Raw genomic sequence first — 54401 nt, 5'->3', positions numbered from 1 at the left:
ACCTGAGCGTTCTTCACTGAATCCAAAGCCACAATCACCTCGGTCTTCCAGGTCGATGCATGACGCAAGACACTTCGGTCGGCTCCCTCTCCCTCCGGGAGAGGGCTGGGGTGAGGGGCTTTTGATCCCAGCGTGATTAAACAGGCTGCAACTTCTGCTCAAACACTGCTACCCCATCCAGATCCCGCAACACCACGCTCATCTCCCCGCTCTGCGCTTCAATATTCACCTCACCAAAAAACTGAAACCCGGCAAACGGCGAGGTGTTCTGTGCGGGCGGTGCTTTCTCGAACACCACCTCAGGCCCGAACGTCTTGTCCAGTGGATTCGGCCCGAAACTGCCGGCGTTCAACGGCCCGGCGACGAATTCCCAGAACGGTTCGAAATCCTGAAACGCGGCGCGGTCCGGGTGGTAGTGATGCGCCGCGCAGTAGTGCACGTCCGCCGTCAGAAACACGAAATTGCGCACCTGCTGCGCGCGCAGAAAGCCGAGCAGTTCGGCGATTTCCAATTCACGCCCCTGCGCCGGGCCGGGGTCGCCGTTGGCCACGGCTTCCCAACGCGCAACGCCCGGGCTGACCTCGCCGTCCGGGACGCCCAGGCCGATGGGCATGTCGGCGGCAATGACTTTCCACTGCGCCTTCGATGCCTGCAACTCACGCTTGAGCCAGTCCAGCTGTTCACGGCCGAGAAACGGTTTTGCCGAGCCGAGGTTGTCGTCGTTGGCTTCGCGATAGCTGCGCATATCCAGCACGAATACGTCGAGCATCGGCCCGTAGCTGAGCTTGCGATAAATGCGCCCGCCGCCGTCCGCCGCTTGCAAACGCATCGGCGCATATTCCAGCCACGCCTGCCGCGCGCGGCCGACCAGCTTGTGGATATCTTTCTCCTGATAACGCTCATCCAGCTGCTTGCCCGGTGACCAGTTGTTGACCACTTCGTGATCGTCCCACTGCCAGATCTGCGGCACTTCGGCGTTGAAGCGGCGGATGTTTTCGTCCATCAGGTTGTAGCGATAGTTGCCGCGATAATCGTCGAGAGTCTGCGCGACTTTGCTCTTGGCTTCGGTGGTGATATTGCGCCAGATGCGCCCGCTTTCGGTGGTCAGTTGCGCGGGCACCGGGCCGTCGGCGTAGATGGTGTCGCCGCTGTGAATAAAGAAGTCCGGCAGGCGCAGGCGCATGGCTTCGTAGATGCGCATCCCGCCGATGTCCGGGTTGATCCCGAAGCCCTGGCCGACGGTGTCACCGCTCCAGACAAAACGGATGTCGCGTTTTGTCGTTGGCACACTGCGCAGATGGCCGAACCATGGTTCGCTGGCGACGCCGCTCTGCGCATCTTCGAAGTGCACGCGATAGAAGATTGCCTGGTTGGCCGGCAGGCCGGTGAGTTCGACGCGGGCGGTGAAATCGCTGCGCGCATCGGCCAGTGGCGAGACGAATTTGCGCGGGTTGCCGAACAGGCTGCCGGTGTCCCACTCGACCACCATGCGCGCCGGCCGATCGCTGCGGCTCCAGATCATCGCGCGGTCGCCGAGCAGGTCGCCGGACTGCACGCCGTCGGTGAGTTGCGGACGATCCTTGACCGAGGCAATCAGCGCCGGCGCCAGCCCCGGCAGCAACAGCCCGGCGCCGACCGCTTGCATGACGCGACGCCGACCGAGATTGAAATCGCTCATGGTGTTCTCCCTGCAAAAGGGAAAACTTAAGCACGCCTATATGAACTCGCCATGACACCACTAACCATTGTGGGAGCGAGCCTGCTCGCGAAAGCGGTGTGCCAGTCTACATACATGTCGCTGGTAGATTGCATTCGCGAGCAGGCTCGCTCCCACAGGGATTTGGTGTTGTCGGTCAGGCCTTGGCGGGCTCCAGCGCTAACTCGACAGCCTCCGGCCGTTTGAGCAACGCATACACCACTGCCGTAACCAGGCTCCCCGCAACAATCGCCAGCAGATACAGCAGCGCATGGTTGATCGCATTGGGGATCGCCAGCACGAACAAGCCACCGTGCGGCGCCATCAGTTTGCAGCCGAAGTACATCGACAAGGCGCCGGTCAGCGCGCCGCCAGCGATGCTCGCCGGAATCACCCGCAGCGGATCTTTCGCGGCAAACGGAATCGCCCCTTCGGAGATAAAGCACAGGCCCAGCACGAACGCCGCTTTGCCGGCCTCGCGCTCGCTCTGCGCGAACTTGCGTCGGGCAATGAAGGTGGCGATGCCCAGACCAATCGGCGGCACCATGCCGGCGGCCATGGTTGCGGCCATCGGTGCGTAACTCTGCGAGGCCAGCAGCCCCACCGAAAACGCATAGGCAGCCTTGTTGATCGGCCCGCCGAGGTCGACGCACATCATGCCGCCGAGCAATACGCCGAGCAGAATCGCGTTGGTGGTGCCCATGCTGTCGAGGAACTGGGTGAGCGCGGCGAGCATGCCGGCGACCGGTTTGCCGACCACGTAAATCATCACCAGGCCGGTGACCAGACTGGCCAGCAACGGAATGATCAGAATCGGCTTCAGCGCTTCCAGGCTCTGCGGCAATTTCACATAGCGGGCGATGGCTTTGGCGGCATAACCGGCGATGAAACCGGCAATGATCCCGCCGATGAATCCGGCGCCCAGAGTGCCTGCGAGCAAGCCGCCGATCATTCCCGGCGCAAGGCCCGGGCGGTCGGCGATCGAGTAGGCGATGTACCCGGCGAGTAGCGGCACCATCAGCTTGAACGCGGTTTCGCCGCCGATCTGCATCAGCGCCGCCGCCAGCGTGCCTTCTTCCTTGTAAGCGGTGATGCCGAACACGAAGGACAACGCGATCAGCAAACCACCCGCCACCACCATCGGCAGCATGTACGACACACCCGTGAGCAAGTGTTTGTAGACGCCGGTTTTTTCCGACTTGGCCGGAGCCTTGCCGTCGCTTGCCGCACTTTCCACTGCGCCTTCGGCCAGGGCTTTTTTCAGGGTCGCTTCGGATTGCTTCAGGGCAACGCCCGTGCCGCAGCGATAGATTTTCTTGCCGGCGAAACGCTCGGTAGCGACGTCGATATCCGCCGCCAGCAGCACCACGTCAGCCTCGGCGATGGCCGTTGCGCTGAGTGGTGTTTTCGCGCCGACCGAGCCTTGGGTTTCGACCTGCAACTCATAACCCAGACGCTTGGCAGTCTGCTGCAACGCTTCGGCGGCCATGAAGGTGTGGGCGACGCCGGTCGGGCAGGCCGTGATGGCGACGATGCGTGGCGCACGGGGCGCGTCAATCGCCGCTTCGACTGCGCTGGCCACGTAGACTTCGGCTTCTTCAGCACCGCGACGCAGTACCGCTTCGACATCCTGCAAGGCCTGCGCCGGAGCGATCTGGAACACGCGCTTGCCGACGAAGCGACTCATGTCCACCGCGCCAGTGGTGACCAGCAAGACCCACTCGGCGGCTTCGATGGTCGCCGCCGACAATTCGCGTTCCGGGTGTGCCGGATCGACCACTTCAACGCTGGTGCTCCAGCCCTGACGCTGCGCCGCTGCATCGAGCAGGCGCGCGCACAGCACACTGGTGACCATGCCGTTCGGGCAAGCCGTAACAATGGCTAACTTCATCACAAACCCTCTTATTGTTCTGTCAGGGGGCGCACGCGCACGCCCTGTTCGAGCTGCGCCAGTTGCGCTGCGTCGTTGATGCCAAAACCGATCTGGGTCACCGCCATCGCCGCAATCGCGGTGGCGGTGCGCAGGGTTTGCTCGGGGGTGTCAGCGCTGAGCAGACCGTGGAGCATGCCGGCCAGCAAGGAATCGCCGGCACCGACCGTGCTGGCCACGCTGACTTTCGGCGGCGTGGCGTGCAGGGCTGAGCCGACACTGAACCAGTTGACCCCGTCGGCGCCGTGGGAGATCACCACGTGCTCGATGCCTTGCGCATGCAAACGTGCGGCGGCTTGTGCTTCGGCGATCGGCGACACCACTTCGCAGCCAAGGGCGTGGGCCAATTCTTCGGTGTTCGGCTTGATCAGCCAGGGGCTGGCCTGCAACGCAGCGCGCAAGGCTTCGCCGCTGGAGTCGAGAGCGACTTTCAAGCCGAGCGCGTTCAACCTTTCAATCAGCTCGCGCAACCACTGCGCCGTGACGCCACGCGGCAGACTGCCGGCGACCACGACGGCATCGTGCCCCGGTGCGATCTGCTGCAAGCGATCAAGCAAGGCTTGCTGCGCCGTTGCATCAACCACCGGGCCAGGCCCGTTGATGTCGGTGATGCGCCCGTCCTGTTCGGCGACTTTGATGTTGCTGCGCGTCTCGCCCGGCACGCGGATGAACGCGTCGACGAAACCGCGCTTGGCGAACAGGGTTTCGAACGCTTGCTGATTGTCTTCGCCGAGAAAGCCGCTGACGGTGACCTGATGGCCGAGATCCGCCAGCACCTGGGCGACGTTGACGCCTTTGCCCGCAGCGTGGGTGTGCATCTCCTCGCTGCGATTGACCTGACCGGCATCCAGCCGTGACAGCTCGACGGTGAGGTCGAGAGCCGGGTTGAGGGTCAGGGTGAGAATCTTGGCCATTTACAGGGCCTCCACTAATGCGCGTACTTCATTCGCGCTGCCCACGGCCAGGGCCTGTTGAGCGAGGGTTTGCGCCTGGGACAGGCTGAGTTCACGGATGCGCGCCTTGACTTCGGCAATGCTGCGCCCGGACACGCTGAGTTCGTCGACACCAAGGCCGACCAGCACCGGCACCGCCAGCGGATCTGCCGCCAGCTCGCCGCAGACACCCACCCATTTGCCATGGGCATGGGCGGCACGCACGGTGATGTCGATCAGTTGCAGCACCGCCGGGTGCAAGCCATCCGCTTGAGCAGACAGCGTCGGGTGACCACGGTCGATGGCCAAGGTGTATTGCGTGAGGTCGTTGGTGCCGACGCTGAAAAAATCGACTTCCTTGGCCAGAACCGGCGCGAGCAGTGCGGCGGACGGCACCTCGATCATGATCCCCAGTTGCAGGTCGGCGACTGGAATTTCCAGACGCAGGCGTTCGGTCATGTCGCGGGCCTGGCGCCACTCTTCTACGCTGCCGACCATCGGGAACATGATCCGCAGCGGACGGTTGTCAGCCGAGCGCAGCAAGGCGCGCAGTTGCGCTTCCATGATCTGCGGCCGCTGCAGGGTCAGGCGGATGCCGCGCACGCCGAGGAACGGGTTTTCTTCCTTGGCGATCGGCCAATACGGCAGCGGTTTGTCGCCGCCGACATCGAGCGTGCGCACCACCAGCGGCCGTCCAGCCAGACCATCGAGGACGCGACGGTATTCGGCTTCCTGGGTTGCCTCGTCCGGTGCCTGCGGGTGGGCCATGAAAATCAGTTCGGTGCGCAGCAGACCAATGCCTTCAGCGCCCTGCTCCACCGCGCTGGTCACGCCTGCGCTTTCGCCGATGTTGGCGAACACTTCGACGGCGTGGCCGTCGGTGGTGTGTGCCGGTTGATGGCGTTGTTCGGCGGCGATCTTCAGGCGTTGCTCGCGGGTGTCGCGCTCTTCGGCGGCACGCTTGAGGGTCGCGGCATCGGCGTCGACATGCAGACGGCCACGCTGACCGTCGAGCAATAGCGGCGTGCCCGGTTCGAGCAACAGCACTGCCGCCCCCGCACCGACCAGTGCTGGAATACCGAGCGCGCGGGCGACGATGGCGCTGTGCGCGGTAGCACCGCCGCGCGCGGTGAGAATCCCCGCCACTCGCGCAGGATCCAGGCGCGCGACATCGGACGGGCCGACTTCGTCCATCACCAGAATGTACGGTTGCTCAGGTTCGTTCGCGGTCTGCACGCCACACAATTGCGCCAGCACGCGACGACCGATGTCACGCAGATCGGCGGCACGCTCGGCGAGCAAAGCGTCCTGCAGCGACTCCTGCTGTTTGGCGGCCGCTTCGATCACTGCCATCCACGCCGCTTCGGCGCTTTCGCCTTGCTTGAGGCGGGTGTCGACTTCGTCGGTCAGATCCGGGTCGTCGAGCATTTCCTGGTGAGTGATGAAAATCTCGCGGATCGCCTTGGCCTTGCTGCGTTCGATCAAGCCTTGGATGTCGCGGCGCACGTCGCTCAGCGCTTGCTTGAGGCGCTCGCGCTCGATCGCGGCAGATTCGCCGCGCAACGGGTAATCGATGGTTTGCAGCACCTGAATGTGCGCAGGGCCGATGGCGATGCCCGGTGCGGCAGGAATCGCCTGCAACAGGCTGCCGGAGGCCGGAGCCACCAGCACTTCGGCGATGTCGGCGATCACTTCGCGCTGCTGACTCATGGCCGGCAGCGGCTCGACTTCCTCACCGAGGCCTTCTTCAATCGCCGCGAGCAGGGCGGGCAAGGCATCGGCGGCGATGCTCGGCTCGGCGATCAGCTCCAGCACCTGACCGCGCCGGGCGCCGAGGCTGAGCAGTTTGCTCAGGCTTTTGACCGACACGGCGCTGTCCTGACTGTCGACGATGCGCACGCGGATTTCGCCGTCGAAACTCTTCGCCAGTTGCGCGAGGATCTTCGCCGGCCGCGCATGCAAACCGTGGGCATTGGCTAGGGCAATACGTGCACTCGGCCAATCGGCAGGCAATTCACCGCCCAGCACTTCGAGGACTTTGCGGCTGCTGGTGGCGCGGCCCAATTCGTGACCACGACCTTCGATCAGCAACGCGCACAAACGCTCGAGCAGAGCCTGATGCGCTTCGCCCAGACTCGCCAGGCAGAACAGTCCGCTGAGCGGCTGGCCGAGGTAGCGCATCGGTTTGTCCGGGGTGACGAACGCCAGTCCCGGACGCTTCACGGTCTGCTCGCTGTGCAGCCACCACAGGCCGTCGCCCAGTGGCAGCGCTTCAACCTGCTGCAACACGCCGGCAAAGCCGTTGCTCACACATTCCGCCTGACGCAGCAGACGTGCGCCGCGCCAGACCAGTTCTTCGAAATCATCGGCCGACACGCCGAGGCCGATCATCTGCGCATCCAGCGCCAGTTCCTGCGGCGCGCCTTGCAACAGTTTAAGCAGCGCTTCGGGGGAGCTGGCGCGACGCAAGGCCTGGCCCAGATCGGTCTCGCCGAGGGCGCGGGTCAGCAGTTGCAGCAGGCGCAGGTGTTCATCGGATTTCGCCGCGATGCCGATGGCCAGATAAACGATCTGGCCATCGCCCCAATCGACACCATCAGGAAACTGCATCAGGCGCACGCCGGTGGCGAATACCTGATCGCGGGCTTCCGGCGTACCGTGGGGAATGGCGATGCCTTGACCGAGAAAGGTCGAGCCCTGGGCTTCCCGGGCCTGCAGGCCGGCGAGGTAGCCGTCGGCAACCAGACCGTCGGCGACCAGATGACTGGCCAGCAATTGCAGGGCAGCGGGTTTATCCACGGCCGACTGGCCCATGGATATCTGCTCTATAGTGAGCTCGAGCATGCGATCTCCTTTTTGGCGCAGTTCAACGCCAGGTATTGTTTTGAATGGTTCACAGCTTAGGCGCTCTGCCGCGCTTTTCAGCGGCAGTTTTGGCGGTTTCACGGCAGGACCGGCCAAAGGCGTCTAAAACGTAGAAAATACGCTTGCTGAAACGTTTAATCTAGATTGATCGGCACGTTACTCGATAATGTCTCATCCTTGAAGTCCAACTGGTCGGATCTGCCCAGGCAATAAGTCGACTGCCCTTATCGGGTAGGATTGGCGAAAATGTCGCGGCATGCTCGAAAAAACAAGGAAATACCGGGTTGAAACTCAGTGATATCGCGCGGTTGGCCGGCGTCTCCGTCACCACCGCCAGCTACGTCATCAATGGCAAGGCCGAACAGCAACGCATCAGCAACGCGACCGTCGAGCGCGTGCGCGCGGTGGTCGATCTGCACGGCTTCACGCCCAATCCGCAAGCGGCCGGCCTGCGCAGTCGGCATACGCGCACCCTGGGTTTTATCCTGCCGGATCTGGAAAACCCCAGTTACGCGCGGATCGCCAAGTTGCTCGAACAAGGCGCGCGGGCGCGCGGTTATCAATTGCTGATCGCCAGTTCCGACGATGCGCCGGACAGCGAGCGCCAGTTGCTGCAACTGTTCCGCGCCCGCCGTTGCGATGCGCTGATCGTCGCCAGTTGCCTGCCGGCCGGTGATGACAGCTATCGCCAGTTGCAGGCCAAGGGTCTGCCGATCATCGCCATCGACCGGGTCATGGAACCGGAGCATTTCTGCTCGGTGATCAGCGACGACCGCGAGGCCAGCCTGCATCTGACCCAGAGCCTGCTCGATCCGCAGCCCAAGCAGATCGTGCTGCTCGGCGCCCGCCCGGAGCTGAGCATCAGCCAGGAGCGTGCCGCCGGCTTCCGCGAGGCTCTCAAAGATTTCAAAGGTGAGGTGCTGGTCGAGCACGCCGAGTCGTTCAGCCGTGAGTGCGGCAAGCAACTGATGGAAGAACTCCTGCAGCGTCTGGGGCATTTGCCTGACGCGCTGGTGACCACCTCCTACGTGCTGCTGCAAGGCGTGTTCGATGCGCTGCATGATTTCCCGCTGAAATCGCGGCCGCTGCGCCTGGGCACGTTCGGCGACACGCAGTTGCTGGATTTCCTGCCGCTGCCGGTCAACGCCATGTCCCAGCAACACCAGTTGATCGCCGACAAGGCGCTGGAACTGGCCCTGGCAGCCGTCGAGCAGGACGACTACCAACCGGGCGTGCAAGCCATTGCGCGAACTTTCAAGCAGCGTATTCATCGGGACTGAATCGTGGAGCTGATCGACAGCCACACCCACCTCGACTTCCCCGACTTCGACGCCGATCGCGCGGCGCTGCTGGCAGAAAGCCGTGCCCTCGGCGTGCAGCGCATCGTCGTGCTGGGGGTGCATCAGGGCAACTGGCAACGGGTCTGGGATCTGGTGCAGAGCGATGCCGATCTGTACGCGGCGTTCGGATTGCACCCGGTGTTTCTCGATCAGCATCGCCCCGAGGATTTGCACGCGCTGGGTGACTGGCTGAAGCGCTTGCGCGGGCATCGGCAGCTGTGTGCGGTGGGCGAGATCGGTCTGGATTATTTCATCGAAAACCTCGATCGCGAACGGCAACAGGCGTTGTTCGAAGCGCAGCTGCAACTGGCCGCGGACTTCGAGTTGCCGGCGCTGATCCACGTACGCCGCAGCCACGCAGCGGTGATCGCCACGCTCAAGCGCTTCAAGCTCAAACGCGCCGGCATCATCCACGCCTTCGCCGGCAGCCGTGAGGAAGCACGGGAGTACATCAAGCTCGGGTTCAAACTGGGTCTCGGCGGCGCACCGACCTGGCCGCAGGCGCTGCGCATGCATCGGGTGCTGCCGGAACTGCCGCTGCAATCAGTGGTACTGGAAACCGACTCACCAGACATGGCCCCCGCCATGTTCCCCGGCCAGCGCAACAGCCCGGCGCATCTGCCGGCGATTTGTGCGGCGCTGGCCGAGCTGATGAATATCACGCCTGAACAACTGGCCAACGCCAGCACCGCCAACTGCTGCGAAGTCTTCGGCTGGTAACACCGCCATCCCCTGTGGGAGCGAGCCTGCTCGCGAAAGCAATCTGGCAGTGACGTCGTCAATGCCTGACCCACCGCCTTCGCGAGCAGGCTCGCTCCCACATTTTTGATCCGGTTCCAGCCTTTCAGACACGAAACGCGCTGATCAGTTGTTTGAGCTCAACCACCTGCGCCGACAGCGCACGGCTGGCATCTTCGGTCTGGTGTGCGCCTTGTGCTGTGCGTTCGCCGGCGCGGTTGATTTCGACGATGTTCTGGTCGATGTCATGGGCCACGGCAGTCTGCTGTTCGACGGCAGCGGCGATTTGCTGGTTCTGATCGACGATCATGCCCACCGCGCCAAGAATGTTCTCCAGCGCCTGCTGGACCTTCTCCGACTGGCCCACCGTGCCGTTGGCCATCTGATGGCTGACGCCCATGGCCTTCACCGCCGCGCCGACGCCACCGTGCAGCTTGGCGATCATCTGCTCGATTTCTTCGGTCGATTGTTGGGTGCGCTTGGCCAACGTGCGCACTTCATCTGCGACCACGGCAAAGCCGCGCCCCTGCTCGCCGGCTCGCGCCGCTTCGATCGCAGCGTTGAGCGCCAGCAGATTGGTCTGTTCGGCGATGCTCTTGATCACTTCCAGTACACGGCTGATCGACTGGCTGTCGCTGGCCAGTTGATTGATCACCAGCACCGACTGATCAATCTCGCTGGCCAGCGCGGCAATGCTGCCCTGCTGCGATTCCACCAGCCCGCGCCCGCTGAGGGTTTCGTCGTTGACGCTGTGGGCGCTGCTCACCGCCGCAGCAGCACTGCGCGCGACTTCCATTGAAGTCGCCGACATCTGGTTCATCGCCGTCGCCACTTGTTCGATCTGCGAGCGCTGCCCAGCGACAGCCTGATTACTCTGCGCCGAGACGCTTTCGACCTGCACGGCCTGGCGCTCGACTTCGCCAACGGTGTGGCCCACGCGTTCGATCAAGTCGTGAATCTTCTTCACCGTACCGTTGAACACCTCGCCCAACTCGCCCAGCTCATCGCGGCTGCTGGCCTTGAAGTTGACGGTCATGTCACCGGCCGCGACCTTGTCCATCATCGCGCCCAGGCTTTTCAGGGTGGTCCGGGTCGAGGCGTAGAAACCGCCATAAAGATAGAAAATCAGCACGAACACCACCGAAAGCGCCGAGGCTTGCAGAATCATGTGCGTGCGGTTCTGCGCCAGTCGCTGCTGCAACTGGTGGTCGAGGAATTTCAGCGTGGCCTGATTGAGCTGGTAGGTGTGCTCCATCAGCCCGGTGACCTGATCGTAGAATGCCTGCCACGGCGCATCGAGGGTGTCGGCCATCACCACTTGTTCTTCGAACAGCTCGCTGGCCTGCTTGAGCGAAGCCTTGCTGGTGTCAGCCTGCGCGCTAAGGGATTCGCGTGCGGCGTTGCTGGAGCCGAGGGCGTCTTGCAGTTTCAGGGCGTACTCGGCCTGGAGTTTTTCGAGCTGCACCAACAACTCGTCAAAACGCGTGCTCGAGGAACTATTGAGAAAGCCCTGGCCCAACGAATACGAACCCATCGCCCGGCCTTCGCCGAGGGTTTGCGTGACACTGGGGGTAATCAGCGTGACCAGTTCGCTGAGCTGACGAATGTCGCTCTGGTTGTCGCGGCTCAACCCGGCCTGACTGGTGATGATCTGGCTGAAAATCTGCGCACTGGCCAGCAACTTGCCGATCAACGCGCTTTTGCTTTGCAGCGAGCTCTCCGCCTGCTGGGCCTTGAACGCGGCGATCATTTCATCGCGCTTGGCCTCGAACTGCTTGATCTGCTCGGGATCTTCGGTCATCGCCGTCAGCCCTTCGAGGCGCGCGAGCACAGCCTGCTCCAGCGTCTGGATCTGCGCTTCGACATTGCCGGCCTTGCCGGACTGGCCGAGGGTGACGTCGATCTGCACCAGATTGTTCAGGGTTTCCAGATCCCGGCGCAGGGTCAGGCTGCTGCCCAACAGGTCGAGGCTTCGCAGTTCGACGCGAGTGCCCTGAAATTCGCGATAGGAGTCGCGTACCAGATAGAAATTGGTCACCAGCATCGGCACTAGGAACAGCACGCTGATCAGGCTGAACTTCATGCCGAAGCTCAGACGGTTCATCAGCGAGACGGCGGGATAGAGCAAGCTCTTCACTGGAAGTCTCCCTTGGTTTTTCTTGTTTTTATTGGCAGGCGCGGGACGACAGCAGATAGCCACTATCGGGCGCTATCTCTGTATAGCGTAAATCGGCGGGAGGTTTTGTAACTTATGGTTACTGATGCATGGTGGAACAGGGTTTTCAGGGCTGCGACGCAGCCCATCGGGGATAAATCCCCTCGCCACAATGAGTTTCACGCTGGCTTATCAGTGAACCAGAACCGTCCACAAGGCAAACCCGGCATACCACAGCACCGCCGCGCGCAGCAGCAGTTCCCACAGGCAATCGAGGGTGTTGATGCCGTCCGGGCCGACCACTGGCGGTGGAACTTCCCCGGCTGCCAGGCCGACCTTGTTGATCAACTGCGCAGCACTGATGTTCCAGTTCAGCAGCTCATGCAGCATCACCCGGCTGACCGCGACGAAGTTGCCGACCAAGGCCAGACTCGCCGCCAGCAAACGCACCGGCACCCAATCGAAAGCGTGACGCAATTGCGCAGCACGCTCGACCAGCGCCGGATTGCTGCCGTGCTCTTCGGCCAGCGCCAGCAAGCGATAGGCCAATGCCGCCACCGGACCGAGGAGGAAGTACCAGAAGATCACCGCAAAAAAACTCTGATAGGCCTGCCACAGCAGATGCCCCTGCACTTGTTCAAGCAATTGCTCGCCGCTGTCGGCGCAGATGTCCAGGTCGCGCTTGGCCACGTGGGCCGCCGCTTGCAGATCCTCACGGCGCCAGGCGTCGCGGAACGGTCCGAGGCCGCCGAGCAGGTCGCCACGCCCGAGGCTGTAAATCACCACCAGCAAATGCACCGGCAGCGCCAGCAGACCGTACGCCACCGGTTCCAGCACCAGCAGCAACAGCGCCAGCAACGCCACCGGGCACAGCACCAGAATCGTCAGCACCAGCCACGGTTGCCTGGCCAGCCGTTTGCTGTTTTCGAGTTTGTGCAGTTCGCGGATCCATCCGCCGTCGCGTTGAAGCCGATGGCGCAGGGCCGAAAACTTCTCGATCCACACCGCCAGCAGTAACACCAGAAAACTCATTGTCCTTCCTCTTTTGCCAGGGCTGCGCGGTAGCGTGCCCAGTCGAATGCTGGTCCCGGATCGGTCTTGCGCCCCGGAGCGATATCGCTGTGGCCACAGATACGCTGAGCGGTGATCGCCGGAAAACGTTTCTGCAACTGCCGGGTCAGCGCAGTCAACGCGCGATATTGCTCGTCGGTGAACGGCAGATCATCGGTGCCTTCCAGCTCGATGCCGACGGAAAAATCGTTACAGGTTTCACGACCCTCGAACACTGAAACGCCTGCATGCCACGCCCGCGCAAGACAAGAGACAAACTGGGTGACCTTGCCGTCACGTTCGATCAGAAAATGCGCCGAGACGCGCAGGTCAGCGATGCCTGCAAAGTACGGGTGTTCGGTGACATCCAGACGATTCTGGAAAAATTCCTGCACCTTGCCCGTGGCGAATTGCGCCGGCGGCAGGCTGATGTTGTGGATGACCAACAGGGACACTTCGCCCGCCGGGCGCTCATTGAAGTTGGGCGACGGGCAGATCTGCACGCCATGACACCACCCGCTCGCGGGATCCAACTGCATACCGATTCCTTCAACGCCGACCATGTGGGCGCCCAGTATGCCGCGATCCGCCCCCGCCGCGCGATCACTTGCCGCGATTGAGTCGCCGCAGGTCGCCCAGCACCGATTCCAGTGCGCGGTCGAACAGCAAGGTGTCATCCAGCGCACGCGCGGCGCCACGGCTGAAAGCCAAGGCGAGGTCGGTGCGGCTGTGCTCCAGCACCTTCGTCCCGGTGCGGTCGACGAAGACATATTTGCCGGTCTCTTCGATGATCGCGGCGAGTTTGCAACGCAAGCTCTGTTCGTCGTCTGCGTCGAACACCACCCAGTGGCCCACACGCAACTGCTCGACCTGAGACAGACTGGCAGCGTCTTGCGCCAGGCGCGGCGCCGGGGTGGCTGCTGCCTGGTCGGCGCTGTGCTGCAAGACCTCGGGCGTGACTTCGATCAGCGGCATGGCGCTGTGCTCGGCATCGTCGGAACGTTCCAGCACGCGTACGTGCAGAGCCTCCAGCTCACTGAAAAATTCGCTGGTGGCAAACGGGTCGAACGCGGTGCTGCTCAGGCCATCGCGCAGTGACTTGAGCAAACCCGGGACCAGTGCCAGCAGGCGCAGGCTGGATTCGCCGTCGTCATGGCGCTGCACGCTCCAGACCAACTGTTCCATGGTCTGCACGTCGGCGTGCCATTCGGCGGACTGATCGCCGTGCTTGAGGCAGGTCAGCAACAGCACTTTGCTCCAGGCCTGCTGGACGAAACTCACCACCGTCGCCGGCAGCACTTTGCCCAGTAGCGCCTGTTGCAACGCCTGCGCGACACGCCGCTGAGCCAGCTCGGCCTTCGCCCGGCCTTCCTCGGCGTCCCGCAAGCGTTGTTCCAGCAGTTCAGTGCGACGGCGTTCTTCCTGAGTGAAGGCGAGGAAGTCGGCGAGCAGTTCGGAGAAGATCGCCGGGTCGTCGACAAACTCGCTCAGCAAACGCTGCACCACTTGCTCGATGCGCACGTAGAGGCTGTCGCGCTCAGCGCCGTCGCAATCGCTCCAGCCCATTGCGGCCTCGGCGATTTCGTTGAGCAGGCGCCGCGCCGGGTGCGTGCTGCGGCTGAAGAAACTCTTGTCCAGCACGGCGACCTTGAGCATCGGAATCTGCAATCGGCCGATCAGCGCCTTGAGCGCGTCAGGCACGTTGCGATCGTCGAGGATGCAGTCGAAGACCATGGCGATCAGGTTGATCACATCTTCGTCAGCAGTCGCGACGACGCGGGAGCGGCCACTTCTGACGCTGACCCGGGTCAGCAGTTGTTCGAGCTGATGGCGCAGATCGAAATCCTCCTGAGCCTCAAGCGCCGGTACGTATTGCTGCAAGTGCGACAACAACCGCAGCAGGTCGCGGGTGTTGATCGGATGCGCCGGGGCGCCGGGCTCCAGGGTCGGTGTGACGCGGCCGCGCACCTGGGCGAGCAATTGCTGCATCGCTGCGAACACTTCCTCGATGCCTTCGTCCGCTGGCGGCTCGTCGAGATCTTCAATCAATGTGTCGCTGTCCGCAGGCTCGACCATGCGACGAGCCACGGCGGGCTTCAGATGTGGCAACACGCCGGTCGCGAGCAACAGCTGATTGGCTTCGCCATACAGCTGCTCGGTGTCAGCCAGCACGTAACGTTCGAACAGCTTGAGCAGGATCAGCTTGACCTTGATCTCGACGCCGAGGTTACGCCCGGCCTGCAGGAAATATTCGCAGAGCATCGCCGGACTCAGCGGGTTGTGCTGATCGTCCAGACGCTTGCCGAGCATCGAGCTGAAGCGTGCGGTCAGTTGATCGAGAGCGAAGCCGTCGCGCTTGAGCACGCGACTGACCATGGTCTGCACGGCGACGGTACGCTCCATGGCATCGGTGCGCGGCGCCGACTCTTCGACCACCGGCGTGCGTGGCAGGGTGTTGGCGGCGGGGTCGTATTGGGTAAGGCCGGCGAAGGCTTCAAAGAACAGTTCAAGAAAGCCGCGCTCGATATTCTTGCGCTTGAGGCGCAGGTCGCGCATGGCTTCGAAAAAGATGTTCTGATCGACGTCGTTGCGCGCCCGGTCGGCCATTTCGAACAGCGTGTCGTCGGCGTTATCGAACAGCTCCTGCAAATCGTGGCGCAGCTGCTGCGCAGCCTTGTCGCGAACCTGCAACAGAATCACCGGCAAGCGGGCAAGCGGCGAGTGGTCCGCCAGATCGGCAGTCGCCCGGTGCAAAGGCACCACTTTCCCGTCGTTGCGCATCCAAGCCTCCTGGAACGGTGATTCGGTTCGTCGCTTTCGACACTGCCCCAGCGGAGTCGTTCGTCAAAGCCATGACGTCAAATACAAGGCGGATTATCTGGCAAAAGAGGTCGACGATGCTATAGGCCTCAGGGTTTCCCCTATACGTCATACACCTCGCACTCAGCGCAGGAAAATCGACCAGATGCGCCAGGCACGCACGTTCTCGCCTTGGGTTGGCTCACGCCCTGCCCCTATAATCGAACCACTTTGTTTGTGGAGTCCGTTATGCCGAATCTACGTCTCGCCGATCTGACCGCCGAAATCGAAAACAACGTGCGCCGTGCGTTGCTCGAAGACGTCGGCAGCGGCGACATCACCGCGCAACTGATCCCGGCCGAACGCCTGGCCAAAGCCACCATCATCACCCGTGACGACGCCGTCATCTGCGGCACCGCATGGGTCGATGCGGTGTTTCGCCAGCTCGATCCGCGTGTGGCGGTGCATTGGCAAGTGGTCGACGGCCAGCGGGTCAAAGCCAATCAGCCGCTGTTTCATCTGGAAGGCCCGGCGCGCTCACTGCTGACCGGTGAACGCAGCGCGCTGAACTTCCTGCAGTTGCTGTCCGGCGTGGCGACGCGCGCGCAGTACCTGGCAGACTTCGTCGGCGAGACGCAGGTCAAGTTGCTCGACACCCGCAAAACCCTGCCCGGCCTGCGTCTGGCACAGAAATACGCCGTAACCTGCGGCGGCTGCCACAACCATCGCATCGGTCTCTACGACGCCTTCCTGATCAAGGAAAACCACATCGCCGCCACTGGTGGCATCGCCGAAGCCGTGGCCGCCGCACACAAGATCGCCCCGGGCAAACCGGTGGAGATCGAAGTGGAAAGTCTTGAAGAGCTGAAGCAGGCGCTGGAAGCCGGCGCCGACATCATCATGCTCGACGAACTGAGCCTGGACGACATGCGCGAAGCGGTACGCCTGACCGCCGGCAAAGCGAAACTGGAAGCCAGCGGCGGCATCAACGAAAGCACGCTGCTGCCGATCGCCGAAACGGGCGTGGATTACATTTCGATTGGTGCGATGACCAAGGATGTCAAAGCGGTGGACTTGTCGATGCGACTGAGCCTCTAAACGCAGCGGCAAGCTACAAGCTACAAGCTACAAGCCAAGCGACTCTGCTTTGACTTGCAGCTTGTAGCTAGAAGCTCGCAGCTGCTCTTATACGACGAGATTATTCATCTCGCAGTACTCTTCCCACTCAACACCCAATACTTCCGCCGCTTCCTTGTGCAGCACGAGGCGCTGCGCCTCGAATTCCTCCGGCGTGCTCGTGTACTTGAGGGTCAGCTCCCACGGCTGCAAGCCCTGCGCTTCGGCTTCGTCTTCGAAGGCCCACTGGATCTGGTCTTTCTGATCATCGGGACTCAGATCCTTGATCTCATCCTTCAGGTCCGGCACATCCAGAAGGTATTTTTCCAGCGCTTGTTCGTGGCGTTGCTCTTGGGTCAATTCAGTCATGGGGTTCTCGCTGATCTTAGGAATGGAGGATGGATCTGGATCATCAAGGATCTCTCTGACGCAGGAAGCCATTGGAAGCTCGGTTTTTCCTGGCCTTCAGGACCATTCGTGGATCATCTGAAAACAACGGTGCTTGCTTGTCTGGGACAAAGGAATCCTAACAGAGACGCAAGCCAGTGCAACCGGGGGAATGAAATGAAGAGTGGTACTCGCTTGGTTACAGTTTCCTGTTTCCATGCGCGAAATCCACTGCGTATAAATCCTCACCCATCGCTTTTGAGGTTACGACGAACGAAACCTTCACATTGACCGCCCAAAAACAGGCAACTATATTCAGTTGCAATCATAGGCCAGCATGTCAAAGACTGAAAAACTTCTCGCCAAGCTAATCAACGGGCACAGCGCATTCACTTGGTCCGAGCTTGTCACTCTGTTAGGTCGTCTTGGTTACTCCCAACTGGAAGGATCCGGTAGCAGGATCAAATTCGACAACGGGAATCCGAGCGCATTGATCAACCTGCACAAGCCACATCCCGGAAATGAAATCAAAACATACGCAAGACGCCAGATTATCGAGCAACTGAAAACAGGAGGCCTGATTCCATGAGTTCCCAGCTGCACTACAAAGGCTATGTTGGCTCTATCGAGGCGAGCACGGAAGATAAGTGCCTGTTCGGAAAACTCCTTTTCATCAGGGCGCTGGTTAATTATGAAGGACAAACGGTGGCTGAACTGGAAGCAGCCTTTCGCGAGGCGGTAGATGACTATTTACAAACCTGTGAGCAACTCGGGCAGAAGCCTGAAATCCCATGCAAAGGATCGTTCAATGTTCGCATAGGTCACGATCTGCATTTAGCAGCGGCTCTGGCGGCAACCCGTCAAAATGTGTCGTTGAATGATCTGACACGTCAAGCACTGAACGAATACCTCCAACACCACGCATAAAACCGAAGGCGAAAATTTTTTGCCCGAGACAGGAATCGAACCTGCGACCTTCGCGTTACGAGTGCGCTGCTCTACCGGCTGAGCTACACGGGCGGTGGGCTAAACCTAGCACCGGTCTCGAGCTGCGGCAAATTTGTGGGTTGTCTGATGGTTTTCTTTTGAGAACTACAATTTCTTTATTTCAGATAAAAAAATGCCCCCGCCGTTTGCACGGCGGGGGCATCTTCATTGCGCTAAAGCGTTGGGGTGATTAAACGCCCGAAGCCTTGGCAGCTGCCACGTCTTTGATGGACAGCTTGATACGGCCGCGGTTGTCCACGTCCAGTACCAGCACTTCCACTTCCTGACCTTCTTTCAGAATGTCGGTGACTTTCTCTACGCGAGCGTCGCTCAGCATCGAGATGTGCACCAGACCGTCCTTGCCCGGCAGGATGTTGACGAATGCGCCGAAGTCGACGATGCGCTCAACCTTGCCGACGTAGATCTTGCCGATCTCGGCTTCTGCAGTGATGCTCAGAACGCGCTGACGAGCAGCTTCTGCGGCATCCTTGGTTTCGCCGAAGATCTTGATCGAGCCGTCGTCTTCGATGTCGATCGAAGCCTTGGTTTCTTCGCAGATCGCACGGATGGTCGCGCCACCTTTACCGATAACGTCACGGATTTTGTCGGTGTCGATCTTCATCGCGATCATGGTCGGAGCGTTGGCCGACAGTTCGGTACGCGACTGGCCAATGATCTGGTTCATCTGGCCGAGGATGTTCAGGCGCGCTTCAAGGGCCTGGCCCAGAGCGATTTCCATGATCTCTTCGGTGATGCCCTTGATCTTGATGTCCATCTGCAGCGCAGTAACACCTTTGGCGGTACCGGCTACCTTGAAGTCCATGTCGCCCAGGTGATCTTCGTCGCCGAGGATGTCGGTCAGGACGGCGAACTTCTCGCCTTCTTTAACCAGACCCATGGCGATGCCGGCCACCGGTGCCTTCATCGGTACACCAGCGTCCATCAGTGCCAGGGAAGCGCCGCACACGGAAGCCATCGAGCTCGAACCATTGGATTCGGTGATTTCCGACACCACGCGGATGGTGTACGGGAACACGTCAGCGGCTGGCAGCATGGCCGAAACCGAACGACGGGCCAGACGGCCGTGACCGATTTCGCGACGACCGGCGCCACCCATGCGACCACACTCGCCTACCGAGAACGGCGGGAAGTTGTAGTGCAGCATGAACGGGTCTTTCTTTTCGCCTTCCAGGGTGTCCAGCAGTTGCGCGTCACGGGCGGTGCCCAGTGTTGCCACAACCAGCGCCTGGGTTTCGCCACGGGTGAACAGTGCCGAACCGTGAGTCTTCGGCAGAACGCCAACTTCGATGTTCAGCGGACGTACAGTCTTGGTGTCGCGACCGTCGATACGTGGCTTGCCGTTAACGATATTTTCGCGAACGGTGCGGTATTCGATTTCGCCGAAGGCTGCTTTGACTTCAGCAGCGCTTGGCTGGCCTTCTTCACCGGACAGCTTGGCAACCACCTGGTCCTTCAGCTCACCCAGGCGAGCGTAACGGTCGGCCTTGATGGTGATGGTGTAAGCCTGGGAGATCGCTTCGCCGAACTCGGCACGGATAGCGCCCAGCAGTTCGGTGGCTTCTGGCGCAGGAGCCCAGTTCCAGGTTGGCTTGGCGGCTTCGGCAGCCAGTTCTTTAACTGCGTTGATCACAACCTGGAATTCGTCGTGAGCGAACAGTACCGCGCCCAGCATCTGGTCTTCGGTCAGCTCTTTGGCTTCCGATTCAACCATCAGCACGGCGTCGGAAGTACCGGCAACGACCATGTCCAGGCTCGAAGCGGCCTGCTGCTCGTAAGTCGGGTTCAGCAGGTAGCCGGTGCTTTCGTGGAAAGCCACGCGAGCGGCGCCGATCGGGCCGTCAAACGGAATGCCGGAAATGGCCAGGGCAGCCGAGGTACCGATCATCGCAGCGATGTCCGGATCGGTCTTCTTGCTGGTGGAAACGACGGTGCAGACAACCTGCACTTCGTTCATGAAGCCTTCTGGGAACAGCGGACGGATCGGACGGTCGATCAGTCGGGAAGTCAGGGTTTCTTTCTCGGAAGGACGGCCTTCACGCTTGAAGAAACCGCCAGGGATCTTACCGGCGGCGTAAGTCTTTTCCTGGTAATGAACGGACAGAGGGAAGAAGCCCTTGCCCGGATCGGCTTGCTTTGCACCGACAACAGTCACCAACACGCTAACGTCGTCGTCAACGGTGACCAATACTGCGCCGGAGGCCTGACGGGCGATACGGCCTGTCTCGAGGGTAACGGTCGATTGACCGAACTGGAATTTTTTGATTACCGGGTTCACGGTGTCCTACCTTCTTTGTGGCTCTTGGGGGAAACGGTTTCTTGCGAATTCTTGGGCAATCTCGGGAATCGGCCCGATGGCAATTGTCCGGGTGCTACAGGTAAAGCCATGCTGCAGATAAAACTTGAGGCTGGGAGCCTGCAAGGCGCCAGCGGAAAACCGCTGACGCCCGACAGACCACCAACCTCATAGCGCAATCGCTGATTAGCGACGCAGACCCAGGCGAGCGATCAGCGCGGCGTACCGGCTTACGTCCTTGCCTTTCAGGTAGTCCAGCAGCTTGCGACGCTGGTTAACCATGCGGATCAGACCACGACGGGAGTGGTGATCTTTACCGTTGGCCTTGAAGTGACCTTGCAGTTTGTTGATGTTGGCGGTCAGCAGTGCAACCTGCACTTCTGGCGAACCAGTGTCACCAACAGCTTGCTGGTAGTCAGCAACGATTTGAGCTTTTTCTTGAACGTCGAGAGCCATGAGGCAATCCTTCCTTATCAGGAAACTGTTTCAGGGAAACAGCTTCAACAGGCCAGGGACAAATCCCTGTATCTATAAATGAGTAGTGACCATGCCTGTTAACAGCCACACTCGCCGGCCCGCTTAACGCAGACCGGTTCCGGTCATTCTGACCGAATCAAGCGACGCGGCGCGATGCGCCCGTCTTCGCTCACTTCACCGATACCGATGAAACGACCATTGTGATCCTGTACTCGCACCATGCCGAACTTCGGCGCATCCGGGGCACGTACCGGCTGGCCGTTGAGCCAGTAGAACGCGCTCGCTTCAGAGAAGTGCAGCAACGGCCAATCCTGCAGGCCGCTGTCCGATGGCATCAGGAAGCGATCGACCGCTTCGTTGCCGCCTTCGGCATGTACCGCTTCCAGCTCTTCGAGGGTCACGGTCTGCGCCAGGGTGAAAGGCCCGGCCTGGGTCCGGCGCAGTTCTGCGACGTACGCACCACAACCGAGTTGCTCACCGATATCCTCCACCAGGGTACGAATATAGGTGCCCTTGCTGCAGTCCACCGCAAGCCGCGCAGTATCGCCTTCGAAGGCCAGCAATTCCAAGCGCGCAATAGTAACAGAACGCGGTTCGCGCTCCACTACTTCGCCTGCACGTGCCAGTTTGTACAGCGGCTGGCCATCACGCTTGAGTGCCGAGTACATCGGCGGTATCTGACTGATTTGCCCGCGAAATTTCGGCAGAACCGCTTCGACATCGGCGCGACCAACGGTCACCGGACGCTCCTGCAAAACCTCGCCTTCGGCATCGGCCGTGGTGGTAGTCTTGCCCAGTTGCGCCAGGGTCTCGTAGCCCTTGTCGGAATCGAGCAGGTATTGCGAGAACTTGGTCGCCTCGCCGAAGCACAGCGGCAACACGCCGGTGGCCAACGGATCGAGACTGCCGGTGTGCCCGGCCTTCTCGGCATTGAGCAGCCAGCGCACCTTCTGCAAGGCAGCGTTGGAGGTGAACCCCAACGGCTTGTCGAGCAGGATGATGCCGCTGACGTTACGACGGATACGTTTGACCTGAGCCACCGAATTACTCCTTGGTGTCTTCAGGTGCTGGAGCGGCAACGTGCTGATTGTCTTCAGCCACGGCGCGCTCGATCAATGCCGACAGATGCGCGCCACGCACGACGGATTCGTCGTAGTGGAAGTGCAATTGCGGCACGCTGCGCAGCTTCATTTCGCGGGCCAACTGCATGCGCAGGAAGCCTGCGGCGGCATTGAGCACCTTGATGCTTTGCGCGATGTCTTCAGCGTTGTCCTGACCCATCACGGTGATGAAAATCTTCGCGTGACCGACGTCACGGGACACTTCCACAGCGGTGATGGTGACCAGGCCGACGCGCGGGTCTTTGACTTCGCGACGGATCAGTTGCGCCAGCTCGCGCTGCATCTGATCGCCGATACGTTGGGTACGGCTGTATTCTTTTGCCATGATTTGTTACCTGTTACTGCCCAGCGGTGAAACCCGCAAGGTCTGAAAGCGGCAAACGCCCGGCCTGACAAAAGCCAGACCGGGCGTTGCGTTTAGAGTCCGGACGCTGTGCCGTGCATTTGCATGCTACGGCCCATCGTGGCCCTTGAAGTGCGCGAGTCAGAGGCTGCGAGCAACCTGAACCTTCTCGAAGACTTCGATCTTGTCGCCGACTTTGACGTCGTTGTAGCTCTTCACGCCGATACCGCATTCCATGCCGGCACGTACTTCGGAAGCGTCATCCTTGAAGCGGCGCAGGGATTCCAGCTCGCCTTCGAAGATAACGATGTCTTCACGCAGTACACGGATCGGACGGTTACGGTGCACGACACCTTCGATCACCATGCAACCGGCGATCGCGCCAAACTTCGGCGAACGGAACACGTCACGCACTTCGGCCACACCCAGGATGTTCTCGCGAACATCGCTGCCGAGCATGCCGGTCAGGGCTTTCTTGACGTCTTCGATGATGTCGTAGATCACGTTGTAGTAACGCATATCCAGACCTTCCTGCTCGACGATCTTGCGAGCGCCGGCATCGGCACGCACGTTGAAGCCGAACAGTACAGCGTTGGAAGCCAGTGCCAGGTTGGCGTCGGATTCGGTGATACCACCGACACCGCCACCCACGACGCGCACTTGTACTTCGTCGTTGCCCAGGCCATTCAAGGCACCGTTCAACGCTTCCAGCGAACCACGGACGTCGGATTTGAGGACGATGTTGAGCGTCTTCTTCTCGGCCTGACCCATGTTTTCGAAGATGTTTTCCAGCTTGCCGGCGTGAGCGCGAGCCAGTTTGACTTCGCGGAACTTGCCTTGACGGAACAGAGCCACTTCACGGGCTTTCTTCTCGTCGGCAACCACGCTCATCTCGTCGCCAGCGTCCGGGGTACCGTCCAGGCCGAGGATCTCGACAGGGATGGATGGACCGGCTTCCTTGATTGGCTTGCCGTTCTCGTCGAGCATGGCACGTACACGGCCGTAGTTCGAACCGACCAGGACCATGTCGCCTTGACGCAGCGTACCGTCCTGAACCAGCACGGTTGCCACCGGGCCACGACCCTTGTCGAGACGCGATTCAACCACCACACCACGGCCAGGAGCGGAAGGAGTAGCTTTCAGTTCGAGAACTTCGGCCTGCAGCAGAACGGCTTCAAGCAGCTCGTCCACGCCAGTACCCATCTTCGCCGAAACCGGAACGAATGGCGTGTCGCCACCCCAGTCTTCGGAAGTCACGCCGTGAACCGACAGCTCGCTGCGGATGCGATCGAGATCGGCGCCCGGCTTGTCGATCTTGTTCACTGCTACCACCAGCGGCACGCCAGCTGCCTGAGCATGCTGAACCGCTTCGATGGTTTGCGGCATCACACCGTCGTCCGCTGCAACCACGAGGATCACGATGTCGGTCGCCTTGGCACCACGGGCACGCATTGCGGTAAACGCGGCGTGACCCGGGGTGTCGAGGAAAGTGACCATGCCGCGATCAGTCTCAACGTGGTATGCACCGATGTGCTGGGTGATACCGCCGGCTTCGCCAGCAGCTACCTTGGCACGACGGATGTAGTCGAGCAGGGAAGTCTTACCATGGTCAACGTGGCCCATTACGGTCACGACTGGTGCACGGGAGAACGACTCACCTTCAAACTTCAGGGACTCGGCCAGGGAATCTTCCAGAGCGGTGTCGCTGACCAGGGTCACTTTGTGGCCCAGTTCTTCGGCTACCAGTTGAGCAGTTTCCTGATCAAGCACCTGGTTGATGGTCGCTGGGGTACCCAGTTTGAACATGAACTTGATGATTTCAGCCGCTTTGACCGACATCTGATTGGCCAGATCGCCAACCGTGATGGTCTCGCCGATCTGCACATCACGCACGACAGGGCCGGTCGGGCTCTGGAAACCGTGGGCGTTGCGCTTCTTCAGCTTGGCCTTGCCGCGACCACCACGACGGAAGCCATCGCTTTCTTCGTCGGTAGTGCGTGGCGCCACACGTGGCGCCGGGGCTTTTTCTTTGACCGATGCGCGATGCGGAGCGTTTTTGCGCTCGCCATCACCACCACCGCTGCGACGATTGTTGTCGTCGGCACGTGGCTTGTCCGGACGGCGCTGTTCGTTCTGCTTGTTGCGAACGTCAGCCGATGGAGCAGGAGCAGCAGCCACCGGTGCGCTTTCGCGAACAGGTTCGGCAGCGGCAGCCGGCGCCGCAACGGCGTCGCTGGCAGCGGTTTGCGCAGCAGCAGGCTGGCGACGCGCTTCTTCTTCGGCGCGCTGCTTGGCTTCTTCTTCAGCCTTCTGACGGGCAGCATTTTCTACTGCGCGACGCTCATCCAGTTCACGCTTGCGCTCGGCTTCGATTTCTTCCGGGCTGCGCTGTACGAAAACTTTCTTCTTGCGAACTTCAACGCTGATGCTCTTGCTACCAGCCACACGCAGGGTGCTGGTGGTTTTACGCTGCAGCGTGATCTTGCGTGGTTCTTCCACTTTCGCCTTGTGACTGCTCTTCAAGTGAGTCAGCAGGGATTGCTTCTCACTGTCAGTCACATTTTCGTCGGCGGCGGTGTGCGGCAGACCTGCCTCACGCATCTGCTGCAACAGGCGCTCTACCGGTGTTTTGACCTCATCGGCCAGTTGTTTCACCGTGACTTGCGTCATGCACTTCTCTCCTCAGGCCGCGCCTAATTACTCGAACCAGTGGGCTCGGGCGGCCATGATCAACTTGCCGGCACGATCATCGTCAATGCCGTCGATGTCGAGCAGGTCGTCAATAGACTGCTCGGCCAGGTCTTCGCGGGTAATTACGCCGCGCACCGCCAGTTCCATCGCCAAATCCTTGTCCATACCCTCAAGCGAGAGCAGGTCTTCGGCCGGATGGGCGTCTGCCAGCTTTTCCTCAGTAGCGATGGCTTTGGTCAACAAGCGATCCTTGGCGCGAGCACGAAGCTCGTTGACGATGTCCTCGTCAAAGCCGTCGATGTTGAGCATTTCCTCCACCGGTACGTAGGCAATCTCTTCCAGGCTGGTGAAGCCTTCATCTACCAGCACCTGAGCCAGTTCTTCGTCGACTTCCAGTTCGTCGATGAAGTTGCGCAGGATGTCGCCGGTTTCTGCTTGCTGCTTAGCCTGGATGTCCGATTCGGTCATCACGTTCAGGGTCCAGCCAGTCAACTGGCTGGCCAGACGCACGTTCTGACCACCGCGACCGATGGCCTGAGCCAGATTGTCTGCGCCAACGGCGATGTCCATGGCATGGGCATCTTCGTCAACGATAATTGCCGCAACCTCGGCCGGGGACATGGCGTTGATGACGAACTGGGCCGGGTTGTCGTCCCACAGCACGATATCAACACGCTCACCGCCCAACTCACCCGATACCGCCTGGACGCGCGAACCGCGCATACCGATGCAGGCACCTTGTGGGTCGATGCGCTTGTCCTTGGAGCGGACGGCGATCTTGGCTCGCGAACCCGGATCACGGGAGGCGGCCATGACCTCGATGAGGCCTTCGGCGATTTCCGGCACTTCGATACGGAACAGCTCGATCAGCATTTCCGGCGCGGTACGCGACAGGATCAGCTGCGGGCCGCGGTTCTCGGTGCGGATTTCCTTGAGCAGCGCACGCAGACGCACGCCGACACGGAAGGTTTCGCGAGAAATGATGTCTTCACGGGCCAGCAACGCTTCAGCATTGTTGCCCAGATCGACGATCACGTTGTCGCGGGTGACTTTTTTCACGGTGCCGGAGATGATTTCTCCCAGGCGCTCGCGATAGGCGTCGACCACTTGAGCGCGCTCGGCTTCGCGAACTTTCTGCACGATGACCTGCTTGGCAGTCTGTGCAGCGATGCGGCCGAATTCGATGGATTCGATTTTCTCTTCGACGACGTCACCGACCTTGGCACCAGGATGCGTTTCGGCAACCTTGCTTGGCCAGGTCTCGATGGCCGGATCGTCGAGATCATTCTCTTCGACGACCGTCCAGCGACGGAAGGTTTCGTAGGAACCGGTGTGGCGGTTGATTTCCACACGCAGGTCCACTTCGTCTTCAAAACGCTTTTTGGTAGCAGTGGCCAGAGCCAGCTCCAGCGCTTCAAAAATTACGCTTGCCGGTACACCCTTTTCATTGGATACCGACTCAACAACCAGCAGTACTTCTTTGCTCATCGTACGCCTCGCCTTTCGCAAGCCATTGGATCCGCGGGATCCGCGTCTCAGTCAAAACTGGGAATAATGTTGGCCTTGTCGATCATATCGATCGGCAACAGGAACTCGTGGTCTTCTACCTGCACCACGACGTCCTGCTCTTCTACACCGCGCAGAAGGCCCTGAAAATTGCGTCGACCTTCGAAAGGCGAGCGCAGCTTGATCTTCACTTGTTCACCGGCAAATTGGGCAAACTGCTCAAGAGTGAACAGCGGGCGCTCCATGCCAGGCGAGGAAACTTCAAGGGTGTATTCAACGGAGATAGGATCTTCAACATCCAGAACACCGCTGATCTGACGGCTGACAATGGCGCAATCGTCCACCAGCACGCCACCCTCTTTATCGATATAAACGCGCAACATCGAGTGACGACCCTGAGCCGAAAACTCGATACCCCAGCATTCATAGCCCAGGGCCACGACCACCGGGGCCAGCAAGGCCTGCAACTCTTCTAGCTTGCTCGACACCTGAACCCCCTAGTGCATGATATGTGCATGCTTTGCAAAATAAAAAAATGGGCATAACGCCCATCCTTGAAACGCCGTCGAACAGCGGCGTTGAAAGTATCCAGCTAACAAAAAGCCCCTTAAAAGGGGCTCCTTAAACTGGTTGCGGGGGCCGGATTTGAACCGACGACCTTCGGGTTATGAGCCCGACGAGCTACCAGACTGCTCCACCCCGCGACAAAGCTGGGGCGGAAGTATACGACCGATCCCTTTTAGGGTCAATGTAACCTTCCACCTGCAAGAAAGCCCGCAACAGCGGGCTCTCCTGACTAATTGGTACCGAGAAGGGGACTCGAACCCCTACACCCTATGGGCACAACCACCTCAAGGTTGCGTGTCTACCAATTCCACCACCTCGGCGATACTACGCTTGGAACTCTTCTTACTTCTGCTCTTGAGCTGGAGGCACGTCAGTCGCTGGAGTAGCCGACTTTTGCTCTTGAAGCACCGGGACATCATCAGAAGCCGGTTGTTGCTTAGGTACTTCCAACACTGCTGGATCTGGAAGACCTGCTTGAGTCAGCTGATGAGCTTTCTCTTTAGCAAAGTAACCTAACCCCAAGCTGGTTATGAAGAAACCGGCGGCAAGTATAGCAGTAAACTTACTAAGAAAGGTAGAGGAACCTTGGCTTCCGAACACAGTATTTGAAGCACCTGCTCCGAAAGACGCGCCAGCGTCCGCACCCTTACCCTGCTGCAGCAAAACCAGAGCAACTACGCCCAATGCACCCAGCAGATGAAAAACGACTACGACTGTTTCCAGCATTTTTTCAGTTTCCCGCGGCGCGACAGATCGCACCGAACTCATCTGCATTCAGGGAAGCTCCACCAATGAGCCCCCCATCGATATCCGGCATGCCGAACAGTTCGACCGCATTGGCCGCCTTCACGCTGCCGCCGTATAGAAGCCGCACACCTCGTGCGACTTCAGAATTCTCTGCCGCCAACTGCTCGCGAATGGCTTTATGCACATCCTGAGCCTGTTGCGGCGTTGCAGTCAGCCCAGTACCAATGGCCCAGACCGGCTCGTATGCAATCACTGCCTTGGCAAAGGCACCAACACCCAGCTCCTCGATGATGCTGCCCAGCTGACGCCCGACAACTTCAAGAGTTTTTCCGGCTTCGCGCTGCTCGAGGGTTTCCCCTACACACAACACCGGAGTCAAGCCACATGCCTGTGCCGCTGCGAACTTGCGATTCAGCATCCCGTCTCGCTCGCCCATAATCTGGCGGCGTTCGGAGTGCCCGACAAGCACCAGGGAACAACCTGCATCCACCAGTTGGCTGGGAGCAATCTCACCAGTCAACGCACCTTGCATGGCTTCCACCGCAGAATTCTGCGCGCCGACCGAAATCGACTTGCCTTTCAAGCCATCAATCACTTGATTGATATACAAGCAAGGCGGGAACACCGCGACATCAACACCGCTTGGCAAGGCCAGATGACGAAGGCCGTTGATCAGCTCAGCGACGCTGGCGCGGGTACCGTGCATCTTCCAGTTACCAGCTACCATAGGGCGACGCATGCTGTACCTCGTCGGTCAAAGTGGGCGCAGATGTTACCCAACACAATCATGGCTTGCAAGCCGTATCAGGCAGAAACTTCGGTTACCAGTTTTGCCAGCTCTTCGGCATAGCCGCGAACCTGGTTTTCGTCCTCGCCTTCGACCATTACGCGCACCAGAGGCTCTGTGCCGGACTTGCGCAGAAGCACGCGACCGCGCCCCGCCATCGCCTGAGTGACACGGGCACTGGCTTCCTTGACAGCCGGATGCTCCAGCGGGCTTTCACCGCCGCCAAAGCGAACGTTGATCAGCACCTGAGGGCACTTGCGCAAAGCCTGCCGCGTTTGCGCCAAACCTTCGTTGCGGGATTTCAGAGCCATCAACACCTGCAGAGCCGCGATGATCGCATCGCCCGTGGTGGTGTGGTTGAAGCAGACCACATGCCCGGAGTTTTCCCCGCCAACGAGCCAGTTGCGCTCTTGCAGCTCGGCAATCACGTAGCGGTCACCGACATTGGCGCGAACGAACGGGATCGACAGATCCGCCAAGGCCAGCTCGAGACCAAGATTGCTCATCAATGTACCGACGACGCCACCCTGCAACTTGCCACGCTCATGCAGATCGCGAGCAATGATGAACAGCAGGTCGTCACCATCAACGATGGTGCCGGTGTGATCGACCATCAATACCCGATCACCATCACCATCGAAGGCGATACCCAGGTCCGCATGTTCAGCCAGAACGGCGGCCTGCAACGGCCCCATATGCGTGGAACCGCAGTTATCGTTGATGTTCAGCCCGTTCGGCTGAGCAGACAGCACGACGACTTCGGCACCCAGCTCACGGAAGACGCTCGGTGCAACCTTATAAGTGGCACCGTGCGCACAATCGATGACGATTTTCAGACCGGCGAAACTGGTCCCGGTAGGCACACTGCTTTTGCAGAACTCGATGTAGCGACCCGATGCGTCATTGATTCGCGAGACTTTGCCGATCTTGCTCGACTCGACGACGGTCATCGGCGTATCGAGCAACTCTTCGATCATCAATTCCAATTCATCCGGCAGCTTGGTGCCTTTGCCGGAGAAGAACTTGATGCCGTTGTCATCATGCGGGTTGTGCGATGCACTGATCACGATCCCGGCCTCTGCCTGGAAAGTGCGCGACAGATAGGCGATGGCAGGTGTCGGCATCGGGCCGAGCAGCATCACATCGGCACCCGCCGAGGTCAGGCCCGCCTCCAGTGCCGATTCGAACATATAGCCGGAGATCCGCGTGTCCTTGCCGACCAGCACCTTGCAGGCACCCATCTTGCGGAAAGCCATGCCAGCCGCCCAGCCGAGCTTGAGCATGAAGTCAGGTGTGATCGGGTATTCACCTACGCGACCGCGAATGCCGTCGGTACCAAAATATTTCTTGCTCATAAGTGCTCCATCATTCTTATTCGGCTGATTCTACGGCCGCGATCATTCGCACTACATCGACAGTTTCCGGCACATCGTGGACACGCAATATCCGCGCGCCCTTGACCGACGCCAGCGCTGCCAGCGCCAGGCCGCCATGCAGACGTTCGCCCACGGGACGATTCAAAGCGTGGCCAATCATACTCTTGCGCGAAACACCTACCAGCAAAGGTCGACCCAGCGCATGCAGGGCCTCCATGTGCTTGAACAAGCTTAGATTGTGCTGCAGGGTTTTGGCGAAGCCGAAGCCGGGATCGAGAATGATCCGCTCGGCAGGAATGCCCGCCTGCGCGCACTGGTCCATGCGTTCGGCGAGAAACTCACCGACCTCGCGAGTGACATCCTGATACCGCGGATTGTCCTGCATATCCCCCGGTTCGCCGAGCATATGCATGAGACAGACCGGCAACCCTGTCGCCGCCGCCGCATCCAGCGCACCATCGCGACGCAACGAACGCACATCATTGATCAGGCCGGCACCGAGCCGTGCGGTTTCGCGCATGACTGCCGGGGTGGAAGTATCGACCGAGATGATCACATCCAGCTCGCGATTGATCAGCTCGACAATCGGCGCGACGCGCTCAAGTTCCTCCAGAGGAGAGACCGCTCGCGCACCCGGCCGGGTCGATTCGCCGCCGACATCGATCAGCGTCGCGCCAGCCAACACCATCGCTTCGGCGTGGCGCAAAGCCGCATCGAGCTGGCTATAGCGACCACCATCGGAGAAAGAATCAGGAGTGACATTGAGAATGCCCATGACATGCGTCTGGGCCAAATCAAGAACCCGGTTGCCGCAAGGCAACCAGGTTAGGGACTGTACAGAAGTCATTTCAAGCCTTAAACGTCAGCAGCCGGACCGCCAATCGGTTTTTCCGGACGCTCGTCCTGCACGACAGGCGGCGGAGGCGTACCGGTGCCACCCGACCAGTCGCGAGGTTCGCGAGGTGTGCGGCCGGCCATGATGTCGTCAATCTGCTCGGCATCGATGGTTTCGTACTTCATCAGCGCATCAGCCATGGCATCCAGTTTGTCACGGTTATCCGTGAGGATCTGCTTGGCCGTGCCGTAGCACTGATCGATGATGCTGCGCACTTCGGAGTCGATCAGCTTGGCGGTCTCACCGGAGAAGCTGGCAGCCTGGCCGCCACCGCCGCGACCGAGGAACACTTCGCCCTCTTCTTCGGCATACATCAGCGGACCGAGTTTTTCCGACAGGCCCCATTTCGTCACCATGTTCCGGGCAATCTGACTTGCACGCATGATGTCGTTGGACGCACCGGTGGTTACACCGTCAAAGCCCAGGGTCATTTCTTCTGCGATACGGCCACCGTACAACGAGCAGATCTGGCTGATCAGCGCACGTTTGGACAGGCTGTAACGATCTTCTTCCGGGAGGAACATGGTCACACCCAGCGCACGACCGCGCGGGATGATCGACACCTTGTAGACCGGATCATGCTCAGGCACGACGCGACCAACGATGGCGTGGCCGGCTTCGTGGTAAGCAGTATTCTGCTTTTCTTTCTCGGACATGACCATGGATTTGCGCTCGGCGCCCATCATGATCTTGTCTTTCGCCAGTTCGAACTCTTTCATCTCGACGATGCGTTTGCCGCTACGAGCAGCGAACAACGACGCTTCGTTGACCAGGTTGGCCAGGTCAGCACCCGAGAAGCCAGGAGTACCACGTGCGATCACTGCCGGAGCAACGTCGTCGCCCATTGGCACTTTACGCATGTGCACTTTCAGAATCTGCTCGCGACCACGAATATCCGGCAAGCCGACGACCACCTGACGGTCGAAACGGCCCGGACGCAGCAGCGCAGGGTCGAGTACGTCCGGACGGTTGGTCGCAGCAATAACAATGATGCCGTCATTCATTTCAAAGCCGTCCATCTCTACCAGCAACTGGTTGAGAGTCTGCTCACGCTCGTCATGACCGCCACCCATGCCGGCGCCACGATGGCGACCTACGGCATCGATTTCGTCGATGAAGATGATGCAAGGGGCGTGCTTCTTGGCCTGCTCGAACATGTCGCGGACGCGGCTCGCGCCGACACCGACGAACATTTCGACAAAGTCGGAACCGGAAATGGTGAAGAACGGCACTTTCGCTTCGCCGGCAATCGCCTTGGCCAGCAAGGTTTTACCGGTACCCGGCGGGCCGACCATCAGCACGCCGCGCGGGATACGCCCGCCCAGACGCTGGAATTTGCCCGGATCACGCAGGAACTCGACCAGCTCGCCGACTTCTTCCTTGGCTTCGTCGCAACCGGCAACGTCAGCCAAAGTGGTTTTCACCTGATCTTCGGAGAGCAGGCGTGCCTTGCTCTTGCCGAAGCTCATCGGCCCGCCCTTGCCACCGGCGCCGCCCTGCATCTGGCGCATGAAGAACATGAACACCGCGATGATCACCAGGATCGGGAAGCTGGCCACCAGGAGCTGAGTCCAGATGCTTTGCTGTTCAGGCTGCTTGCCTTCAACCACAACATGATTGTCGACCAGATCGCCGATCAGGCCATTATCCTGAATTGCCGGACGAATGGTCTTGAAGCTGTCGCCATCGGTGCGCTTGCCGGTAATCACATAGCCGTCAACGGCTACGCGCTCGACCTTGCCATCCTTGACCTGCTGGATGAAGTCGGAATAGTTGAGGGTCTGCGGCTCGTTAGGGCTGGAGAAGTTGTTCATCACCGTCACCAGGACTGCCGCGATGATCAACCACAGGATCAGATTCTTTGCCATATCGTTCAATTAACTACCCTCTGAAGCAAGCTCCGCTACTGGCGCGCGCTTCGCATGATATTCACCGGCCTAACTTACTACATTACCTACAACTCTGGCAGGCGCCGTCTGTAACCCTTTGTGAAACACTTTCTACACAATATTCGCTTATGCCCGCAGAGCGAAATATGAAAAACCTATCGCCCCGCCGAAAAACCTTGTTTTACGCATCACCGCCGCGATAACCCCAGGCCAGCATGTACTGCTCACGGGAGCTGCCACGGGAAGAGTCTGGCTTGATCATCTGGATCTTGTCGAATTTCTTCCGAGCATCCTTCAGATAAACGTCAAACCCTTCGCCCTGAAAAATCTTGATGACGAAATTGCCACCGGGCTTGAGGATCCGTTCCGCCAGGTCCAGCGCCAGCTCACAGAGGAACATGGCCTTGGGCATGTCCACTTCGGGCGTACCACTCATATTGGGGGCCATATCGGAAATCACAAGGTCCACCTGCGAATTACCCACGGCCTCCAGGATTTCAGCGAGCACCGAGTCCTCCGTGAAGTCGCCCTGGATAAAATGCACGTCCGGAATGCTGTCCATTTCCAGGATGTCCGAAGCGATCAGACGACCCTGACCGCCGATCAACCGACTGGTCACCTGGGACCAGCCACCCGGCGCCGCGCCGAGGTCGACCACGCTCATGCCCGGACGGATGAGTTTGTATTTTTCCTGGATCTCCAGAAGTTTGTAACTTGCACGCGAGCGGTAGCCATCCTTCTGCGCCTGCTTCACATAAGGATCGTTGACATGTCTTTTCAGCCAACCAAGGCTTGTCTTGGAACGCGCCATTGGGCACCTCGATGATTAGGGTCGTGATTAGTTGGGCGGATCCACGAACCCTCGGGTAAAATGGCCGCCATTTTACAGAATCCAGACGAAAGGGTCAGATTATGCCGCTCACTCCAGAGCAGAAGAAACAGTACAAATCCATCGGCCACCACCTCAAACCAGTGTTGACGGTAGCGGACAACGGTTTGACTGAAGGTGTTTTAGCCGAACTTGAACGCGCCTTGGCCGATCACGAGCTGATCAAGATCAAGCTCAATATCCTCGATCGCGAGTCGCGCCTGGCGCACATCGCCGAACTGTGCAAGGTCGGCAAAGCGGACCTGGTTCAGGTGATCGGCAAGATGGCTCTGGTCTACCGCAAGAACTTCAGCGCCAACAAGCAGCTGTCGAACGTTCATCGCTTCAAGTGATGTGCAGGGTCAAGGGTGTGCTTCGCGCACCCTGCCACTCCATCCCGGCACCGGCTGCATGACCAGCACCAGCCCGGAAAATCCCAGCACCAGATAACTGAATACCTGCCAGCGCTGCGCATCCGGCCAGCCGACACGCACAGCGACATACATCGCGCACGCGTACAACGCCATCAACAGCACCTGCCCGCGAAAATCCCGCCATAGACTGCCAAGGCCCTCGGCCTGTACCAGCACCAAAGCCTGAAAGATCACGCACAGAGCGGCGAACCCCACCACCAGCACTTCGAATGCACTGGCCACTTCGTCGATCAACAGCGGCGCCAGGCCGATCTGGCCCAACGCCGGCTGCAAACCGATATGAATCAACCATAGGCCACCGACCCAAAGCATCTGGGTCAGTTGCCAAAGCATGGCGCCCGCATGCAGCGGGCGCCTTCTTTCAGATGTGACGAACTTCGACAATCTCGTACTCGATCACGCCGCTTGGCGTTTTGACGGCGACGACGTCACCCTCTTCCTTGCCAATCAAGGCGCGGGCCAGCGGCGAACCGACGGAGATCTTGCCGAGTTTGAAGTCAGCCTCATCCTCACCCACGATGTGGTAAGTGACGCTTTCATCAGTCTCGACGTTGGCGATCTCGACGGTAGTACCGAAAATCACTTTACCGGTGTGAGGAATGGTCGTGACATCGATGATGACCTGATTCTGAATCCGGCCTTCGATGTCACGAATACGCGCTTCGACCATGCCTTGCTGTTCGCGGGCAGCATGGTATTCAGCGTTTTCCTTCAAGTCACCCAACTCGCGGGCCGTACCGATGTCCTGGCTGAGCTTCGGACGGACGACCTTGGTCAGGTGAGCATGCTCCTCTTCCAGGGCGCGAGCGCCCTGAACAGTCATTGGGTACTTGGTTATGCTCATGCCTTCAATCCTGCGTGTAGATCCTGCAAGCGGCGCACGGTCTTTTCCGGACCGAACTTCAGCGCTTCGCAGATCGCTTCGCCCGCAGCGATAGTGGTGGTGCAGTAGATCTTGTGCTGCAGGGCATTGCGACGAATGGAGTACGAATCGGCGATCGATTGACGACCTTCGGTGGTGTTGATGATCAGCGTGACTTCGTCATTCTTGATCATGTCGACCACGTGCGGACGACCCTCGGTCACCTTGTTCACGCGGCGCACTTTCAGGCCTGCGGCTTCGATCAGCTTGGCAGTGCCGGCAGTGGCGACCACTTCGAAGCCCAAGTTGATCAGATCACGGGCCACGCCTGCAACCAGTGGCTTGTCGTCATCGCGCACGCTGATGAACGCGGTACCGCCGGTCGGCAGCACTTCGCTGGCACCCATCTGCGCCTTGGCGAATGCTTCGCCGAAGGTATCGCCGACACCCATCACTTCACCGGTCGACTTCATCTCTGGGCCGAGGATCGGGTCAACGCCAGGGAACTTGGCGAACGGGAACACCGCTTCTTTAACGCTGTAGAAGTTCGGGATGATTTCTTTGGTGAAGCCGATTTCCTTCAGGGTCTTACCGGCCATCACGCGCGCAGCGATCATGGCCAGGGAAACACCGATGCACTTGGAAACGAACGGCACGGTACGCGAGGCGCGGGGGTTGACTTCGATGACGTAGATGTCTTCGCCCTGCAAAGCCAGCTGCACGTTCATCAGGCCGACAACGCCCAATTCCAGAGCCATTTTCTTGACCTGTTCGCGCATCTCGTCCTGGATGTGCGCCGGCAGCGAGTACGGCGGCAGCGAGCACGCAGAGTCACCGGAGTGAACGCCCGCCTGTTCGATGTGCTGCATGATCGCGCCGATCACCACGTCTTTGCCGTCGCAGACCGCATCCACGTCCATTTCGATGGCGCAGTTGAGGAAGTGGTCGAGCAGCACCGGGCTGTCGTTGGACACTTGCACCGCGTCACGCAGATAGCGCTTGAGTTCGTCTTCTTTGTATACGATTTCCATGGCACGGCCGCCCAACACGTAGGACGGGCGCACCACCAGCGGATAACCGATCTTCGCCGCAGCGCGAACAGCTTCATCTTCGCTACGCACAGTGGCGTTTGGCGGCTGACGCAGGTTCAAGCGCTCGACCATTTGCTGGAAGCGCTCGCGGTCTTCGGCGCGGTCGATGGCGTCAGGGCTGGTGCCGATGATCGGCACGCCAGCGGCTTCCAGAGCACGAGCCAGTTTCAGCGGAGTCTGGCCGCCGTACTGGACGATCACGCCTTTCGGCTTCTCGACGCGGCAGATTTCCAGCACGTCTTCCAGGGTTACCGGCTCGAAGTACAGACGGTCGGAAGTGTCGTAGTCGGTGGAAACGGTTTCCGGGTTGCAGTTGACCATGATGGTTTCGTAGCCGTCTTCGCGCAGGGCGAGCGCAGCGTGAACGCAGCAGTAGTCGAACTCGATGCCCTGGCCAATACGGTTCGGACCGCCACCCAGGATCATGATCTTGTCGCGACCCGACGGCGCTGCTTCGCACTCTTCCTCGTAGGTCGAGTACAGGTAAGCGGTGTCGGTAGCGAACTCGGCGGCGCAGGTGTCAACGCGCTTGTAGACCGGGAACACTTCCAGCTTCTGACGGTGCGTACGCAGGTTTTTCTCGGTGACGCCCAGCAGCTTGGCCAGACGCTGATCGGAGAAGCCTTTGCGCTTGAGCTTGAACATCAGGTCGCGGTCGATCGAGGACAGACCGAGTGTCTTGACCTTCTCTTCGTCCTTGATCAGGTCTTCGATCTGCACCAGGAACCACGGGTCGATCATGTTCATGCCGAAGATGTCTTCGACCGACAGGCCGGCGCGGAAGGCGTCAGCCACGTACCAGATACGCTCGGCGCCCGGCACGGTCAGTTCGCGCTTGAGCACGCTCATGCTGTCCGGGTTGCTCAGATCGAGCTTCTCGTCCAGACCGCAAACGCCCACTTCCAGACCGCGCAGGGCTTTCTGCAGGGATTCCTGGAAGGTCCGGCCGATGGCCATGACTTCGCCGACCGACTTCATTTGCGTGGTCAGGCGTGCGTCAGCCTTGGCGAATTTCTCGAAGGCGAAGCGTGGCAGCTTGGTGACGACGTAGTCGATCGACGGTTCGAAGGACGCCGGGGTCTTGCCGCCGGTGATGTCGTTCGACAGCTCGTCGAGGGTGTAACCCACAGCCAGTTTGGCCGCGACCTTGGCGATCGGGAAACCGGTGGCTTTCGAAGCCAGTGCCGAGGAACGCGATACACGCGGGTTCATTTCGATCACGACCATGCGGCCAGTGTTCGGGCAGATACCGAACTGCACGTTCGAACCGCCGGTCTCGACGCCGATCTCGCGCAGTACCGCCAGCGAGGCGTTACGCAGGATCTGGTATTCCTTGTCGGTCAGGGTTTGCGCAGGAGCTACGGTGATCGAGTCACCGGTGTGCACGCCCATCGGGTCGAAGTTTTCGATCGAGCAGACGATGATGCAGTTGTCCTTTTTGTCGCGGACAACTTCCATTTCATATTCTTTCCAGCCGATCAGCGATTCGTCGATCAGCAGCTCTTTGGTCGGCGACAGGTCCAGACCACGGGCGCAGATTTCTTCGAACTCTTCACGGTTGTAAGCGATACCGCCACCGGTGCCGCCCATGGTGAAGGACGGACGGATGATGCACGGGAAACCGAGGGTTTCGAGAACCGCGTTGGCCTCTTCCATGCTGTGGGCAATGCCGGAACGCGGGCATGCCAGGCCGATGGATTTCATCGCCTTGTCGAAACGCGAACGGTCCTCAGCCTTGTCGATGGTGTCGGCATTGGCACCGATCATCTCTACGCCGAACTTCTCCAGAACGCCTTCGCGCTCCAGGTCCAGGGCGCAGTTTAGAGCGGTCTGGCCGCCCATGGTTGGCAGTACGGCGTCCGGACGCTCTTTTTCGATGATCTTGGCCACGGTCTGCCACTTGATCGGCTCGATATAGGTGGCGTCGGCCATGTCCGGGTCGGTCATGATGGTGGCCGGGTTGGAGTTCACCAGGATGACGCGGTAACCCTCTTCGCGCAGGGCCTTGCAGGCCTGGGCGCCGGAGTAGTCGAATTCGCAGGCCTGGCCGATCACGATCGGGCCAGCGCCGAGAATCAGGATGCTTTTAATGTCTGTACGTTTTGGCATGGTTTGTCACTCAAATCCGCAGGTCAGTCGGCAAGCCGTCTTGATCGATTTCTGAAGTCCCGAAGGGGCCGCCGGAACCGGGGCCGCCCTCGAGGGCTTCTCTCTACAGTCTCAAGGCGAACGCTTAGCGTCGCTTGGCCATCTCGTTGATGAAGCGGTCGAACAGTGGCGCAACATCGTTCGGGCCCGGGCTCGCTTCAGGGTGACCCTGGAAGCTGAACGCGCTCTTGTCGGTGCGCTCGATGCCTTGCAGGGTGCCGTCGAACAGCGATTTGTGGATCGCGCGCACGTTGGCTGGCAGGGTGGCTTCGTCTACCGCAAAACCGTGGTTCTGGCTGGTAATCATCACCACGCCGGTGTCCAGATCCTGCACCGGGTGGTTGGCACCGTGGTGGCCGTGACCCATTTTCAGAGTCTTGGCGCCGGAGGCCAGAGCCAGCAACTGGTGGCCGAGGCAGATGCCGAATACCGGCGTCTCGGTTTCCAGGACTTCCTTGATCGCCTGGATCGCGTAGTCGCATGGCTCCGGGTCGCCAGGGCCGTTGGACAGGAACACGCCGTCCGGCTTCAGCGCCAGCACATCGGCGGCTGGAGTCTGCGCAGGCACTACGGTGACGCGGCAGCCGCGCTCGACCAGCATGCGCAGGATGTTGACCTTGACGCCGTAGTCGTAAGCGACCACGTGATATGGCAGCTCGGAAGCTTCGATGGTCGCGTGGCTGTCGGTTTTCAGATCCCAGACAGTCGAGCGCCATTCGTACTGGGTCTTGGTGCTGACGACTTTCGCCAGGTCCATGCCCTTCAGGCCCGGGAAGCCTTGCGCAGCGGCGATGGCCGCTTCTTCGGAGATGTTGTCGCCGGCCATGATGCAGCCGTTCTGAGCGCCTTTTTCACGCAGGATGCGGGTCAGGCGACGGGTGTCGATACCGGCGATTGCCACAACATTATTAGCTTTCAGGTAATCGGACAGGGACATCGTGTTACGCCAGTTGCTCGCTACCAGCGGCAGGTCACGGATGACCAGGCCAGCGGACCAGACGCGGTCGGACTCGGCGTCTTCCGGCGTGGTGCCGGTGTTGCCGATGTGCGGGTAAGTCAGGGTAACGATCTGTTGGGCGTAGGAAGGATCGGTAAGGATTTCCTGATAGCCGGTCATTGCGGTGTTGAACACCACCTCACCAACGGTCTGACCGTCGGCTCCAATGGCTTCGCCGCGAAAAATGCTGCCATCAGCAAGGGCGAGTATGGCTGGCTTAGTCAAGAAGACCTCCCGTAAATAACGCATGAAAGGGCAATCGCAGGTTGTAAAAAAGCGGAGTGACGTATGGACACGTCACCCCGCTTCTTCACTGAAATTATTCTGCGCGCTTTTAGTGGACACACTAAAGCTGTAGCTTACAGAAAAGGGCGTTTTTGGTCCACCGCTAAAGAGCCTTAAAGGCCGGAGAATGCGACAGGTCGTCGCCAAGCGGTAAAAACCGGCGCAAAACGGGACGTTTGCGCCGGGTTCAGCAACGACTCAACGCAGGTCGAGCACGTCTTGCATGTCGTACAGGCTAGGCTCGCGACCGTCCAGCCACAGCGCCGCACGCACCGCGCCCTTGGCGAAGGTCATGCGGCTCGATGCCTTGTGGGTGATCTCGACGCGCTCGCCATCGGCAGCGAACAGCACGGTGTGATCACCGACGATATCGCCAGCACGCATGGTGGCGAAACCAATGGTTTCACGCTCACGCGCACCGGTCTGGCCTTCACGACCGTAGACCGCGACCTTCTTCAGATCACGCCCCAGGGCATCGGCAATCACTTCACCCATGCGCACAGCCGTACCTGACGGAGCATCGACCTTGTGGCGGTGATGGGCTTCCATGATCTCGATATCGACATCGTCGCCCAGCACGCGCGCAGCGGTGTCGAGCAACTTCAGGCAGAGGTTGACGCCGACGCTGAAGTTGGCGGCGAAGACGATCGGAATGTCCTTGCCCGCCTCGGCCAGCAATTGCTTCTCTTCAACACTGAAACCGGTGGTGCCGATGATCATCGCTTTGCCGTGTTTGCGGCAGAACGCGAGATTTTTCAGGGTCACGGTCGGGTGAGTGAAGTCGATCAACACATCGAACTCTTCAACCACACGATCCAGATCACCGGACAGCGGCACGCCGATACGGCCCAGCGCTGCCAGCTCACCGGCATCCGCGCCAACCAGCGTGCTGTCCGGGCGATCGACCGCCGCCGTCAGACCGGCGCCCGGCGTCTGCTGCACCGCTTCAATCAGGGTCTTGCCCATGCGCCCGGCGGCGCCCATCACTGCAATACGTCGCATGCCGACTCCTTACAAATCGCCGAAGAAACGCTTCACACCGTCGAACCAACCAGTGGTTTTCGGCGAGTGGCTGTTGTCGTCGGCCAGGGAGCTGCGGAATTCTTCCAGCAGTTCACGCTGACGACGGTTGAGGTTGACCGGCGTTTCCACAGCGACACGACACATCAGGTCGCCGGCACCGCCGCCACGCACTGGCGCCACGCCTTTGCCGCGTACGCGGAACTGCTTGCCGGTCTGCGTGCCTTCAGGAATTTTCAGTTTGACGCGACCGTCGAGGGTCGGAATTTCCAGCTCGCCGCCCAGTGCAGCGTCGACGAAGCTGATCGGCACTTCGCAGAATAGATGCTTGCCGTCACGCTGGAAGATGTCGTGTTCGCGCACATTGATCACAACGTACAGGTCGCCAGTCGGCCCGCCCTGGGTACCCGCCTCGCCTTCGCCGGACAGACGAATGCGGTCGCCAGTATCAACACCGGCAGGCACTTTGACCGACAGGGTTTTGTACTCTTCGACACGACCGTCGCCGTGGCAGGAGTCGCACGGATCGGAAATGATCTTGCCCTGGCCATGGCAGCGCGGGCAGGTCTGCTGCACCGAGAAAAAGCCCTGCTGCATGCGCACCTGACCGATGCCGCCGCAGGTCGGGCACGTCGTCGGCGACGAGCCTTTCTTGGCGCCGGAACCATCGCACGGCTTGCAGTTGACCAGTGTCGGAACGCGGATATTCACCGACGTACCGCGCACCGCTTCTTCCAGATTCAGCTCCAGGGTGTAGCGCAGATCGCTGCCACGCTGAGCGCCGCCACGGGCACCGCCGCGACCGCCACCGAAGAAATCACTGAAGACATCACCGAAAATGTCCGAGAAGTTCTGGCCACCGAAACCGGCACCGCCGCCGCCCATGCTCGGATCGACGCCGGCATGACCGTATTGATCGTATGCCGCGCGCTTGCTGGCGTCGGACAACACTTCATAGGCCTCGTTGGCCTCTTTGAATGCTTCTTCCGAAGCTTTGTCGCCGGGATTACGGTCGGGGTGGTGCTTCATGGCCAGACGGCGATAGGCCTTCTTCAGGTCCGCTTCGCTCGTGCCCCGCTCGACACCCAATACTTCGTAATAGTCACGCTTTGCCATAAGTTCTTTGCACTCTTAAGGACGTTCGGCAAACCCCTCCTGAGCCTCGCCAAACTCGTTGAGCCCCCATTAAGGCCCGGACCCAACTCACGTCAATTCAACGATCCTGGTCTTGATTGATGCGGTATCTGCGGCGCGAAAAGCAGGAGCATTCCCGGCCATACCGCCAGCATCCGAACGGTGTCGCATGCTGTAAAAATTCACGTATTCCAGATACGCCAACGCGGGAGGCAAGCTCCCGCGCGGCGACATCCTACCAGTCACCGCCGCAAGGCAGTCAACCGGGCGACCAACAACTTACTTGTGGTCTTTGACTTCTTCGAACTCGGCGTCGACAACGTCGTCAGCCTTCTCAGCCGATTCGCCTTGCGGGGCCGCGCCATCAGCTGGCTGAGCCTGTTCGGCGTACATCTTCTGAGCAACCGGAGCGGAGACTTTCGACAGCTCTTCAACCTTGGCTTCGATGGCAGCCTTGTCGTCGCCTTTGACGGCGGCTTCCAGCGCAACCACAGCAGCTTCGATTGCAGTCTTCTCTTCGGCGGTGACCTTGTCGCCCGCGTCAGCGATCATCTTGCGAGTCGAGTGCACCAGTGCGTCACCCTGGTTACGGGCAGCGGCCAGCTCTTCGAACTTGCGGTCTTCCTCGGCATTCGCCTCGGCGTCACGCACCATGCGCTCGATTTCTTCGTCGGACAGACCGGAGTTGGCCTTGATCACGATCGACTGGGTCTTCCCGGTAGCCTTGTCTTTCGCGCCGACGTGCAGGATGCCGTTGGCGTCGATGTCGAAGGTCACTTCGATCTGCGGCACGCCACGTGGAGCTGGTGGAATGTCGGCCAGGTCGAACTTGCCCAGCGATTTGTTCTGTGCGGCTTGCTTGCGCTCGCCCTGCAGAACGTGAATGGTCACAGCACCCTGGTTGTCGTCGGCAGTCGAGAACACTTGCGATTTCTTGGTAGGAATCGTGGTGTTTTTCTCGATCAGCGCGGTCATCACGCCACCCATGGTTTCGATACCCAAGGTCAGCGGGCTGACGTCGAGCAGCAGCACGTCTTTCACGTCACCGGCCAGAACAGCGCCCTGAATCGCAGCACCCATGGCAACAGCTTCGTCCGGGTTGACGTCTTTACGTGCTTCTTTACCGAAGAAATCGGTAACCAGCTTCTGTACCAGCGGCATACGAGTCTGACCACCGACCAGAATCACGTCGTTGATCGCGCTGACGTCGATACCGGCGTCTTTCATGGCAATGCGGCAAGGTTCGATGGTGCGCTGAACCAGGTCTTCAACCAGTGCTTCGAGCTTGGCACGCGAGATCTTCACGTTCAGGTGCTTAGGACCGGTCGCGTCTGCAGTGATGTACGGCAGGTTGACGTCGGTCGACTGAGCGGACGACAGCTCGATCTTGGCTTTCTCAGCGGCTTCTTTCAGGCGCTGCATCGCCAGCGGGTCACCTTTGAGGTTCATGCCGCTTTCTTTCTTGAATTCGTCAACGAGGTAGTCGATCAGACGAATGTCGAAGTCTTCACCGCCGAGGAAGGTGTCACCGTTGGTGGCCAACACTTCGAACTGGTGCTCGCCGTCAACTTCAGCGATTTCGATAACGGATACGTCGAAGGTACCGCCACCCAGGTCATAAACGATCACGGTGTGATCGCCCTTGGCCTTGTCCATACCGTAAGCCAGAGCAGCTGCGGTTGGCTCGTTGATGATACGTTTTACGTCCAGACCAGCGATGCGGCCGGCGTCTTTGGTGGCCTGACGCTGGCTGTCGTTGAAGTAGGCCGGAACGGTGATCACCGCTTCGGTCACTGCCTCGCCGAGGTAGTCTTCGGCGGTCTTCTTCATCTTCTTCAGAATTTCAGCCGAGATTTGTGGCGGTGCCATTTTCTGGCCGTTCACTTCTACCCAGGCGTCGTTGTTGTCAGCCTTGACGATCTTGTAAGGGACCATCTGGATGTCTTTCTGCACAACTTCTTCGTCGAAACGACGACCGATCAGACGCTTTACCGCGTACAGGGTGTTGTGCGGGTTGGTGACAGCCTGACGCTTGGCCGACTGACCTACCAGAATCTCGCCATCGTTGGCGTAAGCGATGATCGACGGCGTGGTACGCGCGCCTTCAGCGTTTTCAATAACTTTGGCTTTGCCGTTTTCCAGCACGGAGACGCAGGAGTTGGTAGTCCCCAGGTCGATACCGATAATTTTGCCCATGTTCACTCTCCCGAAACTTTGGATTTTGTTGCCGCAGCAGTGGTGGCTGACTGCGGTAGCACTTAAACGCTTGACTTCTAAATGGGGGCCTTGCGGCTAATTTCAAGCCTGCTCGTCAATCGAAGGCGAAACCGGTGCCGGCGCCTTGCTGACCACGACCATCGCCGGGCGCAGCAGGCGACCATTGAGCTGGTAGCCCTTCTGGAAAACCTTCAACACGCTGTTCGGCTCGACGTCGGCACTTTCCTGCATGGCCATCGCCTGATGGTGAACGGCGTTGAACGGCTCGCCATGCGGATCGATCGCTTCAAGCTGGTAGCGCTTGAGGGTGTCGTGGAACATTTTCAGGGTCAGCTCGATGCCTTCGCGCATCGGGCGGATGCTTTCGTCGTCCGGGCTCGACAGCTCGAGGCCGCGCTCCAGGCTGTCGACGATCGGCAGCAGGTCGCTGGCAAATTTCTCAAGGGCAAACTTGTGCGCCTTCTCGACGTCCTGCTCGGCACGGCGGCGAACGTTCTGCAGATCGGCAGCAACACGCAGAGACTGATCCTGCGCGGCGGCCAATTGCTCTTCGAGCACTTGCACACGGGTCGCCAGGTCGTCACCCGAACCTTCGGGCGCCTGATTGGCTTCTGGGTTTTGCGTATCTACTGTCTGTTCGTCAGCCATAGAATTCTCCTTTCAATTTCGTCCGCGAGCCTGACTCGCGCTTCTGCCCCGATATATGGGGCCGCAAAATCAGGCTTCAAGGGCTGAAAACAATTGTCCCTACAAAAAAGTGCTGAATACTCATTCTTGAATGCGCTAAGAAAACTTTTCGATCAAGCAAATCGAGCTAAGGGCGGGCATTGTCAGGCCTGAACAAAACACTGTATAAATAACCAGACCTCAAGCCTGGGAGCTGCCTTTATGCTGGTGCACCTGTCCGTACATAACTACGCCATCGTTGAACATCTCGATCTCGAACTTGATCGCGGGATGAGCGTGATCACAGGGGAAACCGGCGCCGGCAAGTCGATCATGCTCGACGCCCTGGGCCTCACCCTGGGTGATCGCGCCGACAGCGGCGTGGTTCGCCCGGGCGCTGATAAAGCCGACATTCTCGCCACCTTCGATCTTGCTGATATCCCCGAAGCCAGCGCCTGGCTTGCCGAGCGCGATCTGGAAAACGACGGGCCGTGCATCCTGCGCCGGGTCATCACCTCGGAAGGTCGTTCGCGCGGTTATATCAACGGCACGCCCTGCCCGCTTGGCGACCTCAAAGCCCTCGGCGAGCTGCTGATCGACATACACAGCCAGCACGAACATCAATCGCTGTTGAAGACCGACACCCATCGCCGCCTGCTCGACGAATACGCCGGCGCGACCGATCTGGCGCGTCAGGTGCAACTGGCCGCACAGCGCTGGCGCCAGACTCGCCAGGAACTGGAGCGCCTTTCCAACTCTGGCGACGAACAACGCGCACGCCATCAACTGCTCAGCTATCAGCTCGAAGAACTGGAAAACCTCGGTCTCGGCGAAAACGAACTGGAGCAACTGGAGCAGGAACACAAGAACCTGACCAACGCCGAAACCTTGCTGGGCATTTGCCGGCAAGTGGTCGAGCAATGCAGCGAAAGCGACTCCGGCAATGTGCTGAATGCGCTGACCGCCAGCCTCAATCGACTTTCCAGCGTGAACAGTTCGGTGGGTGCGCTGGGTGAAGCCAGCAGTCTGCTGACCAGCGCACAGATTCAGGTGGAAGAAGCGGTTGGTGAGCTCAATCGCTTCCTCGACAATTTCGATGCCGACCCGGCTCGCCTGCAATACCTCGAAGAGCGTCTCGACGCTATCTACACCTTGGCGCGCAAACACCGGATTCAACCGACCGAAGTCGGCGAGATGCAGCAGAAGCTGCTCGATGAAATCGAAACCCTCAATGCTAACGATGAATCCATCGAGCGCCTGGGCGAAGAACTGGCGTCCTATGCCCGCCACTATCAGGAGAAAGCGCGCGAGCTGAGCGACCTTCGTCATCAGGCGGCCGGCAGCCTCGCCAGTGCGGTGGAGCAGGAAATCCAGCGCCTGGGCATGCCTGGCGGCCGATTCACCATCGAACTGAAAGCCAACAGCAGCGACGAGTTGCTGCCAAACGGGCTGGAGCAGGTCGAACTGCTGGTCAGCGCCAACCCCGGTCAACCGCTCAAGGCGCTGGCAAAAGTTGCCTCCGGTGGTGAGCTGTCGCGGATCAGTCTGGCGATTCAGGTCATTACCGCCCAGACCTCCCGCGTGCCGACCCTGGTGTTCGACGAAGTGGACGTAGGTATTGGCGGTCCGACTGCCGAGATTGTCGGCCAGTTACTGCGCCGTCTCGGTGATCGCGGCCAGGTCCTGACCGTGACGCACTTGCCGCAAGTGGCGGCGCAAGGGCATCAGCATCTGTTCGTGCACAAGGTCCGCGACGAGAAGGCGACTCACACCGCTGTCGCGAAGCTCACGAAGAACGAGCGAATCGAAGAAGTCGCGCGCATGCTCGGCGGCATCGATCTGACCAAGGAATCCCTGGCTCACGCGAAAAAAATGGTGGTGACTGCCAAGGCGTAACAAATAGCAGAAAGCACGAAGGCGACCCTTGGGTCGCCTTCGTTCGTTTCGCGAATGTGAAATTCGCGCGACATGCTTACTTTTTCTTGCGTACGTACAGCACCAGGTTGTGATCAACCATCTCGAAGCCATGCTTCTCGACGATCGACTTCTGAAGTTTTTCGATTTCTTCGTCGAAGAATTCGATCACTTCACCCGATTCCACGTTGACCATATGGTCGTGGTGGCCACCGTCAGCCAGTTCGAAGACCGCGTGGCCGCCGTCGAAGTTGTGGCGGACCACGAGGCCGGCCGCTTCGAACTGGGTCAGTACACGGTAAACCGTGGCCAGACCAACGTCCTCACCAGCTTCCATCAACGCCTTGTAGACGTCCTCGGCACTCATGTGGCGCTGCTCGGTAGAGTCGAGCATTTGCAGGATCTTGACCCGTGGCAGGGTCACTTTGAGGCCGGCTTTGCGTAGTTCGCTATTTTCAACCATGGTCAGCTTTCTCGCGATGCTGCTTCGCAGCTTCTCTTAATGCGGGTATGATCGGCGTTTACGTTGTCCCAGCCAAGATAGTGGAAGTCGCCCACCGATGCAAAACACCAAGCTCTTGCTAACCAGTTTCACCTTTGTGGGACTGCTCGCACTCGCCGGTTGTTCATTCCCCGGGGTTTACAAAATCGACATCCAGCAGGGCAATGTCGTCACGCAGGACATGATAGACCAGTTACGCCCGGGAATGACCCGGCCGCAAGTACGGTTTATCATGGGCAACCCTCTGCTTGCCGACACGTTCCATGCCGATCGCTGGGATTATCTGTACAGCCTGCAACCGGGTGGCGGTGAACGCCAGCAGGAACGAATCAGCGTTATCTTCAATTCCAACGACCAGCTTGTCAGCCTGTCCGGTGACTTCATGCCCGGCGTGAGCCGTGATGAAGCCATTCTCGGCAAGGACAGCGGTACTACCGTGACCGCGCCTGCTGAAAACGCCGAGAAGCCAGAAGCCGAGAAGCCAGCCAAACCAGGCTCCTTGCTGGATCAGATCCAGAAGGACGTCGATGGTGTGGAAACCGTACCGGTTCCGACACCAGAGCCGCTGGACACCTCGCCGCAGTAATAGGCGAGGCAATAAAAAACCCGGACATTCCGGGTTTTTTATTGCCTGTCGTTTGGTCTGATCAAGAATTGCGTGCTTTGGCCTCGGCAGCCTTGGCCGCACGTAAACGTCGAACTTCTTTGGGATCAGCCAGCAGCGGTCGATAAATTTCGATCCGGTCGCCCGCCTGAACAGGGCGAGAATCCGCGTCAGCCACGACCTTGCCAAAAATCCCCAGCGGGCACTGCGCCAGATTCAACACAGGAAACTCTGCCGCGATGCCCGATGCGTGCACCGCCGACCGGACGCTGACGCCTTCAGCCACGCTGATCGCACGCAGAACCTGCCGGTCAACCGCCGCGTACACGACTTCTATCTCGATCACCGGCTCAACCATGCATCTGCTTGGCGCGCTGGCAGAAAGCATCCACCAATTGATTGGCCGCCTGATTGAACAACGGCCCCAGAGTTGCGCGCACCAGCGGCCCGGCATAATCGAACGACAGATCCAGACTGATCTTGCAGGCCTTTTCATTCAGTGCCTTGAATACCCAGATGCCGTGCAACTGAGTGAACGGGCCTTCTTCAAGATTCATCTCAATCGACTGCCCCGGCACCAGCGTATTGCGCGTGACGAAATGCTGACTGAGGCCGCCCTTCGCTACGCCGACACTGGCGCGCATGTGTTCCGGGGAGCTTTCCAGCACTTCAGCCTCCGAGCACCACGGCAGAAACTCCGGGTAACGCGCGACGTCGTTGACCAGGTCGTAGAGAAACTGCGCCGGGTACGGCAGGAGCGCGGATCGTTGGATATGTGTCGTCATGTAAGCGTTACTTCCAGAGCTGAGCGGCAAAGACTACAAGAATGCCGATAGGCGCCACGTAGCGCATCAAGAACAGGGACAGGGCAAATAGAACCGGGTTACGGATGGACAATTCATCCCGCACCGCTTCACGCCCCATTACCCATCCCGCGAACAGCACGAAACACAAGCCACCAAGGGGCAACATGATCCGCGAGGTGAAGAAATCGATCACGCCGAAGAAGTCGAGACCGCTCTGCGCACCCCATTGATAGAGGCTGAACGCCCCGCCTTCGTTCACGAAAAACTTGGCTTCCTTCCAGATATTGAAAGAAAACACCGTGCCCAGACCAACGAACCAGCAGGTGAACGCAAGCCAGAACGTCACCCAGATGCGGCTGATTTTAGTGCGTTCAACCAGGTAAGCCACCATCGGTTCGAGTAGCGAAATAGCCGAACTCCAGGCAGCCACCGCGACCAGCACAAAGAACACCACGCCCATCAACTGGCCGAAAAAAACGTTACCAAAAGCAAACGGCAGGCTGACGAACATCAGCCCCGGGCCTTCGCTTGGATTCAGACCAGCAGCAAATACAATTGGAAACAATGCCAGACCGGCCACCAGCGATACGAAAGTATCCAACAGCGCAACACCGACCACCGTGCCCGACAGCGAGGTGTTCTTCGGCATGTAGGCGCCGTAGATCATGATGGAGCCGACGCCGACGCTCAGCGAGAAGAACGCGTGCCCCATCGCCGGCAGCAGGCCGTCGAGGACTTTTTCCGGGTGGAAGTCGAACATGAAATGCACGCCTTCCATGAAATGCCCGGTGGTCATGCTGTAGCCCAGCAGCACCAGAATCATCACGAACAGCAGCGGCATCATGATTCGCAGGCTGCGTTCAAGCCCGGCGACCACGCCTTTGGCGATCACGAAGGCCGACAGCAGCATGAAAATCGTGTGCCAAAGTGTCAGGCGCCATGGATTGGAGATGACATTGCCGAAATAGGCGCCGACCTGATCGGCCGTCGCGCCCTGGAAATCGCCACGGCCCATGTCGACGATGTAATCCAGCGACCAGCCGCCGACCACACTGTAGAAAGAAAGAATCAGCAGGGCCGTGATCATCCCGGCAAACGCGCCCCACGACCATTTCGCCGAGTGCCCGGCTTCCAGTGCCAACACCTTCAGGGCATTCGCCGGACTTTGCCGGGCGCGCCGGCCGATCAGGGTTTCCGCGAGCATGACCGGGACACCGATAAGCGCGATGCACGCCAGGAACATCAGCACAAAGGCACCGCCGCCGTAGACCCCGACCATGTAGGGGAACTTCCAGATACTACCCAGTCCCACGGCCGAACCGGTCGCGGCGAGTATGAATACCCAGCGGCTAGCCCAACTGCCGTGGACAGAAACCTTGTCTGTCGACATCGTTTATCACGCCCAAGCGTTAGAAAAAGAGGCCGCATTGTCCGGGATTCACTCAACCTGCTCAAGCACGCAGCAACACCGTAGCCGACAGCCGAACAACTCCATATAATGCCGCCCCTATGGCTAAACAGAAGAAACACCCAACAGGGACCATCGCGCAGAACAAAAAGGCGCGACACGATTACTTCATCGAGCACAAGTTCGAGGCTGGTCTGGTCCTGGCCGGCTGGGAAGTAAAAAGTCTGCGGGCGAGCAAGTTGCAGCTGGTCGACAGCTATGTGCTGCTCAAGGACGGCGAAGCATGGTTGCTCGGCAGCCACATCACGCCGTTGATGACCGCAAGCACCCACGTCATCGCCGACCCGGTGCGCACACGCAAACTGCTGCTCAACCGCCGCGAACTGGACAAGCTTGCCGCCGCCGTGCAGCAAAAGGGTTACGCCTGCGTCTGCCTGTCCTGGTACTGGAGCAAGCACATGGTCAAGTGCGAGATCGCTCTGGGCAAGGGCAAGAAGGAATACGACAAGCGTGATACCGAGCGCGAGCGCGATGCCGGTCGTGAATTGCAGCGTGCGGTGCGCAACAAGGGCAAGGAAGATTAGTTTTCCACCCTGATCGTTCCCACGCTCTGCGTGGGAATGCATCCCGTGACGCTCCGCGTCACAACGCGGACGCAGAGCGTCCATTGCTGTATTCCCACGCAGAGCGTGGGAACGATCGTTTGCAGAACTAACTGACTACATCCCCTTGCGCCGCTCCGCCCGAGCCATGCGCTGCACCTCCTGACGTACCTCTTCCAGCACTTCCTGCACATACAGAATATGTCGGCTGGACACTTCCCGCGCCTGCTCGGCACGCCCTTCGATAATCGCCAGATACAATTCCCGATGCTGCGAGATCAGCATGTCGCGGGTTTCCGTGCGCTGTTTGTACATGCCGCCGATGTTGGTCACAACGTTGCGCTTGAGCAGATCGAACAAGCCGCGAATCGTATGCAGCAACACCGCGTTATGGCTGGCTTCGGCAATCGCCAGGTGAAACTTCGCATCCGCCGCGCCCTCTTCCGCCCGGCTGACTTCTTCGTGACGCGAGTAGCAATCCTGCAGCTCTTCGAACGCAGCGGTCAGGCGCTCGCGATCAACATCGGTGGCGCGCAATGCGGCGTAGTAGGCGCACGATGCCTCCAGAGTGTGCCTAAACTCAAGCAAATCACGTTGCGCTTCGGGATTGCTTTCAAGCAATTGCAGCAGCGGATCGCTGAACGTCGATCCGAGACCCTCCACCACATAATTGCCGCCGCCCTGGCGACTGACCAGCAAGCCTTTGGCCGCCAGTTTCTGAATCGCCTCGCGCAATGACGGGCGCGATACGCCAAATTGTTCGGCCAGCGTGCGCTCGGCCGGCAGCCGCTCGCCCGACTTCAGCGTGCCCTCAAGGATCATCCCTTCGAGGCGCTCGACAATATCGTCAGACAAACGGCGCTGACGTATCTGATCAAAGCCCATAACTCATTTCTCCACGATCCCGACCGCTCGCCGGGGTGTCTATTCTGGCCTATCCGCGCGCCGCCGACACCTGCCAGACGGCACTTCGCCAATGCGGATCAGTTGCGCTCTGCACCGCATCTTCGACGAAAGTTTCAGAGAGCGGCAAATTGACACACCGCCACCAAGGCTTTTACCCTAGCCGACAGCGCTTGTAAATTGGTCTTACCAATTATCCAAGATTGCTTACAGTGCCTGACCAACAACAATTAGGGGCCACCCCACTATGCAAACCTGGCAACAGCTCTACAGCCCGCTCGGCAGTCTTGGCGTCTCCGCTCTCGCGGCCGTCATTCCCATCGTGTTCTTCTTTCTCGCTTTGGCGGTGTTCCGCCTCAAAGGCCATGTGGCCGGCAGCATCACCCTCGCACTTTCGATTGCCGTAGCGATATTCGCCTTCCAGATGCCAGTGGACATGGCGTTCGCCGCCGCTGGTTATGGTTTCGCTTATGGTCTGTGGCCGATTGCCTGGATCATTGTCGCGGCGGTGTTCCTCTACAAGCTGACGGTAAAAAGCGGTCAGTTCGAGGTCATCCGCAGCTCGGTCCTGTCGATCACCGATGACCAGCGCTTGCAGGTGTTGCTGATCGGTTTCTGCTTCGGCGCCTTTCTGGAAGGTGCCGCCGGTTTCGGCGCGCCGGTCGCGATTACTGCCGCACTCCTTGTAGGACTGGGCTTCAACCCGCTGTACGCCGCCGGCTTGTGCCTGATTGCCAACACTGCGCCGGTAGCGTTCGGCGCGCTGGGGATTCCGATCATCGTGGCGGGCCAGGTCACTGGCATCGACGCCTTCAAGATCGGCGCCATGACCGGTCGCCAGCTGCCACTGCTGTCGCTGTTCGTGCCGTTCTGGCTGGTGTTCATGATGGACGGCCTGCGCGGCGTGCGCGAAACCTGGCCCGCCGCGCTGGTGGCAGGCTTGAGTTTCGCCATCACCCAATACTTCACTTCCAACTTCATCGGCCCGGAACTGCCGGACATCACTTCGGCGCTGGCCAGCCTGATTTCCCTGACCCTGTTCCTCAAGGTCTGGCAACCGCGCCGTGCCGCCGGCCAGCACATCGTCGGCGCCGTGTCGGCTTCGGTGGTCAGCGCCAGCGTCGGCGGTTTCGGCCAGAAGCGCACCACAGTGGCTTCGCCCTACAGCCTCGGGGAAATTTTCAAGGCGTGGTCGCCGTTCCTGATCCTCACTGTGCTGGTGACGATCTGGACGCTGAAGCCTTTCAAAGCCATGTTCGCTGCCGGCGGCTCGATGTACAGCTGGGTGTTCAACTTCGCGATTCCGCACCTTGATCAACTGGTGATCAAGACTGCGCCGATCGTGGCCAATCCGACTGCCATTCCAGCGGTGTTCAAGCTCGATCCGATTTCCGCCACCGGCACGGCGATTTTCTTCTCCGCGCTGATTTCGATGCTGGTGCTGAAGATCAATTTCAAAACTGGTCTGACCACTTTGAAAGAGACCTTCTACGAACTGCGCTGGCCAATCCTGTCGATCGGCATGGTGCTGGCGTTCGCCTTTGTCACCAACTATTCCGGCATGTCGTCGACCATGGCCCTGGTGCTGGCGGGTACTGGCGCCGCGTTCCCGTTCTTCTCGCCGTTCCTCGGTTGGCTGGGCGTGTTCCTCACCGGTTCGGATACTTCGTCGAACGCGCTGTTCAGTTCGTTGCAAGCGACCACCGCCCACCAGATCGGCGTCAACGACACCTTGCTGGTGGCGGCCAATACCAGTGGCGGCGTGACCGGCAAGATGATCTCGCCGCAATCGATCGCCGTGGCCTGCGCCGCGACCGGTCTGGTCGGCAAGGAATCGGATCTGTTCCGCTTCACCCTCAAGCACAGCCTATTCTTTGCAACGATTGTCGGTTTGATCACCCTGGCTCAGGCCTACTGGTTCACCGGCATGCTGGTGCACTAAACCTACAAGACGCCTACAAGAAAGACGGAAATAACCGACGCCGGCCCGTGATCCGGCGTCAGCAATTCACCACCGGGTCTGTAAGGCTGCTGAAAGCAATGCGCTTTATATTCGGCAGCCGCAGCAGACGGATAACCGGGCCCACCCGGAGACACGCCTGATGAGCGAGCTTTTTTACAACGCTGTGCCGAACGCGACCCGCGTGGCACCGCCACTGCCCGAACCTCGGCAATACCCCAGCGAGAAACCGTCGCGGGTCTACCTGTTCGGCACGTGTGTGGTCGACCTGTTCTACCCCGAAGCCGGGATGGACGCGATCCATCTGCTGGAGCGCGAAGGGATTCGGGTCGAGTATCCGCAAGGGCAGAGCTGCTGCGGCCAACCGGCCTACACCTCAGGCTACACCGAGCAGGCGCGGACGGTAGCGCGCTCGCAACTGGCGTTGTTTGCCGGCGATTATCCGGTGGTGGTGCCGTCGGGTTCCTGCGCCGGCATGCTGCGCGAGCATTACGCCGACTTGTTCAAGGACGAGCCGGAGACGTTGAAACAGGTGCAGGCGCTCGCAGCGCGCACCTATGAATTGGCCGAGTTTCTGCTGTTCGTCTGCAAGGTGCAGCTCAAGGACAGCGGCGAACCGGTGAAAGTCGCGCTGCACACCTCGTGTTCGGCACGCCGCGAAATGAACACGCACCTGCACGGCCGCGAGTTGTTGGCGCAGTTGAGCAACGTGGAGCGGGTTAATCACGACCACGAAAGCGAATGCTGTGGCTTCGGTGGGACATTCAGCGTCCGTATGCCAGACATTTCCGGCGCGATGGTGGCTGACAAGACCCGCGCGCTGAAGGAGTCCGGCGCGCACAAGGTACTGAGTGCCGACTGTGGCTGTTTGATGAACATCAACGGCGCGCTGGAGAAACAGCAGCAAGCGTTGCGCGGGCAACATCTGGCGAGCTTCCTCTGGCAGCGAACCGGAGGTGCGCAATGAGCACCTCGACGATTATTCCTACGGTCGCCGTAGAAGAAGATTTCCGCACCCGGGCACACAATGCCTTGGGTGATCAGCAGCTGCGGAACAACTTCCGCACTGCCATGGATTCACTGATGACCAAGCGGGCGGCGGCTTTCAGCGATGCCCACGAAAGAGAACACTTGCGCGCACTGGGCAATTCGATCAAGGCCCGCGCGCTGTCCAAGTTGCCCGACCTGCTCGAGCAACTGGAACAGAACCTGACCCGCAACGGTGTGACAGTGCACTGGGCGGAAACGGTGGACGAAGCCAATGGCATCGTC

The 54401-nt window shown here is 59.8% G+C and carries 46 protein-coding genes, 3 tRNA genes and 1 pseudogene; 12 read left to right on the top strand and 38 right to left on the bottom strand.

What is annotated here, in order from left to right; all coding sequences use genetic code 11:
* Positions 1-136: 136 nt before the first annotated feature.
* The 4 genes from D8U71_RS11035 to ptsP all read right to left on the bottom strand — a co-directional run bounded on the left by D8U71_RS11035 (position 137) and on the right by ptsP (position 7402).
* A complete protein-coding gene (locus D8U71_RS11035) occupies positions 137-1678 on the bottom strand; it encodes an alkaline phosphatase D family protein (protein WP_130887762.1) in 1542 nt (513 codons plus the stop codon).
* 175 nt (positions 1679-1853) lie between these two features.
* Positions 1854-3587 (bottom strand): PTS fructose-like transporter subunit IIB, encoded by a 1734-nt coding sequence (locus tag D8U71_RS11030; RefSeq protein WP_130887761.1) that lies wholly within the window; start codon positions 3585-3587, stop codon positions 1854-1856.
* Positions 3588-3598: 11 nt separating this feature from the next.
* Entirely contained in the window at positions 3599-4540 is a 942-nt protein-coding gene (pfkB, locus tag D8U71_RS11025) for a 1-phosphofructokinase (protein WP_110646626.1), read from the bottom strand.
* Positions 4541-7402: a phosphoenolpyruvate--protein phosphotransferase gene (ptsP, locus tag D8U71_RS11020; RefSeq protein WP_130887760.1), complete on the bottom strand. Its 2862-nt coding sequence runs from the start codon at positions 7400-7402 to the stop codon at positions 4541-4543. It abuts the gene before it with no gap.
* Positions 7403-7707: 305 nt separating this feature from the next.
* Between ptsP and cra the strand changes: the two genes are divergently transcribed.
* On the top strand, positions 7708-8703 hold the full coding sequence (gene cra / locus D8U71_RS11015; RefSeq protein ID WP_110646628.1) for a catabolite repressor/activator: 996 nt from the start codon (positions 7708-7710) through the stop codon (positions 8701-8703).
* 3 nt (positions 8704-8706) lie between these two features.
* The gene (locus D8U71_RS11010; protein ID WP_130887759.1) at positions 8707-9483 is read left to right on the top strand and encodes a TatD family hydrolase; all 777 of its coding nucleotides are present in this window, start codon (positions 8707-8709) and stop codon (positions 9481-9483) included.
* A gap of 124 nt (positions 9484-9607) precedes the next feature.
* Here D8U71_RS11010 and D8U71_RS11005 read toward each other — a convergent pair whose 3' ends face one another.
* The 4 genes from D8U71_RS11005 to D8U71_RS10985 form a co-directional block, all read right to left on the bottom strand.
* Complete coding sequence (locus tag D8U71_RS11005) at positions 9608-11638, bottom strand: methyl-accepting chemotaxis protein (RefSeq protein WP_130887758.1); 2031 nt, start codon at positions 11636-11638, stop codon at positions 9608-9610.
* A gap of 210 nt (positions 11639-11848) precedes the next feature.
* Positions 11849-12688: a regulatory signaling modulator protein AmpE gene (gene ampE, locus D8U71_RS10995; protein WP_076565795.1), complete on the bottom strand. Its 840-nt coding sequence runs from the start codon at positions 12686-12688 to the stop codon at positions 11849-11851.
* Entirely contained in the window at positions 12685-13245 is a 561-nt protein-coding gene (gene ampD / locus D8U71_RS10990) for a 1,6-anhydro-N-acetylmuramyl-L-alanine amidase AmpD (RefSeq protein WP_125927175.1), read from the bottom strand. The genes ampE and ampD overlap by 4 nt, the downstream gene beginning before the upstream one ends.
* Before the next feature lie 64 nt (positions 13246-13309).
* Positions 13310-15487: a DUF1631 domain-containing protein gene (locus D8U71_RS10985; protein ID WP_130887757.1), complete on the bottom strand. Its 2178-nt coding sequence runs from the start codon at positions 15485-15487 to the stop codon at positions 13310-13312.
* Positions 15488-15754: 267 nt separating this feature from the next.
* Between D8U71_RS10985 and nadC the strand changes: the two genes are divergently transcribed.
* Complete coding sequence (gene nadC / locus D8U71_RS10980) at positions 15755-16603, top strand: carboxylating nicotinate-nucleotide diphosphorylase (RefSeq protein ID WP_130887756.1); 849 nt, start codon at positions 15755-15757, stop codon at positions 16601-16603.
* Positions 16604-16690: 87 nt separating this feature from the next.
* Here the strand turns inward: nadC and D8U71_RS10975 are convergent, their stop codons facing one another.
* Positions 16691-16990 (bottom strand): DUF6388 family protein, encoded by a 300-nt coding sequence (locus D8U71_RS10975; RefSeq protein ID WP_076565788.1) that lies wholly within the window; start codon positions 16988-16990, stop codon positions 16691-16693.
* A gap of 355 nt (positions 16991-17345) precedes the next feature.
* Between D8U71_RS10975 and D8U71_RS10970 the strand changes: the two genes are divergently transcribed.
* Both D8U71_RS10970 and D8U71_RS10965 read left to right on the top strand, forming a co-directional pair.
* On the top strand, positions 17346-17597 hold the full coding sequence (locus tag D8U71_RS10970) for a type II toxin-antitoxin system HicA family toxin (protein WP_130887755.1): 252 nt from the start codon (positions 17346-17348) through the stop codon (positions 17595-17597).
* On the top strand, positions 17594-17935 hold the full coding sequence (locus tag D8U71_RS10965; RefSeq protein ID WP_016771749.1) for a type II toxin-antitoxin system HicB family antitoxin: 342 nt from the start codon (positions 17594-17596) through the stop codon (positions 17933-17935). Before D8U71_RS10970 ends, D8U71_RS10965 begins: the two co-directional genes overlap by 4 nt.
* Before the next feature lie 20 nt (positions 17936-17955).
* Here D8U71_RS10965 and D8U71_RS10960 read toward each other — a convergent pair.
* The 16 genes from D8U71_RS10960 to rlmE all read right to left on the bottom strand — a co-directional run bounded on the left by D8U71_RS10960 (position 17956) and on the right by rlmE (position 33519).
* Positions 17956-18028, bottom strand: a tRNA-Thr gene (locus tag D8U71_RS10960).
* 157 nt (positions 18029-18185) lie between these two features.
* Positions 18186-20291 carry a polyribonucleotide nucleotidyltransferase gene (pnp, locus tag D8U71_RS10955; RefSeq protein WP_024011572.1) on the bottom strand — a complete coding sequence of 702 codons (2106 nt, stop codon included), beginning with the start codon at positions 20289-20291 and terminating at the stop codon, positions 18186-18188.
* Between the two features lie 204 nt (positions 20292-20495).
* Entirely contained in the window at positions 20496-20765 is a 270-nt protein-coding gene (gene rpsO / locus D8U71_RS10945; protein WP_016771751.1) for a 30S ribosomal protein S15, read from the bottom strand.
* A 143-nt stretch (positions 20766-20908) separates the two neighbouring features.
* Entirely contained in the window at positions 20909-21826 is a 918-nt protein-coding gene (truB, locus tag D8U71_RS10940; protein ID WP_024011571.1) for a tRNA pseudouridine(55) synthase TruB, read from the bottom strand.
* 4 nt (positions 21827-21830) lie between these two features.
* Entirely contained in the window at positions 21831-22232 is a 402-nt protein-coding gene (rbfA, locus tag D8U71_RS10935; RefSeq protein ID WP_016771753.1) for a 30S ribosome-binding factor RbfA, read from the bottom strand.
* A 159-nt stretch (positions 22233-22391) separates the two neighbouring features.
* Positions 22392-24920: a translation initiation factor IF-2 gene (gene infB / locus D8U71_RS10930; protein ID WP_024011570.1), complete on the bottom strand. Its 2529-nt coding sequence runs from the start codon at positions 24918-24920 to the stop codon at positions 22392-22394.
* A 27-nt stretch (positions 24921-24947) separates the two neighbouring features.
* Positions 24948-26429, bottom strand: a complete 1482-nt coding sequence (gene nusA / locus D8U71_RS10925; protein WP_024011569.1) for a transcription termination factor NusA — start codon at positions 26427-26429, stop codon at positions 24948-24950.
* Between the two features lie 47 nt (positions 26430-26476).
* Entirely contained in the window at positions 26477-26935 is a 459-nt protein-coding gene (gene rimP / locus D8U71_RS10920) for a ribosome maturation factor RimP (RefSeq protein WP_125927170.1), read from the bottom strand.
* Positions 26936-27074: 139 nt separating this feature from the next.
* Positions 27075-27151 (bottom strand) — tRNA-Met (locus D8U71_RS10915).
* A gap of 97 nt (positions 27152-27248) precedes the next feature.
* Positions 27249-27334, bottom strand: a tRNA-Leu gene (locus tag D8U71_RS10910).
* A gap of 22 nt (positions 27335-27356) precedes the next feature.
* On the bottom strand, positions 27357-27740 hold the full coding sequence (gene secG / locus D8U71_RS10905) for a preprotein translocase subunit SecG (RefSeq protein ID WP_016771756.1): 384 nt from the start codon (positions 27738-27740) through the stop codon (positions 27357-27359).
* 4 nt (positions 27741-27744) lie between these two features.
* Positions 27745-28500, bottom strand: coding sequence for a triose-phosphate isomerase (tpiA, locus tag D8U71_RS10900; RefSeq protein ID WP_056782873.1), 756 nt, complete (start codon positions 28498-28500; stop codon positions 27745-27747).
* Between the two features lie 65 nt (positions 28501-28565).
* Positions 28566-29903, bottom strand: coding sequence for a phosphoglucosamine mutase (gene glmM / locus D8U71_RS10895; RefSeq protein ID WP_130887754.1), 1338 nt, complete (start codon positions 29901-29903; stop codon positions 28566-28568).
* A 16-nt stretch (positions 29904-29919) separates the two neighbouring features.
* The gene (gene folP / locus D8U71_RS10890) at positions 29920-30771 is read right to left on the bottom strand and encodes a dihydropteroate synthase (RefSeq protein WP_130887753.1); all 852 of its coding nucleotides are present in this window, start codon (positions 30769-30771) and stop codon (positions 29920-29922) included.
* A gap of 8 nt (positions 30772-30779) precedes the next feature.
* Positions 30780-32687, bottom strand: a complete 1908-nt coding sequence (gene ftsH / locus D8U71_RS10885; RefSeq protein ID WP_016771759.1) for an ATP-dependent zinc metalloprotease FtsH — start codon at positions 32685-32687, stop codon at positions 30780-30782.
* Positions 32688-32889: 202 nt separating this feature from the next.
* Positions 32890-33519: a 23S rRNA (uridine(2552)-2'-O)-methyltransferase RlmE gene (rlmE, locus tag D8U71_RS10880; RefSeq protein WP_016771760.1), complete on the bottom strand. Its 630-nt coding sequence runs from the start codon at positions 33517-33519 to the stop codon at positions 32890-32892.
* A 101-nt stretch (positions 33520-33620) separates the two neighbouring features.
* Here rlmE and D8U71_RS10875 point away from each other — a divergent pair, with 101 nt between their 5' ends.
* The gene (locus tag D8U71_RS10875) at positions 33621-33929 is read left to right on the top strand and encodes a YhbY family RNA-binding protein (protein ID WP_016771761.1); all 309 of its coding nucleotides are present in this window, start codon (positions 33621-33623) and stop codon (positions 33927-33929) included.
* 9 nt (positions 33930-33938) lie between these two features.
* Here D8U71_RS10875 and D8U71_RS10870 read toward each other — a convergent pair whose 3' ends face one another.
* The 8 genes from D8U71_RS10870 to grpE all read right to left on the bottom strand — a co-directional run bounded on the left by D8U71_RS10870 (position 33939) and on the right by grpE (position 44412).
* On the bottom strand, positions 33939-34343 hold the full coding sequence (locus tag D8U71_RS10870; RefSeq protein WP_016771762.1) for a hypothetical protein: 405 nt from the start codon (positions 34341-34343) through the stop codon (positions 33939-33941).
* Positions 34344-34371: 28 nt separating this feature from the next.
* Positions 34372-34848 (bottom strand): transcription elongation factor GreA, encoded by a 477-nt coding sequence (gene greA / locus D8U71_RS10865; RefSeq protein WP_038861135.1) that lies wholly within the window; start codon positions 34846-34848, stop codon positions 34372-34374.
* Positions 34849-34850: 2 nt separating this feature from the next.
* A complete protein-coding gene (gene carB / locus D8U71_RS10860) occupies positions 34851-38072 on the bottom strand; it encodes a carbamoyl-phosphate synthase large subunit (protein ID WP_016771764.1) in 3222 nt (1073 codons plus the stop codon).
* 124 nt (positions 38073-38196) lie between these two features.
* Complete coding sequence (gene carA / locus D8U71_RS10855; protein ID WP_016771765.1) at positions 38197-39333, bottom strand: glutamine-hydrolyzing carbamoyl-phosphate synthase small subunit; 1137 nt, start codon at positions 39331-39333, stop codon at positions 38197-38199.
* A 258-nt stretch (positions 39334-39591) separates the two neighbouring features.
* A complete protein-coding gene (gene dapB / locus D8U71_RS10850; protein WP_130887752.1) occupies positions 39592-40395 on the bottom strand; it encodes a 4-hydroxy-tetrahydrodipicolinate reductase in 804 nt (267 codons plus the stop codon).
* A gap of 9 nt (positions 40396-40404) precedes the next feature.
* Positions 40405-41529: a molecular chaperone DnaJ gene (gene dnaJ, locus D8U71_RS10845; protein ID WP_016771767.1), complete on the bottom strand. Its 1125-nt coding sequence runs from the start codon at positions 41527-41529 to the stop codon at positions 40405-40407.
* Between the two features lie 297 nt (positions 41530-41826).
* Positions 41827-43743: a molecular chaperone DnaK gene (dnaK, locus tag D8U71_RS10840; RefSeq protein ID WP_042608859.1), complete on the bottom strand. Its 1917-nt coding sequence runs from the start codon at positions 43741-43743 to the stop codon at positions 41827-41829.
* Between the two features lie 102 nt (positions 43744-43845).
* A complete protein-coding gene (grpE, locus tag D8U71_RS10835; protein WP_016771768.1) occupies positions 43846-44412 on the bottom strand; it encodes a nucleotide exchange factor GrpE in 567 nt (188 codons plus the stop codon).
* Between the two features lie 240 nt (positions 44413-44652).
* Here grpE and recN point away from each other — a divergent pair, with 240 nt between their 5' ends.
* Positions 44653-46326 (top strand): DNA repair protein RecN, encoded by a 1674-nt coding sequence (gene recN, locus D8U71_RS10830; RefSeq protein ID WP_016771769.1) that lies wholly within the window; start codon positions 44653-44655, stop codon positions 46324-46326.
* 76 nt (positions 46327-46402) lie between these two features.
* Here the strand turns inward: recN and fur are convergent, their stop codons facing one another.
* Positions 46403-46807 carry a ferric iron uptake transcriptional regulator gene (fur, locus tag D8U71_RS10825; protein ID WP_016771770.1) on the bottom strand — a complete coding sequence of 135 codons (405 nt, stop codon included), beginning with the start codon at positions 46805-46807 and terminating at the stop codon, positions 46403-46405.
* A 97-nt stretch (positions 46808-46904) separates the two neighbouring features.
* On the opposite strand from fur, the gene D8U71_RS10820 reads away from it, so the two are divergent.
* Complete coding sequence (locus D8U71_RS10820) at positions 46905-47432, top strand: outer membrane protein assembly factor BamE (RefSeq protein ID WP_090281698.1); 528 nt, start codon at positions 46905-46907, stop codon at positions 47430-47432.
* A gap of 61 nt (positions 47433-47493) precedes the next feature.
* On the opposite strand, the gene D8U71_RS10815 is transcribed toward D8U71_RS10820, so the two are convergent.
* The 3 genes from D8U71_RS10815 to D8U71_RS10805 are packed head-to-tail and all read right to left on the bottom strand — an operon-like array spanning position 47494 to position 49646.
* The gene (locus tag D8U71_RS10815; RefSeq protein ID WP_130887751.1) at positions 47494-47808 is read right to left on the bottom strand and encodes an RnfH family protein; all 315 of its coding nucleotides are present in this window, start codon (positions 47806-47808) and stop codon (positions 47494-47496) included.
* Positions 47801-48235, bottom strand: coding sequence for a type II toxin-antitoxin system RatA family toxin (locus D8U71_RS10810; protein WP_016771773.1), 435 nt, complete (start codon positions 48233-48235; stop codon positions 47801-47803). Before D8U71_RS10810 ends, D8U71_RS10815 begins: the two co-directional genes overlap by 8 nt.
* Positions 48236-48242: 7 nt before the next feature.
* Positions 48243-49646, bottom strand: coding sequence for a sodium-dependent transporter (locus D8U71_RS10805; protein WP_016771774.1), 1404 nt, complete (start codon positions 49644-49646; stop codon positions 48243-48245).
* Positions 49647-49765: 119 nt separating this feature from the next.
* Here D8U71_RS10805 and smpB point away from each other — a divergent pair, with 119 nt between their 5' ends.
* Positions 49766-50248, top strand: a complete 483-nt coding sequence (gene smpB, locus D8U71_RS10800) for an SsrA-binding protein SmpB (protein WP_007953781.1) — start codon at positions 49766-49768, stop codon at positions 50246-50248.
* A 135-nt stretch (positions 50249-50383) separates the two neighbouring features.
* On the opposite strand, the gene D8U71_RS10795 is transcribed toward smpB, so the two are convergent.
* Entirely contained in the window at positions 50384-51151 is a 768-nt protein-coding gene (locus tag D8U71_RS10795) for an FCD domain-containing protein (RefSeq protein ID WP_016771775.1), read from the bottom strand.
* A 265-nt stretch (positions 51152-51416) separates the two neighbouring features.
* On the opposite strand from D8U71_RS10795, the gene D8U71_RS10790 reads away from it, so the two are divergent.
* The 3 genes and pseudogenes from D8U71_RS10790 to D8U71_RS10780 all read left to right on the top strand — a co-directional run.
* Entirely contained in the window at positions 51417-53111 is a 1695-nt protein-coding gene (locus D8U71_RS10790; protein WP_016771776.1) for a lactate permease LctP family transporter, read from the top strand.
* A gap of 160 nt (positions 53112-53271) precedes the next feature.
* On the top strand, positions 53272-54096 hold the full coding sequence (locus D8U71_RS10785) for a (Fe-S)-binding protein (RefSeq protein ID WP_016771777.1): 825 nt from the start codon (positions 53272-53274) through the stop codon (positions 54094-54096).
* Positions 54093-54401 (top strand): annotated as a pseudogene (locus D8U71_RS10780) (lactate utilization protein); the annotation flags it as partial. The gene D8U71_RS10785 and the pseudogene D8U71_RS10780, both read left to right, overlap by 4 nt.

The organism is Pseudomonas sp. Sample_21 (genome assembly GCF_004307525.1).
Lineage (GTDB): Bacteria > Pseudomonadota > Gammaproteobacteria > Pseudomonadales > Pseudomonadaceae > Aquipseudomonas > Aquipseudomonas atacamensis.
The sequence above is the reverse complement of the archived record's forward strand: the minus strand, read 5'-3'. Positions and strand labels throughout refer to the sequence as shown.

Coding starts and splice junctions, on each gene's coding strand:
- D8U71_RS10875 (WP_016771761.1), top strand. CDS start 33,621: ATGCCGCTCACTCCAGAGCAGAAGAAACAGTACAAATCCATCGGCCAC.
- dapB (WP_130887752.1), bottom strand. CDS start 40,395: ATGCGACGTATTGCAGTGATGGGCGCCGCCGGGCGCATGGGCAAGACC.
- D8U71_RS10815 (WP_130887751.1), bottom strand. CDS start 47,808: ATGGTTGAGCCGGTGATCGAGATAGAAGTCGTGTACGCGGCGGTTGAC.
- secG (WP_016771756.1), bottom strand. CDS start 27,740: ATGCTGGAAACAGTCGTAGTCGTTTTTCATCTGCTGGGTGCATTGGGC.
- D8U71_RS10870 (WP_016771762.1), bottom strand. CDS start 34,343: ATGCTTTGGCAACTGACCCAGATGCTTTGGGTCGGTGGCCTATGGTTG.
- D8U71_RS10795 (WP_016771775.1), bottom strand. CDS start 51,151: ATGGGCTTTGATCAGATACGTCAGCGCCGTTTGTCTGACGATATTGTC.
- D8U71_RS11030 (WP_130887761.1), bottom strand. CDS start 3,587: ATGAAGTTAGCCATTGTTACGGCTTGCCCGAACGGCATGGTCACCAGT.
- rbfA (WP_016771753.1), bottom strand. CDS start 22,232: ATGGCAAAAGAATACAGCCGTACCCAACGTATCGGCGATCAGATGCAG.
- D8U71_RS10810 (WP_016771773.1), bottom strand. CDS start 48,235: ATGACGACACATATCCAACGATCCGCGCTCCTGCCGTACCCGGCGCAG.
- grpE (WP_016771768.1), bottom strand. CDS start 44,412: ATGGCTGACGAACAGACAGTAGATACGCAAAACCCAGAAGCCAATCAG.
- pfkB (WP_110646626.1), bottom strand. CDS start 4,540: ATGGCCAAGATTCTCACCCTGACCCTCAACCCGGCTCTCGACCTCACC.
- folP (WP_130887753.1), bottom strand. CDS start 30,771: ATGACTTCTGTACAGTCCCTAACCTGGTTGCCTTGCGGCAACCGGGTT.
- glmM (WP_130887754.1), bottom strand. CDS start 29,903: ATGAGCAAGAAATATTTTGGTACCGACGGCATTCGCGGTCGCGTAGGT.
- D8U71_RS11035 (WP_130887762.1), bottom strand. CDS start 1,678: ATGAGCGATTTCAATCTCGGTCGGCGTCGCGTCATGCAAGCGGTCGGC.
- ftsH (WP_016771759.1), bottom strand. CDS start 32,687: ATGGCAAAGAATCTGATCCTGTGGTTGATCATCGCGGCAGTCCTGGTG.
- D8U71_RS10790 (WP_016771776.1), top strand. CDS start 51,417: ATGCAAACCTGGCAACAGCTCTACAGCCCGCTCGGCAGTCTTGGCGTC.
- recN (WP_016771769.1), top strand. CDS start 44,653: ATGCTGGTGCACCTGTCCGTACATAACTACGCCATCGTTGAACATCTC.
- infB (WP_024011570.1), bottom strand. CDS start 24,920: ATGACGCAAGTCACGGTGAAACAACTGGCCGATGAGGTCAAAACACCG.
- D8U71_RS10970 (WP_130887755.1), top strand. CDS start 17,346: ATGTCAAAGACTGAAAAACTTCTCGCCAAGCTAATCAACGGGCACAGC.
- nadC (WP_130887756.1), top strand. CDS start 15,755: ATGCCGAATCTACGTCTCGCCGATCTGACCGCCGAAATCGAAAACAAC.
- D8U71_RS10785 (WP_016771777.1), top strand. CDS start 53,272: ATGAGCGAGCTTTTTTACAACGCTGTGCCGAACGCGACCCGCGTGGCA.
- ampD (WP_125927175.1), bottom strand. CDS start 13,245: ATGCAGTTGGATCCCGCGAGCGGGTGGTGTCATGGCGTGCAGATCTGC.
- D8U71_RS10820 (WP_090281698.1), top strand. CDS start 46,905: ATGCAAAACACCAAGCTCTTGCTAACCAGTTTCACCTTTGTGGGACTG.
- ampE (WP_076565795.1), bottom strand. CDS start 12,688: ATGAGTTTTCTGGTGTTACTGCTGGCGGTGTGGATCGAGAAGTTTTCG.
- D8U71_RS10965 (WP_016771749.1), top strand. CDS start 17,594: ATGAGTTCCCAGCTGCACTACAAAGGCTATGTTGGCTCTATCGAGGCG.
- D8U71_RS10975 (WP_076565788.1), bottom strand. CDS start 16,990: ATGACTGAATTGACCCAAGAGCAACGCCACGAACAAGCGCTGGAAAAA.
- ptsP (WP_130887760.1), bottom strand. CDS start 7,402: ATGCTCGAGCTCACTATAGAGCAGATATCCATGGGCCAGTCGGCCGTG.
- tpiA (WP_056782873.1), bottom strand. CDS start 28,500: ATGCGTCGCCCTATGGTAGCTGGTAACTGGAAGATGCACGGTACCCGC.
- D8U71_RS10805 (WP_016771774.1), bottom strand. CDS start 49,646: ATGTCGACAGACAAGGTTTCTGTCCACGGCAGTTGGGCTAGCCGCTGG.
- smpB (WP_007953781.1), top strand. CDS start 49,766: ATGGCTAAACAGAAGAAACACCCAACAGGGACCATCGCGCAGAACAAA.
- fur (WP_016771770.1), bottom strand. CDS start 46,807: ATGGTTGAAAATAGCGAACTACGCAAAGCCGGCCTCAAAGTGACCCTG.
- rlmE (WP_016771760.1), bottom strand. CDS start 33,519: ATGGCGCGTTCCAAGACAAGCCTTGGTTGGCTGAAAAGACATGTCAAC.
- D8U71_RS10985 (WP_130887757.1), bottom strand. CDS start 15,487: ATGCGCAACGACGGGAAAGTGGTGCCTTTGCACCGGGCGACTGCCGAT.
- rpsO (WP_016771751.1), bottom strand. CDS start 20,765: ATGGCTCTCGACGTTCAAGAAAAAGCTCAAATCGTTGCTGACTACCAG.
- nusA (WP_024011569.1), bottom strand. CDS start 26,429: ATGAGCAAAGAAGTACTGCTGGTTGTTGAGTCGGTATCCAATGAAAAG.
- dnaJ (WP_016771767.1), bottom strand. CDS start 41,529: ATGGCAAAGCGTGACTATTACGAAGTATTGGGTGTCGAGCGGGGCACG.
- carB (WP_016771764.1), bottom strand. CDS start 38,072: ATGCCAAAACGTACAGACATTAAAAGCATCCTGATTCTCGGCGCTGGC.
- dnaK (WP_042608859.1), bottom strand. CDS start 43,743: ATGGGCAAAATTATCGGTATCGACCTGGGGACTACCAACTCCTGCGTC.